Below are 56314 nucleotides of genomic sequence, written 5' to 3'. Positions count from 1 at the left end.
GCCTAATCACCAGAAACCGCAGCAATCGTTTTTCAGAAAATTATTTCACTTTTAAAAAAGGAGGAAATCTAGTGGAACCATTAGCATATCGAATGCGTCCACGAACAATTGAAGAAATTGTTGGACAACAGCACTTGGTTGGTCCGGGAAAAATCATTTGGCGAATGGTTCAAGCCAAAATGCTTTCTTCAATGATCCTATATGGGCCTCCTGGTACCGGTAAAACTAGCATTGCTAGCGCAATTGCTGGTTCAACCAAATACGCTTTCCGTAAATTAAATGCCGCAACTGATTCTAAAAAAGATCTTCAAGTTGTTGCGGAAGAAGCTAAAATGAGTGGTACCGTCATTCTTCTATTAGACGAAATTCACCGTTTAGATAAAGCCAAGCAAGATTTTCTCCTACCTCACTTAGAAAACGGGCGGATCATTCTCATTGGGGCAACAACCGAAAATCCATATATTAACATTAATCCAGCCATCCGGAGCCGAACACAAATTTTTGAAGTTCATCCACTGACAACCGACGAAATGCGCGTGGCAGTTGAACGAGCACTGAAAGATTCCAAACGTGGCCTAGGCAAGCTCCCGATTAAATTAGATCCAGATGCTGAAACTCAATTATTGAATGCTACTAATGGTGATTTGCGAAGTGCATTAAATGGTTTGGAACTGGCAGCAAAGTCAACAGCATTAAATACTAATGGCGAAATTCACATAACACTGCCTATTATTGAGGAAAGTGTCCAAAAACGTAGTTTGCTGGCTGATAAAAACGGTGATGGTCACTACGATACAGTTTCCGCTTTTCAAAAATCCATCCGTGGCAGTGACGTTGACGCCGCATTGCATTATCTTGCACGGCTGGTTGAATCAGGTGACTTACCAAGTATTGCTCGTCGACTGAGTGTGATTGCATATGAGGACGTTGGTCTAGCCAATCCACCTGCGTGTGAACGGACAATCTTAGCAATCCAAGCTGCGGAACGCTTAGGTTTCCCTGAGGGGCGAATTCCGCTTGCCAATGCTGTCATTGAACTTTGTCTATCACCAAAATCCAACTCCGCCATTACTGCCATCGATGCGGCATTAACCCGCCTTCATCAGGGGCACTATGGCAGTATCCCTAATCATCTTAAAGATGCGCATTATCAGGGTGCCAAAAAACTTGGTCATGGCAATGACTACAAGTATCCCCATAACTATCCAGAAGATTGGGTACAACAGCAATACTTACCTTCCGCAATTAAAAATGACCAGTATTATCATCCCAAACAAAACGGGCGCTTTGAATCAGCCTATGCTAAACAGTATCAAAGGTTGCGAAAAGCGCAAGGGAAACAAGCTTAATTGCACATCGTTTCATATTATGCTACTCTTTAGTTAAGAGGAATCTATTGTGTACGCTTTGTTCATTTCACAGGTTTGCCTTACAACCATTTTGTATCGGGATCAGCGTTAACACAATGGCCAACATGCCCTTTCATTCGGTAGTTGAAAATTGTGCACCAGATCCCACCTGTCTTAACTACAGGTCAACACTGTCGAACAGATAACGGCATAAACGGAGACCTCCGTACATAAAAAAGGTAGCTGAAAATTACATTTTCGGCTACCTTTTTTATTAACTTCCCTCAGCGTTTCTTTACGTATATTACAAATATGGTGTAAAATAATGGTAACAAATGTACAGGAGGTTGTTATCATGGTTGTACAACAATATCGGCGAATTTTAGTTCCGGTTGATGGATCTGAAGAAGCAGAATTAGCTTTCAAAAAATCCGTTGCGGTTGCTAAACGTAACGGTAACGATACTGAGCTTCATTTACTCCACGTTATTGATACTCGAGCTTTCCAAAATATTTCTAGTTTTGATAGTTCAATGGTTGAACAAGTCACTAAGACTGCTAAGAAAACCCTCGACGAATACGTTGATTATGCAAAGAAACAAGGAGTTGCCAAAGTTAGTTACACAATTGAATACGGTGCACCTAAAACTATTATTGCCCGTGATGTTCCACAAAAGCTGAATGCCGACCTCATTATGATTGGTGCGACTGGTCTTAACGCGGTTGAACGAATTTTAATTGGTTCAGTTACTGAATTCGTCACCAGGACTGCCGTTTGTGATGTCATGGTTATCCGGACTGATCTGGATAACAAACCTGTTTCAGTTCCTAAGAAGTAAATTCGTTATTCCCATAATTGAAAGAGGATAGCAAAGTTGATAATAACTTTGCTATCCTCTTTTTTCTATCCAGTTACCCAATCTTCTTCACTAACTCTTGATCATCAGCAGCAATTGCCACATTCCGTGCAATAGTCATTGAATCTTTTGCAGCTTGTCGTTGGCCACCAACGATTTGAGCTTTGGCAATCAAATAATAATAATTATCTAACAAGAAAAATGACTCATTTTCTCGACAAATCTTAATCCCTCGCTGTGCCATTACAATAGCATCTTTCCATTGTTTTAAACTAATATAAAGTTCAGCAATGTTGCGATAAATAACTTGCCACTGCCGTTGACCACCAGTCATTTGTTTTTCATCAATCAAGCTAACCGCTCTTTGAACAAATTTCAGTGCGCGTGCCTGGTTGTTCAATTTCTCATAAGCCATCGCCATGCCAACAGTCGTTAACGCCCAGTAAATGTTTGCGCTCATTGTGGAGAATTGGGTTAAAATCAATTCAAAATTAAAAATCGCATCGTCAATTTGATCTGTTTTCACCTGATACATACCAACTAAGTAATAGTACCGTTGCTTATCAAACTCATTCTCCAGATTCTTTACCTTAATCTTCGCAAGTAATTTCTTTGCTTCTGGAAAGTTCTCATGAACAATCATACCTTCAATTTGATCAAACATCATCGCTAATGAGTTATTATCATCTTCAATAATCTCACTCACATCAATATCCAGTCGTCCACAAATGGCTGTTAAAATATTCATCTTCGGAATCCGATTCTGTTTTTCCATTAAACTAATGGTAGCTTGAGTGCAGATCCCTACAGATAGCGCTGTTTGCGATAGTCCACGCTTTCTTCGAATATTACGTAACTTCTCTCCATTTAACTTCATGCGATCTCCCTCTAAATATTATAGTTTTAACATTATCCTTTGATAATCAAATTCTTTAAATAGTTTCCATTTTCCTCTTTGAATAAATCATTGATAATCTCACTCTTACTAATTTTATACTTATTCTTAGTAAATGTTAATAATGATTGACAACAAATTAATGTTACATTTATTTATCAAGTATTAAATTTTAATGTTATCTCTAGAATAAACAAAACTACAATTATACCAAAGCTAACCGTAGTTTATTTCAATATTAAATTATATTAATTGACTTTCTAATCCAAATCTAATGGTACTCTTTTTTACCAACATGTTCCTCGCCCAGCTCTTTAAAAGAATACTTGATCTTAGATCGGCGATTAAATTCTTGAATTCCTAATTCAATGAGCTTATCAATTAATGATGAGTAATCAATTCCAGAAACACTCCACATTTGCGGATATAAACTAATATTAGTAAACCCAGGTAAGGTATTAGGTTCACCAAGATATGGCACATCATTTTCATCAACCAAGAAATCTATTCTTGCCAAGCCCTTCATATCAAGAGCTTTGTAAGCCTTTAATGCCATTTCTGTAATTTCATGGGTTAACTTATCTGGAAGGATTACCGGGAGATCAAAAACTACGCCTGAAGCGTCAACAAACTTATTTTCATAATCATAAAAAGCATCACCTTTAGGAACCCTTACTCCACCAAGCTTTGACGCAATTGGTTTTTCATTCCCTAAAATTGAAATCTCAACTTCGCGTGGATTATTGATGGCTTGCTCAACCAGCACTTTATAATCATAAGTAAACGCATCATCCAAAGCAGCCGCATATTCTTTTTCGCTGGTAACCTTGTGAATACCAACTGATGATCCTTGCTTTGCAGGCTTTACAAATACCGTCGCACCTAATTCATTGACAATTGCTTGCCAAGTATATTGACCACGATTTTCTGGTGTTACTAACACGTAAGGGGTGTTGCGAACTCCTGCTAAATCTAAGATGCGCTTTGTATAGTCCTTGTCAAAGGATAATGCACTTGCTGTAATCCCAGATCCAACATACGGTTTTTTCAGGAGCCGAAAAAGCCCTTGGACAGTTCCGTCCTCTCCTAAATTACCATGGATTACCGGGAAGAAGAAATCAATCGGTCCGGCATGCCGTAAAGCCTCTAATGGAGCCAGTGGTGATTCCAAATCCATTTGAGCATATGCTTCTTTCACAACCTGATCTTCAGGTTCTCCATTAAAAATCCTTTGTGAGGCTTCATTGTCTAATAAAATACCATCCTTGGTAAACATAAAGACTTTCACATTGTATTTATTTTTATCCATGCCATCGTAAATGTTATGAGCCGAACGTTTTGAGACATCGTGCTCAGATGAATTGCCACCAAACAGGAGCGCAATATTCAACTTTTTTACCGTCATAAAAATACCACCTATTATATTGTTTATTTTAACCGAGTATCAGTGTACATTTTCCTGAATTTTAAGTATACCATACTAATAATTGATTGGACATCATCAGTCATAATTAATCGTTAACAATTGCCTTCATCACTTTTTCTGGCAAATCGCCTTCCATTATTAAGCTCTGCATAAGCCGACGAAAATTAAATAGCTTAATCCATTGTTCTTTCGAATATGGGTTAAAATTATTCAACTCTTTCCGCCACAGCTGGAGTTGGTAAATAAAAAAGTCTTGATATAACTGATGTTGTTTGAATAATTTCAAAAGAAAGGTCGCAATATCTTCATTCTCCCCCATTGAAAATGAAGTGCGAGTTTTCTTATAGCCCTCTACCAAAGTCGCCATTAAAAAAATTTTGTCGCCTCGCACTAACTCATCATGTTCAGCTAGTTCGTGATTAAGGTTGGCCATCCCAGTAAACATATGTACCCAACCAACACCACCGACAAATCCACGGGTATCGCGTTCCAATAGAGGTAAAACTCCCACAATATTTAAAAAATCAGTAATTTCGTCTTGAGTTAAAAAGAAATAACCAGAACGATCCGCAATTAAAATTAACCGTAAGATATTAATCGCAATGGAACGCCCAAATGCTGCTTGATTGGTTGGCTCGTCAATGTGGTCTAATAAAACTGTCGGCTGACTAAAATGATGAAAAAGCCTTTGCAACTGCTCAGTTGTAATTAAGTTATTCTCAAGCGCAGTTTCGACTGCAACTAACATCAGCCGTCGAAAAGTTATTAACTTAGTTCCAGCAAATTTAAAAATCACATTCAACAATTCATCATTAACTTGAGGATGATGTCCATCTTGAACCTCGCCAACAAAATCTGCCATAATTTGCTGGTCATGAGATTGCGGCTCAGTAATGTTAACCGGAGTACGTCCTACACGCTTGGCACGATCGATTAACTCATCAATCTGTGGAATCACATTTAAATATGTCTCACCACTAATTAATTGTTGATGCAAAGCTGCTACTTTTGCTTGAATTTCTGCAATATCCTTTTTTTTCATTTGTCCCACCTTAATAACAACAAGAAGGTCTAAACCTTACACAGATTCAGACCTTGTCATCGCTTAATCTTTTAGTTTTAAAAGCCAATCATGACTGGTTAACAGTCGACTGTTGAGGCCAGCAACTTTATCATTCACGCTGATAACTTCACCACTCAAAGGGATTTTGCTCGTTCCAATCCAATTGGTAGCCTCAATACCGATACATGGCATTCCTTGAACAAGCTGAGCTCCAGTATTCGGAAGATCCAAAAAGATGAGTTGTCCTAATTCGTCCAGTGCTTGTTGAGTAAACTTTAAAACTAATTGTTCTCCTTGAACTTTAATCAACCAAGGATTTTCAAACTTAATCATCGAATCACCTAGTGAAATTCTTGATTACTACTAAACATGTATGAGTGATGATGATAACGCATCGACATAATCATTCCAATCCCAATGAGGTTTCCAATCAGTGAAGATCCCCCTGCTGAAATAAATGGTAATGGAATCCCCGTTAACGGAAGTAAGCCAATATTCATCCCAATATTTTCAAAGACGTGGAAAAGAATCATCATAATGACTCCCGTTGAAACGTAGGCATAAAATTCATTTTTAGTATCAAAAGTCACCCGAATCATTAAATAGATTAGTAATAAGTATAGTAAAATCAATAAAATACTGCCTAAGAAGCCAAAATTTTCACCAATTACTGAAAAAATCATATCAGATTCGCGAACTGGAACATAAACGTGAGAATTATTAAAGCCAGTTCCCATAATTCCACCGGAACCAACCGCTTTAATACTTTGCCATAATTGATACCCCTGATTTGTTGTGTCCTTAGCAGGGTTTAGCCACGTATCAACTCGATCAAATTGATATGCTTGAAAGCCAACATGTTCCAAAATTCTTCGCCCTACTGAACTGGTAACCATTAGTAAAACTGATCCACCAATTACAACAGCACCAGCTGCCACCGGAGCGATAATTTTCCAAGTCACTCCTGATACTAAAATCATCCCAGCAAAAATGGCACAGAACACTAATGCAGTCCCAAAGTCATTTTGCAACTTCAATGAAATCAGTACTGGCAATAACCAAAGCACCATCGTACCAATTAATTGCCAGTCATTTTTCACTGTGTGAATTACATACTCGCTATTATGAGTCGTGATTACCCGTCCCATCATAAGAATATAAGCCGGTTTCATAATTTCCGAAGGTTGAAATGTAAATGGTCCAACCGCAAACCAGCTTTTGGCACCAGTACTGGCATAATACGATCGACTATAAAAAACCAAAATGGCATACATCAAGAAAATTCCAATCCAGTATGCCACTGGCGCTATCTTCCACAGTTGTTCGGAATCAAACTGCATAATAACGACCACTAAGATCGTCCCAATAACATACCATGCTAGTTGAGTTACCACTTGGCGTACTACACTCACCTGTTGACGGTCATGAGTCCCAGCAACATAAATCGAGGCTAATCCAATCAACGCTAATAGCAATACACAAAAGATAATTCCCCAGTCGATCCGCGACTCAATGTCTTCGTTTTGCGAACGTTGCATGTCGAGTCAACTTCCTTTCTCTTTGCTAATAATTAGCGTTGATGTAAGTGGTATTGCTGTAGAATTGTCTCCAAGCCTTCCTCTTGTGATTGGACGATAAATTCTTGATTACCACTAAATAAAATTGCTTTAAAACGGCTCTCTTCGGTTACAACTTCGCCAATCAGTTGTTTACCAATAAACACTTGTTGAATTGGCTGATGATTCCGCTCAAGATCTTTTACGTTCACTTCAATATTTTTTTCTCTTTTAGCCACTTTGTCACCTTTACCTAATTAGTTATGTTTAAAAGTAAAATGAAGTGGTACGGGATCTATGCCACCCTTCGCTAACGGATGGCAACGCATTATTCGAGCAATTCCTAATAAAACGCCCTTGATACCAAAACGTTGGATTGCCTGAATCATGTATTCAGAACAAGTCGGCTCAAATCGACAAACTCGATAAGCCCGCTTAGTAGAAATGCTTTTTTGATACCAGCGCACCACTTCAATTAACCAGTTTGCCATTACTTTTTTCTGGAGAACCAGCTGGATTTGGCTCCACTATTATTAGCGTCTTTTTGCATTCGTTCCAGCATTTCTCCAGCACCCTTGGCCACATTATCTAGCGGATCTTGAGAAACCACTACCGGAACCTTCAAGTTATCACTGAAGAGTTGATCAATTCCGCTCAATAGAGAGGTTCCTCCAGTCAGCATAATTCCCCGATCAATAATATCACTAGCTAATTCCGGTGGAACTGTTTCCAAAACAGAAATTGCCGCCTTCACAATCTGCTGAAGCGTATCATGCAATGCCTCTTCAATTTCATTTTCATCTGTTTCAATTTGCCGTGGCATTCCGCTAGTGACATCACGTCCACGAACATCCATCTTCTTGGGAGCATCCACTTTAAGAGCAGTCCCTAGCTTGATCTTAATTTGTTCAGCAGTATGTTCACCAATAACCAGTCCATGATGGTCTTTAATGTAATTGGCAATATCGGCATTCAGCTTATCACCCGCCATTCGAATTGACCGGCTGGTAACAATATCACCCAACGACAACACCGCAATATCACAGGTTCCGCCACCCATATCAATAACCATATTACCGCTTGGCTTAAAAATATCTAAGCCAGCACCAATGGCTGCAACCTTTGGTTCATATTCTAAATAAACCTTACCGCCACCAGATTGTTCTGCAGCCTGAATAATGGCTTTTCTTTCAATTTCAGTAATGTTAGTTGGCGCACAAATCATAATATTGGGTTTAGACATTACCCCTTTGACACTTAATTTGCCAATAAAGTAAGTCAGCATTTCTTGGGTAACATCAAAGTCAGAAATCACCCCACTCTTTAATGGACGAATCGCCCGAATATTACTAGGTGTTCGACCAACCATTCGGTAGGCTTCAGAACCAACAGCTAATACTTTGTTAGTGTTAGTATCAATGGCCACTACCGAAGGTTCATTCAGAACAATTCCCTTTCCTTGAACGTAAATTAGAACATTGGCTGTACCAAGATCAATTCCAATATCTTTTGCCATAGTTTTCTCCTTTAATCATAAATAAATCGTTTGATATTATACCACAACCCTACCAGCAATGTTGATTGATAACTGTGCCTAGACCGGACTTATTCAAAATTTAACTCCATCTTAGCGCCAAGTTCAATAAGACGATCAATCAAATGGACAAAACTTCCTCCTGCAACTTCTGCCGGGTTAATCGTAGTGACTTGATCAGCTACTAACGCATTCAATAAAGCTAGTAAACCCGTAACTGGTAAATTCGCCGTCACGAGAGCAGGATAATGCTTAAATGGTCCCTGAATAGCTAAACAATTATCTTGAAAATTTAATTGATTCTGATCATCGTTCACCGCACACCCAAGAATCTCCAGTTGCCGTTTTGAAAAACCAGCGATTTTTGTTGTTCCCTGCGTAACCATTTGAAGAGCCAGTAGCGCAATCTGTGCATATAAACCATTGTGCACAAAAAAATGCTTCGACATATCTACCGGCAATTGAAATTTGGTACCAATAATTCGGATCCCATTACGTTGCACAATAACTGTATTGCCCATTTGTTCTAGCTGAGTGATCAATTGACGTAAATGAACCTTACGTGCTCCGTGGATCAAAATATCACCAGCAGTTAAAGCGCCAATGATAAGATAAACACTTGCTTCTTCCTGATCATCCAAAGCATAATAATCCGTTGAATGTAAAAAGGTTACCCCTTGAATCCGTATCGTACTGGTGCCAGCACCATGAACACGTGCTCCCATTTTGTTCAGTATTCTAGCTAATTCAATCACTGCCGGACTACTATAAGGATGATTCAAAACCGTAATGCCTTGCGCCATTGTTGCCGCCATCATTATTGTTAAAGTCGTGGTTAAGGTATCACCTTGCAAATCAATCTTTTTACCAACTAAATGATCCGCCGTAATGTTGACCATTTCTGGAGTCGTTTTGATGTTGGCACCCATCCTAGCAAACAATTCCCCGATTCGGATCATATTCTTCCGATATTCTGAATTTAGTCCGTTATCTACTAATTGAACTTGACCAGTACGCGCCAAAATGGATCCAGCTGCTAACATTTCCTGTCCACTGATCTTAACCGATTCAATATGACGAGTTGTATCCATTTTTAAAACCTGACGATGGCGGTCAAATTCAATCACAACATTCAGTGATTGGAGGAATCGATTCATTGCTACAACATTAGCGGTCGCTGGTACATTATCAATAATTACCGTGCCATGAGTTGAAAGTAAACTAGCAGCTTGAATCGCCATAATCGTCTGCTGGTCCCCGCTTAATTCAACCTCACCACTCAACGGTTGATGGCCGCGTACCATTAATTTTGTCATCAAATTCCTCCTTAATCACCGTACCATGTTCAGTAGTCCGTGCAAAACTATAAAGAATTCTGCAAAGAAAGAGCCACTCGCATATCCAATTGTAGTAGAAATTAAAACAATTAATGCTGGTAATCCCTGCGGTGGATGACGAAAAAAAGTATCTAAGTGAAACGACTGAATTGCACGAAAAGCAATAATCGTAAATGTTAACTGTAAAATTAATGTTAATACTGACTGCATGCCATTGTACTGCATTTGGCGCCTCCTCAATTAAATTATCTTACCATATTCATAGTGAATGCCGATCCAGCTAAACAAAGCTTAATTTTATATTAAAAATCGCGAAATAAAAAAGAGTAGAACTTGCATTTACAAATCCTACTCTCGTTAATACTTTCTTAAGACTATCGCTTAATACTAATCATGATTAGTTTTCATTCGATACTCGCAACCGATTCATGGCGCGCGCTAGGTGAACCTGACCACGTGATAATTCATCTGGGTCATTCACATCACGGGCATGCTGAATTGATTTCTCGGCTCGAGCTTTAGCTTTTTCAGCCCGATGAACATCAATGTCCTGTTGTAATTCAGCGCTATCAGCAATCACCTCTGCGTTGTGACCATCAAACTTGACATAGCCACCGTTAACCGCCACAAAAGTGTCATGATCGCCGGTATCAGCATGCTTAACAGTTAACTCACCAATCGCTAAGGAAGCGATTAGCGGAAGGTGGTCTGCCATCAATCCTAATTCACCGTTTTGGGTCGTGACGATTAACATTGTACTGTCATCGTTATAAACCGTACAGTCTGGAGTGATAATGCTAACGTGAAAAGTTGCATCAGCCATGATCATCCCTCCTAGTCTTTAACTGCTGAATCTGCTTGCATCTTCTTTGCTTTAGCCTTGACATCATCAATATTACCAACCAACCGGAAAGCTTCTTCTGGAAGATCATCATATTTACCTTCAAGAATTTCCTTGAAGTCCTTCACGGTTTCCTTCAATGGTACATACGCTCCTGGAGTTCCCGTAAATTGTTCAGCAACACTAAAGCTTTGTGACAAGAAGTTTTGAATCCGCCGTGCACGTGCAACGATTGTCTTTTCTTCATCAGACAATTCATCCATCCCGAGAATTGAGATAATATCTTGAAGTTCACGATAACGTTGCAAAACGTGTTGCACTTCAGTTGCAACTTCATAGTGTTCCTGACCGACAATTTCCGGAGTTAAGGCTGTTGATGTGGAAGCTAATGGATCCACCGCTGGGTAAATTCCAATTTGCGTCAACCGCCGTTCCAAGTTTGTCGTAGCATCCAAGTGAGCAAACGTTGTTGCTGGTGCAGGGTCGGTATAGTCATCGGCCGGCACGTAAACCGCTTGGATTGAAGTAATCGAACCTTGTTTGGTAGACGTAATCCGTTCTTGTAGTTGACCCATTTCCGTTGCTAACGTTGGTTGATAACCAACGGCTGAAGGAATCCGTCCTAGTAAGGCAGATACTTCTGATCCAGCCTGAGTAAATCGGAAAATGTTATCAATAAATAATAGAACATCTTGTCCTTTGACATCACGGAAATATTCAGCGATTGTCAATCCAGTTAAGGCAACCCGCATCCGGGCACCAGGTGGTTCATTCATTTGTCCATAAACCATGGCCGTCTTGTCCAGAACACCAGAACCTTTCATTTCGTAGTACATGTCGTTACCTTCACGACTACGTTCACCAACCCCGGTAAAAACAGAAATCCCGTTATGACCTTGGGCGATATTATGGATCAGTTCCTGAATCAACACAGTCTTTCCAACACCGGCACCACCGAACAATCCAATCTTGCCCCCACGAACATAAGGAGCTAACAAATCAATAACCTTAATCCCAGTTTCTAGAATTTCAGTTTCATTATTAAGATCGTCATATTTCGGTGCATCGCGGTGAATTGGCATCCGTTGAGCGTCTGATCCAAATTCTGGACCACCATCGATTGGTTCACCTAAGACGTTAAACACCCGTCCGAGAGTATCGTCGCCAACTGGCACACTAATTGAAGCACCAGTATTCTCAACGTCCATTCCACGCTTTAATCCGTCGGTTCCGTCCATGGCAATTGTCCGAACGACACCGTCACCTAATTCAAGAGCGACTTCGACCGTTAAGGTTTGATCGTCAGCTTCTTGAATCTTTAAAGCAGTGTTAATCTCAGGGAGCTTTTCGTCTGCAGGAAATTCAACATCGACAACTGGTCCAATAACTTGGACAACTTTACCAGTAGTACTCATGTATTTCCTCCCATTTACGAATTATTCTTGTGCCGTCATCCCACCGGTAATTTCAGTAATTTCGGTAGTAATAGCAGCTTGACGTGCTCGATTATATTGCAACTGAAGGGTTGCAATAATATCATCAGCGTTATCTGAAGCGGACTTCATTGCATTCGCACTAGAAGCGTGTTCTGAAGTTTTTGCATCTAAGATGGCTCCATATACCAGGCTATTGGCATATTGTGGTACCAATAAACTGATCATCTGGAGGAGCCCTGGTTCAAGATCATACTCTGCTTCAATATCGGAAGTGACCTTCTCCTTTACCCGTGCATCTTCATGCTCTTCCAATGACTTTTGTGAAATTGGTAAAAACAGCTCCGTCCGCTCATGAGAAACCATCCGGTTTACAAAGTGACTATATGAAATATAGAGTTGATCATAAACATGGTCCTCAAATAATTGAACCGCTTTCTTTACAATTCCTTCAACTTCACGATAAGTAGGCACGTCACTAACACCCGTATACTCAAAGACAACATTCATCCCGCGTTTTTTGAAAAATTCCGTACCAGTTTTTCCAACGGTTAAAAATACGGTATTGTCCTTGGTGAGGCCATTCTTTTTCATCGTATCTAATGTCGATTTAATAATATTACTATTGTAACTACCAACCAATCCTCGATCCGACGTAATTACTAAAATACCGACCTTTTTTACGGGGCGCTCATCAAATAAGGAACCAATATCAGCTCCTAATTTTTCAGCATTTTCCTTGTTTTTTAGAGTGGCAATATGAGATTTAACCAGGCTTGCCAAAATTGCCTTTACCTCATCAGCGTATACTTGATAGGTTTTGGTATGGTTTTGAACTTGGTTCAACTTTGCCGTAGAAACCATCTGCATTGCCGTCGTGATTTGTCGGGTACTCCGTGTCGAATCTAAACGACGTTTAACTGCAGCTAATGATGCTGGCACTAAATCTCACCATCCTTTCTTCAAACGTCAGTATTTAGTCCTTTACCTCTTGTGTTTCGTCTTGATCACTTTCAGCCGTCTTCTTACGATCACTAGTTTTAAATGTCTCTTTGAAGGCACTGATTGCTTGATCTAATGCGTCACCTTCTGGCAACTTACCTGTTGATTTAATTTGATCATAAAGGTCTTGATGGTTAGCCCGCATGAAATTAGCTAACTCACTTTCAAACCGTAAAATATCTTCAACAGGAAGACTATCTAAGTAGCCATGACCCAGTGCATACAGGGTCACAACTTGTTGCTCAACCGGTTGTGGTTGATGAAGGCCTTGTTTCAATACTTCAACTGTTCGTTGACCACGAGATAGTTTAGCCTGAGTTGCTGCATCCAAGTCCGAACCAAATTGAGCAAACGAAGCCAATTCGTTATAGGAAGCAATATCCAAACGAAGGGTCCCTGACACTTTCTTCATGGCCTTCACTTGGGCATCACCACCAACCCGTGAAACGGAAGTTCCTGCATCAATTGCAGGCCGTTGGCCAGCATAAAACGAATCAGCATTTAAGAAAATCTGACCATCGGTAATGGAAATAACGTTAGTCGGAATATAAGCAGAAACATCTCCGGCTTGGGTTTGAATGATTGGCAAAGCCGTCATTGAACCGCCACCAAGATCATCTGACAAACGCGCTGCACGTTCAAGCAATCGTGAGTGTGTATAGAAAATATCACCAGGATATGCTTCACGACCAGGTGGCCGTCGCAGAATTAATGAAAGTTCACGATAAGCATCCGCCTGTTTTGATAAATCATCGTAAATAATTAAAACATCACGACCGTTGTACATGAACTCTTCACCCATTGCTGCACCAGCATATGGTGCGATGTACAGTAACGGCGCAGGATTTGAAGCAGAAGCTGAAACCACAATCGTGTAGTCTAATGCACCATAACGTCGTAAAGTTTCAACTGCAGAACGAACCGTTGATTCCTTTTGACCAATTGCAACATAAATACAAATCATGTCTTGGTCTTTTTGGTTAATAATTGTGTCAATTGCGATTGACGTTTTCCCGGTTTTCCGGTCACCAATAATTAATTCACGTTGGCCTCGACCAATTGGTACTAACGCATCAATCACTTTAATCCCAGTTTGGAGCGGTTCAGAAACACTCTTCCGCTCCATAACATCGGGAGCCTTCTTTTCAATTGGACGCGTCTTGTCCGTTTTAATTTCGCCAAGACCGTCAATCGGACGCCCTAATGGATCCACAACCCGACCGAGTAGGGAATTACCAACCGGAACTTCCATGATGCGACCAGTCCGTTTAACTGTGTCACCTTCACGAATTCCTGTATAATCACCTAAAACAACGATACCAACGTTGTTCGATTCGAGGTTTTGGGCCATTCCATAGACGCCATTATCAAATTCGAGCAACTCACCAGCCATGGCATTTTCAAGCCCGTCGGCACGAGCAACACCATCACCTACGTAGGTAACAGTTCCCGTTTCTTCAACAGAAATCGTATCTTGGTAGTTAGCGAGTTGCTTTTTGATGAGTGAACTGATTTCCTCAGTTTTAATGCTCATACAAATCTCACCTCTTCAAGTACAAAACAACCTAATTAACAAGTATCCGACGCATTTTTTCTAGCTTAGTTTTTAAACTGCCGTCTAGTGTCTGACTGCCAACTTTGACAATTAATCCACCAATAATTTGTGAATCAACGGTTTCATTCAAAATGACATCATTAGCCCCTAAACGATGTGCTAATGTTTCAGCTAGTTTTTGACGTCTTTTTTCATCCAGTTGCACGGCAGAGACGACATCAGCATGAACCCGTTTATGCGCTTGGTCATACTGTGTTTCAAACTCATCAATGATTGCAACCATTTCGTCCATTCGACCATAATCAAAGACCATTTGAATCAAATTAGTAACCAATTGGCTGGCCCCATTCTTTAATTCATTTATAATCGTCTCTTTTTGGTCTTGACTTAAATTGGTTCCACTGAGGGCCCGTTGTAGCCCCGCGTTCTGCTTAAAGACAGTCCGCAGTGCAACAAGTTCTTGATAAGTTTGTTCCAGTTGATCATTAGCATCCACCAGCTCAAATAATGCTTTGGCGTAGCGCTTAGCAACCGTCTTCTTATCAAGACTCATTTTTTACTCAACCCTTCAATGTAAGAATCAATTAATTGTTGTTGATCATCCGCATTTAATTGCTTATTAATCAACTTAGAAGCAATCTCCAGAGATAGGTTTGCAACGTCATCTTTTGCGCTTTTCAGTGCATCTTGACGTGCTTGTTCAGCGTCACGTTGTGCTTGTTCTTGAATGGATTGGGCATTTTGATGGGCATCATCCACGATTTGATTGCGGAGATTTTCACCATTTTTCCGTGCTTCATCTACAATCTGAGTTGCTTCTTGCTTTGAGCCTTGAAGTTCAGCTTGTCGTTGAGCAGCGAGCTTAGCAGCTTCCTTCCGATCTTTTGACGCATTGTCAATATCAGAAGCAATCTTGTTTGCCCGTTTTTCCATCATTTCGGTAACTGGTTTCCAAGCAAAGTGCCATACCAACAATGCCAAAATAATAAATGAAATTAAGTAGAATAACATGTCACCCATGTATAAACCATTCGATTCAGCAAGAACTAGCATTCATGACACCTCCTTTCCTATTCTTTAAAAGCGTTCCTGTTGTCACTACTTGTTCATAACCAAGAAGGCAACAACGATTGCCAAGATAGGAACCCCTTCAATCAAACCAACACCGATAAACATCGTTGTTCGAAGTTGACTTGCGATTTGTGGCTGACGAGCCATTGAATCAACAGTATGAGAAATAACTAATCCGTTTCCGTAACCAGTAGCGAGCGCTGCACAAGCGGCAGCAATACCAGCAGCAATTGCACCCATTTTTGAGTACCTCCTTAAAATTATATAAGTACTAATCCCCAGAAACCTTCCGAGAAATATAAACCGTTGTTAATGTTACAAAGACATAAGCTTGGATTGCACCAATAAACACTGAGAATCCTTGCCAAATCATTTCAACTGGCAAACTAACAATGATCGTTGGCCATCCGTGCGAGAAAGCCATTTTACCAAGCAAGCCCAGCAAAAGTTCTCCTGCGTAAATGTTACCAAAAATCCGGAGACCCAATGTTAAGAAGTTACTTACTTCTTCAATCAGGTTAATTGGCAACATTAGTGCACTTGGTGAAACGAATTCTGCAAAGTACCCTTTGATACCGTTGTGAACCATTCCTGCAAAGTGAGAAAGAACAATCACCATTAGTGAAAACGTTAATGTAATCACAGGATCGGCCGTTGGACTCTTAACCAATTCATGCCCATTCCAACCAACTTGGAGAATTAAACCTAACTGGTTAGCGACAAAGATGAAAATAAACAAGATAAAAATAAAGTAGCTGTATGCACCGCTAATGTCACGGTTCATTTGGCCACGAACAATCCCATTCGTAAATTCAACCAGCCATTCGAGAACATTTTGTCCACCCTTTGGTTTCATTTGGATATGTCTTGATAAGCCAAATAATAAACAAAAGACAATTACACAGACAACTAATCCAGAAATCATATTGGTGATATTAAATGTCAGGCCAAAAAGGTTAAAAGTATAAGCATCACCGCCCATTCATATTCCACCTCTTTTCCTCATAACATAAAATAAGGTCTGTAAAGTTGAGACATGCATCAACAAGGCTCAAATTACAGACCTAAATATATCATTTTTTACCTTAAATATCAAAGTCTCATCGACTAATTCGAGCCATTTTTCAGCTTTTTCATTACTATCTGTTTCGACTATTTTTTACTTTTCACTTGCAGCTTCTTGTGGCAAAATCAAGTTCAAAGCAATCCCAAGAACGGCCGCAACCGCCAATCCAGAGAATTGATACTGGCCAAGTTTAAGGTAAGCGTTACCAATCCCGATAACAAGGATTACAGAAGAAATCATAAGATTTCTTTTTTTATTGAAATCAATTTGGTCTTCAATCATCACTCGCAAACCACTTGATGCAATCACACCAAATAGGAGAAATGAAATCCCACCAATGACTGGGGAAGGAATCGATTCGATTAGAGCACTTAACTTACCAACAAAGCTGAAGAAAACAGCGAACAAAGCTGCCCCAGCAATCACGTATACACTGTGCACTTTTGTAATCGCTAGTACTCCAATATTTTCCCCATAACTAGTTACCGGAGGTCCGCCAACAAACCCGGCGATAATAGATGCAGTCCCATCACCAGCCAGAGTATGGTTTAATCCAGGATTCTTAAAATAATTCCGTTCCGTTAACTCATTCAGTACCATAATATGTCCTAAGTGTTCTGTCATCGTAACAAATGCAATCGGAGCCATACTTAGGATTGCTCCCCAATAGAATTTGGGAACATAATTAACGAATGGTACTTGGAATTTTGGCAAACTAAACCAACGAGCAGCCATAACTGGACTAAAATCAACAATCCCAAATAATACTGCAATCACATAGCCAAAAACAATCCCCATTAAGATTGGAATTAATCCCAAGAAGCCCTTGAAGTACATATTAAATGCGACCGTGAGTAACATGGTAAGCATGGCAACCGCAAAAAACCGTAGATCATAATGTCCATTATTAATCGTTGCGTCCTTCGCTGCAGTTCCAGCCAGTGACAAACCAATTACCATTACTACCGGTCCCACAACGATTGGCGGTAAAATACGATCAATCCAGTCTGACCCAAAGAAACTAACAACTAAAGCAACAATTAAATAGACACACCCAACTGCGATCGTCCCCTGAGCAATTCCCGGGTAACCAGTCGTTTTCATTAACGCCATCATTGGTACCACGAAGGAAAAACTAGAACCCATGTAAGCCGGAATCTTGTGCCGTGTAATTAGTAGGTACATTAACGTACCTACTCCCGAACTAAATAGTGCGATCCCTGGATTTAATCCAACCAGAATTGGGACTAACACGGTTGAACCAAACATTGAAAACATATGTTGTAAAGATAAGCCAAACCACTGAGCAGCTTTCGGTCGTTCATCAACGTCAAGTACAACATCGCATCGTTTTGCCATTGCAATTCGCTCCTTCCAAAAAATAAACCCTTAGGTTCGAGAACCCAAGGGTTTACGTCAATGGAAGAATCCACTCCATGCTCATTTCAACGTACCTTTGAGGCCTCTCTGGACCTAATTAAAGGATAATTAATCATTGGTTGTATAATACTGATTTTCCTGATTATTGTCAACTCTTTTTTGTGAATTCAAAATTACTAAACCAGTTGTAAAGGGCACTGCAATAATAACCCCAATAAATGAAATCAACACCGTCACTAACTCGGTTACCAAAATTTTATTATTCATTACTGTTGCAAATGAATAATTAAGACCAATGAACCAAATAAACAACGCTAGAAAATTCCCCAAAAATCCTAGTAACAACGTATTGAGTGTTGTCCCAATAATGTGACTACCCATTTCAATACCACTTTTCATTAAAGTATGTGCAGGAACATCTGTATTTCTTTTACAGATTTCAATTAACCCACTTGCTAAAGCCACGCTTAATTCAGCAACTGCTCCTAAACAGCTTAAAATCATTGTCATTTCGCCAATTTTGACATAACTAATACCAATTAGGATCGACATTCCTTCCAGCTCATTACTATTTTCCAGACTGAAGCCAGTTGCTTGAATGAAATGTTCCGTTAGTAATACCAGAACAACTACAATCACCATCACAATAATTGCAGATTCAAAAGCACTAATACTAATTTTTAAATCTTCAGTTCCCATAAAAATGATCGTTGCTAGAATTATAGTTCCCATTACCAGTGTTATCCAAAGTGGTGGCACCCGTAGCGCCACCAATATTAAACCCAGGTAAAAGTAAAAAAAGTTCAAACCTAAACTTAAAAACGCTAACCAACCTTGTTTACCACCCACGATGATCATTAGTACTAATAAAATCGTCCCTAGTGCCGTAATTGTACTCAACTCAATCACTCCCTTGCGATAAATAAGGCTGCCAGTGAACTAACTGCTGGAATTGTCACCACAATACCAATTCCGGAAACTAAACTCTGCGCTACTCCTAAGCTCATCGTCATACTAAAAGTGTAACCCCACGAATTACCATTTCTCAGCATCAATACCGCATTGGTTAGTGTTGAGAATAAAAAAATCATTAATAAGATATTTGTTAAGGGTCCCATCACAGTTCGCCCAACCTGTTGACCAGCAACAAAAAGTTCATGCCATGATGCGTGAGGCTGAAGCCGTTTCACCTCAAACATCGTCGCTAGAATATCACTTGATTCATCCATGACCGCACCTAAACAACCGATCATAATTTCAGCAAGGTAAATAAGTCGGTAATTCTGAGTAACAAATTGCATCGATTCATAGTAAATTCCGCGCTCATGAGTGACGTTACTTACGATTAGAAATACGCTCAATGCAATCCCCACACCTAGCGTCGTTGCTAGTAAGGACGCCAACGTCTGTTTACTCCAGCCGTAAGTCACAATCAATGTTACAAATGCGATCAGCAATGCTGCCACTGTAAAAATGGGAATAATATATTGAGCTTGGGTTATTAAATCAACTTTCACCGCAATCAAAAAAAACAGAATATTAAGAACAGTCGATAATAGAGTAAAAATACCTGTCCTTCCTAAAATCAATCCTAACAATAAGATTACCAGCCAAATTAAGATTACAACTGCGGTATCACGTTTTAATCCTGTAACAGAAGCGCTTAAGTGTCCATGACGCTGTCGAAGTTGGGTCAGAAAGACTCGTTGCCCAACTCGGTATTTTTGGTCCATCCCCCCTGATGCAGAATAGGTGTTATTAGCCGTCACGGTTTGCCCTTGATAGCGACCGTTCATGACCGTCATGCGAACCCGTTGTTTAAATTGATAATCAATATTGTTAAATTGATCGTGTGACTTTTGCTGGTGAATCACCTTCACATTAGTAATTTTACCAATCGGCTGATTATAAAAATGCTGATTATGACAACTCCACATGACACTCAGCAAAGCGGCAATCACCAGAATGATTACTAGTCCGTGCTGATTTAGCCAACTAATTTCCCTTTTTCGCATAATTTCTCTTCTTTCAACTTATTCTGGAAAATTATTTAATTCATCTTGATTTTATCAACGGATCGTTTTTTTGGAAAGTTTGGTTTAAAATGAACCTAATACTATTAATTCAAAGGATTGATTAAAATGTCTGAATACCACATTTTCATGGTTCGCCATGGTCAAACATTTTTAAATACTTTTCATCGTTTGCAAGGTTGGATTGATTCTGGTCTAACAAACCTTGGTCAACAACAAGCTGTGGAGACAGGACACCGTCTCCAATCTAAAAAATTTGATTTAGTGGTGTCTTCAGATTTAAACCGGGCGATTCAAACTCGCGACTTAATTGTGGAACAACTTTCTCAATCATCGGTCACCACAAAAACCGACTCATCGTTTCGCGAAGTCTTTTTTTCTGCTTTTGAAGGCCTTCCAGCAGATTTAGTCTTTCAAAAAATTGCTCAACATTACGGTTTCATTGATCAAGATGACATCATTGCCAAAAAGGGCTTTGCATTTGTTCGTCAACTAATGCGCGACGATGATCCAACTCATCAGGCTGAACTATATTCAGATATTATTAGTCGGTTTCGAACGGGACTCGTCCATATCACGCAAACCTTGCCCCATGGTGGAAATGTTCTCATTATTTCTCATGGTGCTTTTATTCGCACAATTGCCGATTACCTTGGCGTTAATGTCATTAACAACTTTCCAAATAACGCTGGAATTACAGAATTAGCAATGTCATTACCAAGTAATATCCGAATGGTCGCTTATAATTGTGATCAATTATCATAACTAAAAAGGGATCCAAAATGATCGTTTGCTCAAACAGTCATTTTGGATCCCTCTTTTAGAATTAATTACTTAGTGCCAAAGAGACGATCACCAGCATCTCCTAAACCTGGAACAATGTAACCATCATCATTCAGGTGGTCATCTAAACCACAAGTGTATAAATCAACATCTGGGAACTTTTCGCGTACCGCTTGTACACCTTCCGGTGCGGCAACCAAGCACGCAAACTTAATATTCTTCTCGGAGCAGCCACGTTTCTTCAAAGCATCAATGGCCATAATTGCCGAGCCACCAGTGGCTAACATTGGGTCTACAACGAAGAGTTGCCGTTCTGTAATATCGTTTGGCAACTTAACGAAATATTCGTGAGGTTTCAGAGTTTCTTCGTCCCGATACATCCCAATAAAGCCGATTTTAGCAGCCGGGATTAGTTCCGTCATCCCATCAACCATTCCTAAACCTGCCCGTAAGATTGGCACGATGGCAACCTTCTTACCTGCTAATTCTTTTTTCGTCGTCTGAGCAATTGGAGTTTCAATTTCTACGTCCTTGAGTGGCATGGAACGAGAAACTTCATATGCCATCAATGTTGCCAATTCCTTAACCGTTTCTCGAAACACCTTAGTTCCAACATTTTTGTCACGAATCATCGTTAATTTATGTTGGATCAGTGGATGATCTAAAACTTCAAATTTTCCCATGGTTAATACACTCCTTTTTGTTTCACAATTATTGTACCAAAAACCATGGAATTTGTTAGACCTTTCTAAATATTTAATTCAAAAAATTAATGCATCACCTGGTGATTAAAATGCTGACCACCAGCCGACTTATTCAGACGATTCATATAGGCTAATCCTAAGTCATGAGCAGGGAAAGCTTCCGTCATAATCGCCTGAACCTGTTTTTCGTCATCATACATGCGCAAGCCGTCAAACAATCGCGCACTAGCATCGTCCACACCATTTCCCATTGAAAATGGTTCGGCGTTGTTTGGTAATGATAACTTCTTTAAAATGCGATCTTCAGCCATTACACCAACTGTAAAGGATTGGTTACCAATCCATTGCATCACATTTGGCCAATCTTCTTCCGAGTCAACAATGTACACCTGTGCATTTGGCGCATAGTGTTTATATTTCATTCCGGGCGCCTTTGGAGTCTCACCCTTACCAACGTGATGATGATTTAAGTCAATCGAACCAATCACGTTTTCAATCTCTGCTTTCGTTACAGCTCCTGGTCTTAAAATAACCGGCTGGTCAGTTGACAGATCTAAAACCGTTGACTCAACCCCCACTTGCGTTGGACCATCATCCAAGATCCCCCGAATTTTCCCATGTAAATCATGGTAAACATGTTGGGCAGTCGTAGGGCTCGGCTTCCCAGAAGTGTTTGCCGACGGCCCCACCATCGGTACTCCAGCCTCCGTAATTAAATCAAGTGTTGGTTGACACTTGGGAAAACGAAAAGCAACTGTAGACAGCCCTCCAGTTACAGTTTTAGATAAGGAACCCGGTTTAATCTTTAAAATGATAGTTAGTGAGCCTGGCCAAAAAGCATCCATTAATTGACGCGCTTTTTCAGGAATTGCCGCTGCATATTGCTCAACCATTGCTACTGAAGCGACATGAACGATTAACGGATTATCGCTCGGTCGTCCTTTCGCTTGGTAGACCTTCTTAACTGCATGTTCATTTGTTGCATCCGCACCCAGGCCATACACTGTCTCTGTTGGGAAAGCCACTAATTGTCCATCCCGCAATGCCTGTGCGGCTTCATTAATTTGATTGAGATTATAAATTGTTGTTTCCATGTTTATCACCCTTGTTTCTTAATTAAAATCCCATGCTTTAATCATTCGCATTCGATCTGCAATGTCATGCTTGGTTTCAATCATCGCTTTTGGTTGCATTCGTGCAAACAGACGCTGAATGGACTCTTCCTGATCAAATCCAGTTTCACCAAATAGCATCCCATCCTCGGTCAAATGATCTTGTAGCTGATCAAATAGGCGGTGATAAAAGCCCAACCCATTTTCGGATGCAAACAATGCTAATGGTGGTTCATATTTAATTACTGCACGATCAATCAACTCTGTCGCATTTGGTGAAATGTACGGCGGATTGGTTACAATCAGGTCAAATCGTTCATCTTGAAGATGCGTAAAAAGGTCACTCTCAACTGTCCGTAAATTAGTTCCATGCAGACGCTGGTTAGCAGTAGCTACTCGTAAAGCGCTAGACGAAATATCACTTAGCGTGACTTGCCATCTAGGGCACTCTAAAGATAAAGTAATGCCAATAACACCACTCCCCGTTCCAAGGTCCAGGACTTTTAAAGGCTTATTTCGGGGTGTTTCTTGTAATACCCATTCAATTAAATCTTCGGTCTCACTTTCTGGAATTAAAACATCTTGATTAACAACAAATGTCCGTCCAAAAAATGGCGCTTTCCCTACAACGTACTGGGTAGGTTCATCCTTAGCAATTCGTAAAATCGCAGTTCGATACCGTTTTTGTTCATCTTTTGACATCACATCACGGTTATGCATTAAGAGGTCTGCATCAGACCAACCGTGAATCATTTTCAAGACAAATTCCGGAGCATACGGATCCTTATTTAGCTTCTTTAAAAAAGAAGAAGCCCATCGCTGGGCTTGAAAATATGTCCAATTACTCATTCCGTAATTGCTCCAATTTCTTGGCTTGGTCAGCAATGATCAACGCTTCGATAATTTCATCTAAATCCCCATCCATAATTTTATCTAACTTATTTAGAGTTAGGCCAATTCGATGGTCAGTTACTCGATTTTGCGGATAATTATAAGTTCTAATTCGTTCAGAACGATCCCCAGTTCCAATCGCATCTTTCCGCTTTTGATCATAAGCACTTTGTTCTTTTTGTTGATAATAATCATAAACCCGTGCTTTTAGGATGCGCATGGCTTTAGCACGGTTTTGTTGCTGTGAACGTTCATCCTGCATTGCCACAACAATCCCAGTTGGTAAGTGCGTCATCCGAACGGCTGATGAGGTCTTATTAATATGCTGTCCTCCAGCTCCTGAAGAACGATAAACATCCACCCGAATATCTTTTGGATCTAGATCAATTTGAACGTCCTCAGCCTCTGGCATCACCCCAACCGTTGCTGTTGAAGTGTGAACCCGTCCCGCTGATTCCGTTACTGGAATTCGTTGGACCCGATGAGCGCCATTTTCAAACTTAAGTTTGGAATAGACCTTGTCTCCTGAAATCATTAAAACAATTTCTTTAAATCCCCCAACTTCAGTTTCCGTTTTATCAACAATTTCAACGCTCCACCCCTGTTTTTCGGCATAATGGAGATACATATTGTAAAGATCCCCAGCAAATAAGCTGGCTTCATCACCACCAGCGGCTCCTCGAATTTCCATAATGATGTTTTTATCATCATTGGGGTCCTTAGGAATTAATAGTACTTCCAATTCATGAGCCAATCGTTCTTGCTCTTCTTTGGAACTCGCTAGTTCATCCTTGGTCATTTCGATAAGCTCATCATCTTTCGTGTCACGAAGTAGTTCTTCATCATCATTAATCGTCTCAGTGACCTTTTGATATTGATGATATTTTTCAACAGTTTCACGAAGGCTCCCCTCCTCCTTAGAGAGCTTCATGAACCGTTGACTATCCGCGATGACTTCTGGATCACTGATTAATTCATTTAATTCATCATAGCGATCAGCAACCGCTTGTAATTTATCAAAGATTTCTTCCATTTCCATTAGTCATTCTCCTGTTCACGATTTAATTCGGGATGAAAATAATGCTTCCGACAGACTGGATAATAAGATTCATTTCCCCCGATTTGAACCTGATCCCCTTCATAGACGGGTTTCCCATCATGAATTCGTAGATTCATTGTCGCCTTGTGCGGGCAAAACCAGCAGATCGTTTTCATTTCTTCAATTTTATCTGCATAAATTAGTAAATACTTTGATCCTTCAAATAGTTCATTCCGAAAATCATTTTTTAAGCCAAATGCCATTACTGGTATGTTGAGATCATCAACAATTTTAGTCAATTGTAAAACATGCTGTTTTGTTAAAAATTGTGCTTCGTCGATCAAAACACAGTATATTTTTTGCCTCGTGAGTTTTTCTTTAACCAGCGCCACTAGATCAGTATCCTTCATTACCGGCGTAACCTGTCTCTTTAAGCCAATCCGACTGGCAATGACTCCTCGTCCCGCACGAGTATCAACCCCGCTTGTTAATAATTCGACTGGTTTCCCTTGCTCTTCGTAATTATGAGCAACTTTTAGGATGTCAATTGATTTTCCAGAATTCATTGCGCCATATTTAAAAAATAATTGCGCCACAGTATTCACCTTTTCTATCTAAATTGTACTGTTCAATTATAACGGAAAGCACCGCGTTTTTGAATAGTAAATCCACTACCTAACTTTCCGTTACTTAACAAATCGACTGTTTCATTTAACTTGATAGGATTCATTTTGAATAATTCACAAAAATTCAAGCGGGACCACAACGATTTGTTACTTATTTTTATTTAAAGAAAGTCGTCTACCTTTCTTTTTATTAGCAGAACGGGTAAAATTAAGCGTTATAAACAATAAGTGGGAAGGACAAGTTGATATGTCAATTAAAAGTTCAATTGCTGAATTTGCCGGTCGCTCCAGCTACTGGTTCTTACATAACGTTTTCCATGGGGGAAGTTCTCTACCCGGTAAAATCACTCTGAAGTTGGACCCTAATATCCTCAGTGAATTTGCCAAAAAATACGACCTCGTAATTATTACCGGAACCAACGGTAAAACCCTAACAACGGCGCTGAGTGTTCGAGTGTTACGGGAAAAATACCCTAATGTGATCACTAACCCATCCGGATCAAATATGGAACAAGGGATCGTAACCACATTTATTACTGCACCACGGTCCAAAAAAAAGGGACTAGCAGTTCTTGAAGTGGATGAAGCTAATGTCCGGATGGTCACAAAATATATTCAGCCGATCGCCATCGTGATGACCAATCTCTTTCGTGATCAGATGGATCGGTATGGTGAAATCTATACAACCTATGACAAAATCCTAGCCGGAGTCAAATTAGCTCCACATGCAACAATTATTGCTAATGGTGACGAACAAATCTTTAACACTAAAGAATTACCAAATCCTGTGATCTATTATGGATTCGCTAATGATCATCAGAAAGATTTACGTGCTCCTGCCAACACTGATGGCCTTCTGTGTCCCAAATGCCAACATATCCTTCATTTTCATAACCTGACTTATGCTAGTTTAGGTGAGTATTTCTGTCCGCACTGTGGATTCCACCGTCCAGAGCTTAAATACCAAGTCACTAAGCTTGGTAAAATGACCCCAACCTCATCAAAATTTTCCATTGATGACCATGAGTTTGAAATTGGTGTAGGTGGCCTATACAACATTTATAATGCCCTCGCTGCGTATTCGCTCGGTCGTTTTCTGGGTGTCACTCCTGAGCAGATTCAAACAGCTTTCCAAGCTGATGAACATGTTTTTGGCCGTCAAGAAATTATCAACGTTGATGGCAAGGAAGTGACGCTTGTGTTGGTGAAAAATCCAGTTGGTTTGAATCAAGTTATCGATATGGTATTAACTGATCCCGAACCATTCAGCTTTGGTTTCCTCCTCAACGCTAATTATGCTGATGGTATTGACACAAGCTGGATCTGGGACGGTAATTTTGAAAAACTTAATAATCCGCGAATCGTCCACTACTTTACTGGTGGTGAACGGTACAAAGATATATCCACACGTCTTCGAATGGCTGGCATCGAACAAATTGAAGAAGAACCAGACCTCACAAAGGTCATTGATGCTATTAAACAAATGCCTACTAAGCATATTTACCTGCTTTCGAGTTATACTGCAATGCTTCAATTGCGTAAAGAATTGGCGGAACAAAAATACATTCAAGGAGGAATGGGCTAATGGCAAAGTACCAACTGCATGTCGCACATTTTTATGGCGATCTCATGAATACTTATGGTGATATCGGAAATATCATTGCCCTCAACTATTATGGCAAGCAAATGGATACTAAAATCACTTCAGAAATTGTTAGTATTGGTGATGATTTTGATCCTGCCAAATTTGATCTAGCAGTATTTGGCGGCGGTCAGGATTATGAACAATCTGTAATTTCTAAAGATATTCCACAAAAAAAAGCTGGAATGGCAAAATTTATCAATGACGGAAAACCATTTCTAGCAATCTGCGGTGGTTTCCAATTATTAGGTCAATACTACGTTGATGCCAATGGAGAAAAGATTCCCGGTGCGGGCATTCTGAGTCATTATACCGTTACTCAAAGCCAACAACGTTCTGCAATGCAAAATCAAACCCGCTTTATTGGTGACATCGAGATTAAAAATGAAGAGACCGGCGAACTATACCACGGCTTCGAAAATCATAACGGACGTACTTTCCTGGGTACCGGTGAAAAACCTTTAGGAATCGTTCAAACTGGTCACGGTAATAACGGCGAAGATCACACTGAAGGTGCGATTTACAAACATACTTATTGTACTTACTTTCATGGTCCCATTTTAACCAGAAATGGCCAACTTGCTAAACGTATGCTGCTTGAAGCGCTCCATAATAAATATCCTGATGCAGATCTCAGTCAACAGTCCGCTTTAACCATTAAACCAACCTTTTAGGGAGAAATTATGTCAACTCTTTTTGTTTCTTTAATCACTATTATTTTTATTGGCGAATCATTTTGGGAATTTAGGCTTTTTACTTTCTTATCAAGTCAATTACCCACTATCCGCAGTGAAAGTGAACGAGAACAGTTAGCGAAAGCTTTAAAACTCGATCGACGTTGGAACTGGGGTTCCTGGATTTTAATTTTTGTCATCTTTGTGACCCCGTCAGCGGCTTACTTACCATTAGTATCCTTGCTTTGTCTATTTGAAACACTCATGGTAATGCGGATGGATCATTTAAAACGTCAATATTTTAGTTAAAAAAACGGCTTCTAAGCATTAACTGATGCATAGAAGCCGTTTCTATTAATTATTCTTTTCATCTAAGTATGTTGCCATAATTTTCCCACGATAATTCAAATACTGATCATTGTTAGCGCTGGGATGAACCCGATTGGATAACACAATCATCCCTTGATCATCTTGACGATCCAAAATCAACCAAGTACCTGTAAAGCCCGTATGACTAATCATTAAATGATGATCCCCAGTATGAGCATGAAGTAATTTCCAACCTAAACCACGGTTATGTTCACCAGTCAGCGGCGTTTGATCTGTAAACATCATCGCCACCGTTTGATCAGTTAAAATTCCCGCTAAATTGGTTTCCAAAAGCGCATGACTATATTTAAGTAAGTCATCTAACGTCGAAAACAATCCAGCACTTCCACAATGCCGTTGTAAAATATAACCTTTGGGATCATGAACACTTCCACGAATTAAACCACGATGTTTTTGAAATTCGGTTGGTACACAATCTTGCCAATGTGGTGTATATGTAGTCCGAGTCATCCCAAGCGGTCGAAAAATATGGCGCTGACTTAAGACTTGGATTGGTTGTCCCCAAATTCGTTCGGCAATCAACCCTAAATAAACAAACCCGATATCTGTATAAAGAATATTTTTCCCTAAATTAGGTCCAATTTTCTCTTGGGTTAATAAACTTGCTAACAACTGGTCGGTAGGAAGTTCATTGCGATGAGGAATAAACCCTTCAATGGCAGCGGTATGCGTAATCAAATGCCGAACTCTAACCGCAGAATTTTTAATTTCAGGGAGGTACTTCTGCACAGGATCATCTAACTGTAAAGCACCAGACTGGAGTAATATTGCGATTACCGGCACAGTGCCAATTACTTTAGTGAGTGATGCTAAATCATACTGCATTCCATCACGAAGTGGGATTCTCTGCGGAGTTAATTCCGCCATTCCACTAATTTTACGGATGGTTTGAGCATCATCAAAAATTGCGTAACTAATCCCTGGTACTACTTTGTTCGCAACCATTTCATCTAATAAGTGGCATGTCTGTTCATACTTCGTTTGCATTTTAGTCCTTCCTAATTAGCTAATTGATTGCCAGCAAACTGGCTGTTGTATAGATCAGCATAGAACCCATGCTGTGCCATTAGTGATTCATGATTCCCAGTTTCAATGATTTGTCCGTGATTCATTACAATAATCTGATGAGCATTACGGATGGTCGATAATCGATGGGCCACCACGAAACTAGTCCGGCCCTTTTGAATGTCGTTCATCGCATTTTGAATTAACGCTTCTGTCCTAGTATCCACCGAACTAGTGGCCTCATCTAGAATCAAAACATCTGGATCAGCCAAAAAGGCTCGGGCAATTGTGAGCAACTGTCTTTGCCCTTGTGAAATATTTGATGCTGTTTCATCCAAAATCGTGTCATATCCATTCGGTAGCTCACGAATAAATGAATCTGCATAAGCCAAACGAGCCGCTTCATAAACTTCTTCATCGGTAGCATTTTCACGACCGTATTTAATATTTTCAAAAATGGTGCCAGTAAATAACCACGTGTCTTGAAGAACCATACCGACATGTTGTCGCAGTTCTTCCCTCGTCATTGATCTGGTATCCCGACCATCGTAAAAAATTCGACCACCATCAACATCATAAAAACGTTCTAATAAGTTTATAATCGTGGTTTTACCTGCACCAGTAGGTCCGACAATTGCCACCATTTTATTTCGTGGGGCAGATAAATTAAAGTCTCTAATTAATGATTCATCAGGGCGATAGGAAAAATTAACACTATCAAATTCAATTGCAGGTTGATCACCAGTCTTGGCTGGCGTTGTAGAAAGGGTATTATCCATTTCCGGTTGATCAATCACTTCAAAAATTCGTTCGGCTGAGGCAATGGTTTGCTGGATCGTACTAGCCAAGTTAGCAATCTGGGTGATCGGTTGTGAAAATTGATTGGAATACTGAAGAAACGCTTGAACATTCCCTAATGTAATTTGACCATGGGCCACTTGGATCGCACCAACAACCGCTACCAGTAAATAACCAACGTTTCTCACAAAATTCATGCATGGAAAAATTAAAATAGAAAAGAATTGTGCTTTCCAAGCCGCTTGGTAATACTTGAAATTTTTCTTGGCAAATCGGCTGGCCTCATCTGTTTCATGGTTAAAAACCCGCACAATTGTATGACCTGCATAGGTTTCTTCAACTTGGTCATTGATTTCACCTAAAGCAGCTTGTTGACGAGTAAACAGTCGCTGAGCCGTCGGTGCCACAAAACCAACAATTAACAAACTAAGAGGGATAATCACTAAAGCAACAATGGTCAGTCGCCAGCTAATGGAAATCATCAATGCTAAAACACCCACGAAGGTGATGCTACTCGTAATGATCTGGATCATTCCTTGCTGCAGGGTTCCTGCAATGTTGTCCATATCGTTCACCATTCGACTCATAATATCACCATTGGAGTGTGTGTCGTAATATTCAATTGGAACCCGTGCCATTTTAGCTTTAAGGTCTTGACGCAGATTATAAACCACCCGTTGAGAAATTCGTGTCATCATTACTTGCTGAATAAAACTAAACAGTCCTGAAAAGACATACAGTAAAACGACAATTACTGCAATTCGCAAAATTTTTGAATAGTCAATTGGGAGTGAATGAATCTTCATCCCACCCTTCATTTCCTGATACCCCTGCACAACCCCGTTATAAATCGTAGTCGTTGCTTCACCAAGAATTTTCGGTGCCATGATTGATAAAATGACAGAGCAGATTGCCATAATAACCGAAATGACAACTCCCCACTTCCAGGGACCTAAATAAGCAAATAGTCGTTTTGTAATTGGCCAAAAATGGGTTGCTTTAGTCATTTTACCCCGTTGTGGTCGATTATGCATGATGATGTGCCTCCTTTTGAATTTGTGAATTCAAGATTTGCTGATAGGTCTTGTTTTTAGCAACTAACTCCTGATGAGTTCCTTGGCCAACGACTTTACCATCATCAAGAACCAAAATTAAATTCGCATCCGCAACTGTTGAAATCCGTTGGGCGACAATGACTGTCACCGCCTGTTTTAATTCCGGATCCTGGCGAAGTGCCATTCTTAATTTGGCATCCGTCTTGAAATCTAAAGCAGAGAATGAATCATCAAAAATATAAATAGAAGCGGATTTAATAACCGTCCGCGCAATTGCTAGCCGTTGACGTTGACCACCAGAAAAGTTGCTACCATTTTGTTCGACCGCCGCATCTAGACCTCCTGCTGCCTTGACAAAATCAGCCGCTTGCGCAATTTTTAATGCGTGCCAAATTTGTTCATCCGTGGCCTCTGGCCAACCAAATTGCATATTCGAGCGAATTGTTCCAGTAAAGAGGACTGCTTTTTGTTGAGTGATTGAAATTAAGCGGTGTAAATCATGTTGTGACAATTCATTGATTGAATAACCATCAACTTTAATTTGTCCGCTTTCAATATCAAATAACCGCGGAATCAAGTTAACCAGCGATGATTTTCCTGAGCCAGTTCCACCAATAATTGCCAAAGTTTGCCCAGCTTGTAGATTAAAGTTCAGATTGGTTAGTGCCAATTGTTCCGCGCCATGATAGCGGAAATTAACATGATCAAAACTTAATGAAGCGCTTGGCCTATCAGTAATAACTTGGGGATGGGCTGGATCATTAATGATGAAAGGCTCATCTAAAACATCGTTCACCCGCTTGGCGGATGCCGAAGCCCGAGGAACAAATACAAAGACCATTGAAAGCATCATAAAACTAATCAAAATCTGGGTTGAATACGTCATAAATGCAATTAAATTTCCCACCTGCATGCTCATTTGTCCAATTAAATGTGCACCAAACCAAATTATTCCAATGTTTGTGAGACTTAATACAAGCGTCATAATGGGAAAAAGAAACGATACTAAAGTAAAGGCCCTAATACCAGTTTCAGTATAGTCAGCGTTTGCTTGCTTGAATCGATTTTGTTCGAGTTGCTCCTGATTAAAGGCCCTAATGACCCGTACACCAGTTAGTCCCTCACGGAAGACCAGGTTGATTCGATCAGTCTTTTGCTGAATACTCTTAAAAAGCGGAATTGCAAAGTACATAATCAAAATTACCGCAACGGCCAAAACGGGTAATGAAATCAAAAAAACCTTCGTCAAACGTGGTTCACGGTAATAAGCTAGAATACAGGCAGCAACCAGCATAATCGGCGACTGAAGCATCATTCTGAGCACCTGCACCATCACATTCTGAATCTGAACAATGTCGTTGGTCGACCGGGTAATTAGGGAGGAATCACCAAACTTACTCATTTCCTGACTCGAGAATCTTAGGACTTTTTGATAAACCTGATTCCGTAATTTCTGGCCAACCTTCATAGACTGAGTTGAAGCAAAGTAGACATTCAGTCCGGCAGCGAGCAAACCAATTGCCGCCACTAATAACATTTTGCCACCTTCACTCCAAATGTAGTGAATATCGCGTTGTAACACACCTTTATCAATCAAATCAGAAGTAATCGTCGGCAAATACAAATCCGCTGCAACTTGAAAGAAAAGAAATAACACGGCTAACGTCGTTGGTAGCCACTCTAAATTACGTTTCGCAATTTTAATCATCTAAGCTTCACCATCCCTTTGATAATGATCTTTTAATCCCTTAATCATTAACTCACCAATCCGGACCAGTTCTTCACAATCATGAATCGTTAGTTTTTTGAGTAAGGCATTAACAAACTCTTCCCGCTCAGCTTGTAGTTCTGTGCTTTTTACTTGTCCTTTGCTAGTCAAGCGAACCAAAATTTGTCGCCGGTCCTGCTGATCACGTTGTCGAACAATTAGCTTCTCCTGTTCAAGACGGTTTAAAACTTGAGATAAAGAGCTTGGTCGAACGTGAACTTGCTTTGCTAACTCGTTTTGATAAAATTGATTATTATATTGCCCAAGAATTGCAATGATTTGTCCGCCACCTTGAAATTGACCGCTGTGTTTGTGATTACGAAACGCTAGTTCATGAATCACTCGGTTGTTTTTCATTAGTTGACGAAAAAGTACCTGCTTTTCGTCCATTGAATTATCCTACTCACTTTCGCAATTTAATACGATACCTAATAATTAGGAACCTAACAATTTTATTATTGTCCTTCCTTGGTAAAAATACAAGAAAAAATTAAAGGAGATCATTTATGGAAGCTTGGTTATTTTTAGCATTAGTTTTATTCATTGCTCTGATCGGAAAAAATACTTCCTTAATTATCGCAACAATCGTGGTGGCAATAATTAAGGCACTGCCATTTACTCAAAAATGGTTACCCATTATTCAAAATAAAGGCATTAATTGGGGAGTAACTATTATTTCAGTTGCTATCTTAATTCCCATTGCGACCGGTGAAATTACGTTCCACGATCTGATACGAGTTTTTAAAACGCCAGCCGGTTGGATTGCCATTGCAATGGGAATTGCTGTAGCGATCCTATCACGCTTTGGTGTTAACCAGCTTTCGGCTTCTCCACAAGTAACCGTCGCACTGGTATTTGGTACAATTATGGGGGTTGTCCTGTTCAAAGGAATCGCGGCTGGGCCTGTAATCGCGAGTGGTCTGACATATTGTATTGTCACAATGCTAAACCTCCATTTTTAAACAAAAAAACGGCTGAATATTTCAGCCGTTTTATTTTAAAATAATTGCTCATTAGTAAATTGTCCAGTAACTGGGTCCATCTTTTGCACTTGTTGGTTATGAGTGTTGTAGTTATATAGCCCCGTTAAGTTGGCTACATTTTGATCTTGATCTTTACCAGTGTGGCGAACTTCAACTTGGTATTGACCATTCCCCTGGTTTTGAACCAAGTAAGAGTTGCCAGTTTGTTGTTGAAGACCGCTTGCCGCAATGAAACTATTTAAGACATCCGTATCTGAACTCCGGGAAGTTGTTGGCGCACTTTTTTGATAATTAGTAGCTGAACTCGTTGCAGCGTTACTCCGACTAACTTGTGGTGCTGATGTCGTAAATGAAGCTTGTGATGAACTACTGGATGATGGCATCGCAACAACAGATTCATTATCCTTTAGTGATTCATTTTTAGAATCGTTTTTGGCAGATTTATTAGCTCTCTTAACAACTTTAGCAGATGTTGATTTGTGAGTCGTTGAGGTCGTACTCGTTGATGCACACCCTCCTAAAAGGAAAGCTGCCATTAATAGAACGGTCCCCGTTAATACTTTTTGTTGTGCATTTTTCATAATCGTAACCCCCTCAACTAAATTTATCTTTTCAAGTCACTTTAATTGATTACAGGTATATTGTAACGCACATGTAATGCTTTTGAAACATTTTTAAATTATTTGTAAAAGCATTTAGTGATTATTCCTCTAAAAGCCGATCACAACACGGTTATACGAAGTTTTTAAGATTTATTAAAAAAGATGAGCACCAATCTTTCGATCAATGCTCATCTTTTTTAATAAGTTGGGTATACTGGTCTCGAACCAGTAGATTACGGATTCAGAGTCCGCTGCCTTACCAGTTTGGCGAATACCCAATAATTAACAACAATGTAATTATACAAAACTTCTTACTAATGCGCAAGATTTTTCCAAAATTCTGTAACTTATGTTCTTAAATTTGTTAGAATAAGAACGATTGCTGAAGAAAGGAGCTCAATTAATGGCAAGTAATTCCGATGCTCTATATTATGTTCTCTCGAAAATTTATTATCACCCCGAATTAGTGATTACAACCATTCCGCAATATTCTAACGCTGTTGCAATTACTGTATCTGATCAACTTAAAGTTTCAGACAGCGATTTTTACTTTCCAGAGTATAAGCTAATGGTTAATCGCCTGTCACCTGACTTTGTCGCGAAGAATGGTGATTTACTTGATTATTACTACGATATGACAGATCAAGATAATCCAGGATTTCATGATGTTTGGATAACAACTGGGCATGTAAGTAAGCAGCATGCATATTTAATTGAACTCTCCTTTGAGTAACCATTGACAATTGATTAGTTTGTTTAGTATACTGATTGAGTAATATGGTTTATTGCCCGCTGGTCAAATTGGTTAAGACGTCGCCCTCTCAAGGCGGAGTTACGGGTTCGATCCCCGTGCGGGTGATTTTTTATACTCTCATACATGTTTCAAAATGCTTAAACCCGCATGGTTAAGGCATTTTTATTTTTGCCGAAACACCCAAAAACACCATTATTTTTAACTTCTGCTACCAAACTGCTACCAAAATCGAACAACATAAAACCGCTTCTAACCAGCGCTTAGACCACTTTCATTTTTGAGAGTGGTCTTCTTTTTGCTACCAATTGCTACCAAAATATGCACTATATTGTTTATTAGTGTTCTGTCTACCTATTATATAGAACTATTTTCTAGTCATTTAACATCATAAAACGCTATTATTAGTAACCTTGCTCCATGATTGCTTGAAACAAGGCGGGATAGATTGCTTTTAGGTGCTTTGCAAACTCCATTAATGCTTGTCGCTCATGAATATAATATTGTGACTTACTGATATTCAGCATTTTAATTACATGTTGCCCTTGTTGTTGCTCTAAATATCGATATTCAATTATCTTTTGATGGTCTGGTGTGCATCCGCCGACTGCTTGCTCAATTGCTAGAAAGCACTTTAAACATTGCTTACTTTCCGCCCTACGGTTTTTAATTTCACGTTTTGCCCATACTCCAGACCGCAAGTAGATACTACGATAATCAACTTTAAAAAAGCCCCGCAAATTACGGATGATGGTTTTACTATCCATGTTGTTACCCCGTATAATGTTTATTAGGGTTTTCATTCGGGATATTCTCGATACTGAACGGCATGGGTCAACTAGACTTGTGCCGTTTTTCATTTTAGCCTTATAATTAACTTGCTTATATTAATACGGAAGTCACCATCGTGGTGACTTTTTTTGTTATAATAACTTCGATTGAATATTTAGGGAAGTCGCCATTGTGGTGATTTTTTGAGTTCTGTATCTAGTGATACAGGGCTCTTTTTTGTTATGGGTGCAAAATCGGCAATTATTGCACCGATAAACAGACGTTAATTTATTAATTCAAGTATCACGGATGTCATAACCTTAACATTTCTTAACATTACCCCCCCTACCCTAAAATTTTTCAAACTAGGGATTGCATGCAAGCTAACGGCAATGTGTGCGCTCTTGCTGTCAGCAGATACGGGGGCGGGGTAAATTAAAACGGTAACCATCCGCCGTTAGATAATTACCGTTGATTAATAAGTTTCGTTTTCTGCTCCTGCGCAAAGGCAATTAGTGCGTCTAAATCCTCAATGCTTGCGTACTTGCGGATGAAAGTTCTAGCATTTGATCGGTATTGATACAGACGGTTCTTTTCGGGGTGTCGTTTTTCGTAACGTCTAGTAGCGTTCATTTGTGCCTGACTAACCATAATTAACCCTCTTTTCGTGTTCTATGATGTTTAAATATATCTTGTGTAGTGATAGGTTTCTGATATAATTAGATATGTAAAAGGCGCTAGGCTGTGTGAGAACCTAACGCCCGGCGTTTCTTGCTAGATGGTGTTTAAGTGTTAGTAGGTTAAACTACTAACGCTTTTTTAAAACCGTTACAACAATCGCAATCACGATCACCAGCATCTTACAACTGGTAAAAGTAACGCTAACCGTCAAGGTATAACACCCCTTAGCAAGACAAGAAACACTTTCAAGACCAACGCCCCCGTTTCTTGCTGTAATTGAAAGTCATTGGTCGTTGTCTAGCATTTCACGCCTTGATAACTCATGAGTTAATTACTCTCAATCGTTACCATCAATGATTATATAACTATCATAATTACAACACAATCAAGCATTCAACCAGCTATTAAGCTAATTAATTCTATATCTTGTATAGTCATATAATTGTAAACGTAAAAGGCGCTAGGTGGTTCCAGCACCTAACGCCCGATGGTCTACTCATTGTTTATGGTAAGCGCCTATTTAGGGCGCTTTTTTAGTACCCAAAAGCCAACAGAAACCAGCGTTATTACAACACTAAGAATTAAGCCGTTAGTCAGCAATTGACCAACGGCTTTTTAACTACGATTGTTCAGAAATTCCAACATTTTTTAACGGAAAATATACCAGCTCAAAAAGTCTCTATTATTGATCTAAAATGCGTTACATTCATCCACTTAATGCTGTTATACCAGTGATTATAAGTAACCAGGCATGCGCAATGATATGTAACTACTAATAGAAAAATAAACCGTATTTTTACAGGTTGTTTCATCGGAACAAATGCACTAGATAAATCACCACTAACACCAGCCATAAAATACCAACCCCATACGGTAGAAATTGACCGTTAAAGAATAGTAACATTACTAACCTCCTATGTTTTAACGACTACGAACATCCCTAATAATGTGCAATTTTGTGCATATTAATTTAACCAGATCACCGTTATATCAGCATTTCAGAATTGGACAAGGTACGGAACAGATTTATTTGTTCTTATTTTGTGACCTAATACCGATGTTCTTATAGGCGGTGGTTACTTTATTCTGATAGTAACCAGCATAAAAGCGATGATGTTTCTGATAGACAAAGCCTAGTAGTTGCATATTCTTTTTAAATTGGCGGTTATTTAACGGTTCTATTTCTCGCTGACTACAATAGTCTAAATAATGTTTATAGATCGTTGCGCACGGTGCATACAAACGACGATTTTTAACTACATTCGGAGCATAAACAAACTTAACTACGCTCTCATCCGCTTGGTCACGGTTTCTAATTCTGAAATAGTTATCTTTCTTGTGGTGGTTCATATCAAACCATTGTGCCAAGCTCCGATTACTAAATACATATTGTCCTTTATACCACCCCATGCGTTACCTCCAAACATAATTAAATCGCTAGTTAAATCGTTACTTAAACTACTATTTAAACCATTAATTAAACTGTTACTTAAACTAACCAGCCTAGTTCTTTTAACTATCTTTTGAACTGCGAGAAAATGAATTGAATAAGTACCCCTAATAGAAAACCAAATGCTAAATTATTAACCATGTTTGCGCTCATCGTTTCCACCTCACAAAATACAGAATTACCAATCCTATTATTAACAATACGAACTCAAACCACCAAAATAAAAAGCATAGCATTTTATCTCCTCCGTTGTATGTACAGTGTATATACAATGTATTATAATAAATTTAAAGGGAGGCTGATAATATGACGAAATCGCATAGCATCCGTGTTGATGATGAAACTTACAAAAGTTCTTTAAAGGTCTTTGATGATCTAGGTATGGACTTCTCAACTGGTATCAGAATTTATTTAAAGAAAGTCGTTAAAACTAACGGTATCCCGTTCGATGTTACCAATGAAAACGGTCTTGATCGTTCATTAGCTGAACTTAACAAGGGTGATTACAGGTCTTTCAATTCGGTTGATGATCTTTTCAATGACTTAAACGAGGACGACTAACTCATGATTATTAATCGAACTTCTGAATTTAAGCGTGATTATAAGCGTCTAAAACGCAAGCATTATGACATGGATAAACTTAAGCATGTCATTACTCTAATTGTTAATGGTGCTACGGATGAACTAATTCATAAGCATAAAGACCACCAGCTTAAAGGGAAATACAAATCACTGCGAGAATTACACGTTGACCGTTCATACAATGATAATTGGATCATGGTTTATCAAATTCGCAATAATGAAATAGACTTGCATATTCTCGACTTGCTTAAAACTGGTGACCATGACCACATTTTAAGATAATTTGCTAAGACCTTGCATAAGGTCTTTTTTTGTACCCTTTTCCGCCTAATGTTTATATCATTTTTCCATTGTTCGTTGATATAACAATCTTTTCAGTACATTAGCATTTGTCGGTGTAACCATGTTATAAACGGATGTCATGAACGCTTATACTCCACTATCTCGTAAACCATTACCACCAAAGCTACAATGATCAGCATTACTATGTTGGTACGCCAATAGGCTTGGTCTAGTGTGATATGAAAGACGTTAGCAATTAAGCGGTACAACATCCAATCATTAAAACTATTTAAAATTGTCATTTTATTACCTCTTTTTTTAGGGTGTCTGAAATGTCTGAATTCTTTTTAGGGTGTCACAAATGTCACCTTTTTATGATGCGACATTTCCGCCATTATTAACTGCTGACAAGCTCAAACATGATTACAGGGCAATGGGCTTTTTTGTTATGTTCTAATTCTCATTTTAAGGCTCTCTAATCAACTTTAGGGGTTGCATGATAATTTATATTAGTTCCCTGATACTCATTTCATAGCAAGGCAAAATTTAAGAATTAGCAGGATAAAACAATAGTGTTCTCTTCGGGCTATGAGTGAAAGGCATTCGCCCTTGTGTGAAACAATGACGTGAAACATCTCTGTTACTATCTCCGCTACTATCTCTGTTACTAACTCTGTTACTATTTGATGTTGTCAGTTGTAGCAATGCCATGCAACTATCTATCAGCTATATCCAGCTATCTAAACGGCTATGGTGTGCATTTTTTGCTTCGGGCAACTCCATTCGGCAAGGTTGTCCGATTGCGTAATATCAAGGCTCACGGATGTTATTAGTGATAATAGTGTAATTAGCAGTGTATCTAATGGTGTACCTAACTCTGTATCTAACGATGTACCTAGTAGTTTACAAGGTGGTTTACATGTTAGTTGTCATGTTGGTTTACAAGCTAGTTTACATAGACAAATACTGTCAGATAAGCAGTAAGGGGCGTTGATGATTGTTTCAACGTCCCTTACTCCACTATCTTCTCCACACTTTACTCCATGAAGTCCTCCACCATCTTCTCTACCTTTTACTCCACTAAATACCCCCATTAAAAATATTAAGTAGGTTAAAAGGCTGTTATAAAGGCTTTGCCCGATAACGGGTTACCCGTGAACGGTTTTTCAGTCAACGGCTCTGCGGTCATGATCATGAAATCATGACCTTATTTCTCGTTGTGACCAGTAGGGAACAACCTTATTTTTCGTCCCGTGACCTTATTTTAAAGTTATTATTGGTCGTACTAAATGACACCCCCCTGCTGTACAAAATGACACCCCTAGTTGTATGATTTGACACCCCTAGCTGTACAAAATGACACCCCCTACATTGAAAATTAAATGCCTCAGTAATCTTCGTTCAATTCGTTAAAAAATTCTGAAGCTTCTTTTTCAGATTGATAATCAAGGTTCAGCTCTAATGCTCTTTGGTGATCATCGTTTTCCAAATAGAATATATAATTTTTTTGGTACAATTGTTTTAGATTACGTATGACTGCTCTTTTACTTATATTCAGTGTCAAAGCTATATTTTGATTAGATAAGGCGCTTTGACGTTGACCATGTTTGAATACATCATCATATATCAGACCGCAAATTATCGCTTCACGGTAATTCAAAAGCCCCCGTTGAACATCATTCAATATCTGATAAGGCATCGCTAAATACGGTTTTTGGTTTCTCATCAAGGGAAAAAGTTGCCATGTTGTTTTTCCTCCAGAATGGTTATATTCAACGGTTACCCATCCTAAATTAGATAATTCCAGTATTTGTTTACTGATATAATCAACACCGCAATGCTGATACTGCGCTAGTGTCTTACGACTTGCGTTTATTATTTTAAATTTTCGATTAAGCGCCAATAATTTTGCATATAAAATCGTTGATGATGGTTTAACACTCTGAACCAACGCCAACGGTAGCTTAATTATGGGCGTTTTTAATTTAATTCTTTCTTCACTGCTCATAATTTGCTCACCATACCAATTAACTAAATTTTTAAATTCTGGTAATATGAATAAAGCGGGGTTCTAAACCCGCTCTAAATACATCTTTCTGGTTTAGGTGCATTATCTAGTATGATAATGTCATCTTCTCAAAGTCGTTCCCGCTTGCTCTTGTGGTTATTAGTCAGCGTGAACGGCTTTTTTATTGTCTTTAAATTGGTTGTAGTAGTTCTGTTTCAAGCGTTCCGCCCTTAACATCATCGAAAGACCAGAAGTGCGGATGTTGGTATATGTGCGGTTTAGCTCCTCTTCGGTGCTGATTAAGTAGTAGCCGTTGTCCATTCCAATTGGAAAACCTTCGTTAGTCAAATGGGCAATAATATTGCTAACAGCTCTTACATCGGTTCCTAAGGCATCCGCAACCCTGCTGCGTGATATGGGCTTCTCTGACCCATACGGCAACAGTTTTAATACTTGACGTTCGATGTCAGTTTCACCTTTGATGGCTTGTTGATCAATTGTCGGCATCGTAAACAGCGTTAGTTGATGTTCTGTCATTCATTAACCCCCTTTATTTCAATTCTCCAGTGACTTTTAAACCACCTTAGTATTTCTACAACATGAACTGTCAAAACGGCATAAGGGCTAAAATATGCCCAAATAATCGTGTTTAAAATTATCCAGAGTAATAAAGCGCCGTTCTTGGTCAGTTCTATATCCATACATAAATTTAAATCGTTTCGGATTTGTGTTCTCATCATGTCCACCCATTCAAATACATAACACTGCGCTGGTTAGCTATGGTTATTAATGACTGTGTTTCTGACTGCGTAACTTGACCCATTGCTCTAGGTCTGACTTAGTAAAACGATAGCTACCACCAATTACGGCAACAGGGAAGTCATCATATTCTTTGATCCACTTATCAAGGGTTGCCCGTCCACATCCTAAAAATTTAGATGCGGTCTTTTTGTCCATGATTGCGGGAAACGGATCAACTGGTTTATAAGTTTTCATGCGTTCCGTCAATGCGTCTTGTAAAGCACTATCGGGAATGGTGAATGTAAATTCCATATTTAATTACCTCACTTTCTAACTAGCCCCATCGTGTAAAAAACTCGTCAAGTGAAACCGTGATAATGGGGTGCGGTTTTGGTTCCAGTAACTTGTTAATGATCTTGATTGCTAAATCTATTGTGTGTTGATCGTAGCTATTCAGAAATGGGACTTTTGCCCCCCCCGATTGAAAAACATGTAGAACATGCTTTGCTTCGTTACGATCACTTTCTGTTAATGCAATATCTTTTACATCAATCACGATTAACACCGCCTTTACTTTTGAGAACCAACAATTACAAAATCATCTTTGGTGCGTCTTTCATTGAGGGCAATTTGTAAACCATCGTCCCATACCAAAACATGAGAATTATTAATTGATGGATCAACTTGTGCAAATAAATATCCCTCGCCTGCGTAACTGATCATTTCATTACCCGCAAGCGGTAGGATGCTCTTGCCGTCAGCTTGACGGTTAGCAAAAATCTTGTTTTGACCGTCTTTATTGTCCAGCAGTTCGGTTAATTCCAGCCCCTTTTTAGTAGCGGTATAAACCGCCTTTTCGCAATAAACTTGATCGCCTTGTGCCAAAATCACAATGTTTTGTGCGCTTTCCATGATTAAATACCTCCAAAATTTTTAAACAGCCTGACCAGCAGTTAATAACAAAATCCCCTTGACCTGGTCATAAGTTTTATTCAAGCCAATAAATCCGATCACAATATTTTCTAGTTGCTGGTATCTTGCTTGCTCAACAGTCGTTAAACCATCCATTGCATTCTTAACGTGTCTTGACGCCTTAAGCTGTTTAGCATTCATACCAGTTACTTGTTTCAGCAGTAAATCAGTAATGGTCTTATAGCTCCAATGATTGCCATGTTGCCATTGCTGAATTGCATCCGTAAGGGTGCGCCGTTGTGGAATACCAGCAACCCTATTTCTGACTTGCTCCAGCTTTTCATTCCTCATTTGAAAGAAAGCCCTGACCAGTCGTTTCTTAAACTCTCTGACCTGTTCGGTGTTATCAAGGTAGGTTATCAACAACGTTGCTTGCATTTCGTTAAGATGATAAGTCTTGCGAGGACGTCCCCGCCCGTTTAATTTAGTCATTTCAAATGACAAAATTCCATATTCTTCAAAATCGGCTTTGTGTTCGTAAATTAAATTCTTTACCGCATGAAGTGAGTTACCACTGTAATCAGAAATAATTTTATCGGTGGTATACGGCTCATCATTCACGGAACCAATGAAAACTAAATCGTGCATTCCATCACCTCCCTGGCATCCGACCAAAACGGATGCTTTTTATTTATCCTGAGTTGCAACTACTTGTTTCTCCAGCCAATTTTTGAACCGCTTATAAATATCACTTTGTAGTGCCATTGGTGCTGGTGAGTTAATAAGTTTTGTCATCGTTGGTTGAGAAACACCAATTTGAACAGCTAAATCATTACGGGTTAATCTGTGAAGTCCTTTAATGGTCAATAACTGCCGTTGGTCATCCTCTGAAAAAATATCCATAATTTCACCTCTTTTTTATACACTCAAGTGTACATTAGCTTAAATACATGAAAACATACACTTAAGTGTATGTCAATAACTTTTTTACACTCTGGTGTATATTTTCTTGCAAATTGTGATATTATTTTTTATGAGGTAAAACAAAATGATTAACAATAGAATTAGACAATTACGCCAAAATAAGGGCTTAACTTTGCAAGGTTTAAGTCAAGCCCTAAAAGAAAGAGGGGTTAAATTATCAGCTTCATCTTTGATTAAATATGAACGCAACGAAAGAACACCATCATTAGAAACGTGGGTTAATCTCGCCAAATTTTTTGATGTTCCTGTTGGCTACATTCAAGGAAAATCCATAAGCCCATATTTAATTGGTGCAAATGATAGTTTTGAACAAATAGCCCATGACTATGCACTTTTTGAAAATGTAGATGGTGAACTTAGTAATTTAACAAAATCAGAACAAGAAAAAATTTCAGACTCCATAGTTACTTTAAAAACATTAATAATTGCGCTTGTTGAAGATAACGAACTTCGTAAATCGCCCATTTATAAACAATATTTACTTAGTATTTGCGAATTGCTTCAATTCCTAGCCTTGCCGTTAATATCAGACAAAATCAAAAATGGCTCTGAAAGGGTTAAGAGTTTAAAAACATTTAATAAATCAATCAAAAGTATTTTTGAAGTGGTTCTTAATAGCGAAGTAGGTAATTTGTTTTTTGAAAAACCATCAAACCAGTCCAAAACGGATGATAAAGGCTATAAATCTAGTGAAAAGTAGCATTCCCTACGTCCAAACGTGATTGACGTTAAAAGCTATTGGGAGGTTTCAATTATGAAAAAAGATGGTTTAGGTTTAGAAAGATTGCTAATCTTTCTAGCTGGTTTGAATTTGATTTTGCGTCTAGTCCTCTATGTTCAAGAAAAGCGTGAAGCCAATGAAAAAGATTAGTTTAATATGCGCCGTTGCCCTTGCTGGCCTGTCTTTGACGGCTTGCGGTAGCAACTCCACCAAGAAAGCAAGTTCAAGCAGTAAAGTGTCTAGCTCAAAGGTGGTTAAGCACCATAAGAAAGCTAAGCGCTCCAAGAAAAAGGCTAGTTCTAGCAGTAGTTCATCCGCTGTAAGTGCGTCTAGTCAGCAGAACCAACAACAACAAACACAAGCAAGCAACGGGCAACAGCAAGCGTCACAAAATAACGGTCAATTACCGCCTGCTAGTGATTTAAGTGACTTTGTTAACCGCTACGGTGAGTCACCAGCAGCATACCTAATGGATCATAGCGGAATGTCACAACAACAAGCGTTAAATTCCGTTCCTGATACCATGAAATCCTCTGGTGAAATTCAATCCCAAAATCTTATGAATAACGGTCAATAACCATTTACTTGTTATTTTACTTTCTATGACGTTTTAACCATGTTTTGATTAATTGCCCATCTATTCTTTTAAAAGCTCTCACGGGTCAATTCTGACCCCATATCATTCAAACACATAACACTGCGCTGGTTAGCTGTGCGAAAAAAGGAATGATAGAAAATGAGTTATACAAAGAAAGTTAGTAAAGGATATTACGGTTACGCTACCTACTACGACAAGCACGGTAAGCGTCACGTCAAAAGTGCGGGGCTTTTCAAACTCAAACGAGAAGCCAAACAAGCTGGTTTTGATCTGGAAAAGAAACTAAATCAACTCAATAAAGAGTTAAAAGATATTTCCCTAGCTGATTACTTTAAACGCTGGTATGACCTTTACAAAAAGCAAAAGGCAACCAGTACATCCGCTAGAAACCAGTACCGCATTATGCGGAATGTTTTAACTGATTACTTTAAAGATACACGGTTGGCGGATGTTAAGCGTTCCGACTACCAAGCATTTATAAATTGGTATGGTGCTAATCATGCTTATAAAACCGTTAGCAAGTTAAATGGTGCGGTACGGTCAGCCGTTAGTTATGCGATTGATGATGATATTATTACTAAAGACTTTACGCATAACGTGGTTGTTACCTATAACCGCAACAAAAAGCTGAAGGTTGAGTATCTGACTAATGCGGAACTAGCAACCCTTAAAAATGCGGTTAGCAGTCATTTAAACCGCCTTAACACCAGCCGATACATGATCTTAACGGCAATTTTCACGGGAATGCGAAAAGCAGAAATTCAAGCTCTGACGTGGAAAGATATTGATTACTTGCATGGTACTATTACTATCAATAAATCATGGGACGAAAAGAAAAAGGCTTTTAAGCCTACCAAAACCACATCTAGCAACCGAACCATCAAGGTTAATCGTCAATTGCTGAAATGGTTATCAGACTTAAAAGCCAATAACAGCGTCATGGTATTCCAAAATGGTTTAGGTACCATCCCTACCAGTAACGCATTAAATAAGTGTCTACGGTCTATTATGAATGATGTTGGCATCCAAAAACAAGGGTTTCATTTTCACTCATTGCGCCATGTTCATGTTGCCTACCTACTCGGTAAGGGTGTAGATATTTACGCCATCAGCAAACGACTAGGGCACTCAAATATTACTGTTACACTTAACACTTATTCATATCTAATTGATGAATACAAAGCCAAAAATGATAATGTCATTATCGATAAATTGGCGGAGTTGGTTTAACTGCTACCAAACTGCTACCAAAACGGCTATAAACGTTGATATATCAAGGGGTTGTTGTCCCCGTGCGGGTGATTTTTTATGCTTTCAATTAGGTGTCAGACTTAGTTGAGGGCTTTTTCTTTACTCTTTTAAAATGGTAAAATTAATCCCAGAAAGAAGGAATGACCAATGACAACAATTCAAGACAATTGGTTGACTCTTGCCGACGGACAGAAGATGCCGCAACAAGGGTTTGGTGTTTATAAACTAACTGACCCAACCACTTTTACTCAAACCATTCAAAGCGCATATGAAGATGGTTACCGCCTTTTTGATACAGCCCAAATGTATGGTAATGAAGCCAACCTCGGTACTGCTCTGAAATCATTAAACGCCGACCGAGATGATTATTTTATTACCACCAAGGTTGCCGAAAGCAATCAGGGCTATCAAAGTGCAATTGATTCGGTTAAAGACTCCTTAAAAAAATTACAACTGGATTACGTCAACCTCCTGCTAGTTCACTGGCCAATTAATGGACCCTTCTTTGAAACCTGGCAGGCCTTTGAAGATATGAAAAAAGCCGGTTTAACTAAATCAATCGGAGTCAGCAATTATGGGATGATCCATCTCCAATATCTCGCCACACAAGAAACTGAAATGCCGGTGGTTGATCAGCTTGAATGTCACCCATGGCTCTCTGAAAAACCCATGGTTGACTTTAATAACCAACATCATATCGTGACTCAAGCATGGGCACCACTTGGTCGTGGGCGGATCTTTGAAGAACCAATTATTCAAGGGCTCGCACAGAAGTATGGTAAGACCCCTGCCCAAATCATCTTGCGCTGGCATCTGCAGAATGGCCTTTCATTTATTCCAAAATCTGCTCATGCTAGTCGGATCAAGGAAAATGCTGATATTTATGATTTCGCGTTGAGTGAGCAAGATGTGGCTCAAATGAATTCACTCAATAAAAATGTCCGGATCAGTCAAGAACCCGAACTGGTCTACGAATTCAATCAACAGTATCCTCACTAGAAATAAGTAATTCTTAAACCTCATAGGAAAGATTGACGCCCCACTCTGCGTGGGGTATTTTTATTAACACACTATTCGTTAGGATGTGATCCTATTAGATTTCATAACATACTCGTCACTCTAATTCTTTACCTTACCGCCTTTGGTGGAATCATGTGGCTTTACAACGATAATCAGCAATTTCAACGGCAGACCAATAATGGTATTACCTATTTAAAGGCTTCCGTTCAGGAACTGAGTAATGAATTAAATGGTAAAGGTAGTCAGAAAACTACCAACCAAAAAACTGCTCATCGAGAGTCAACCGTCAATAGTCAGACCGATCAAATTAATGGTCGTTGGACCAGTCGCTCCGCAACTATTTACATTAAGATGGGTAATCAAACACTCCAACAGGCGATGATCGATGCTGTTAATGCCTGGAATAATACCGGTTCCTTTAAGTTTAAGATTGTTCACGATCGGAAGCAGGCGGATTTGGTAGCCACCTCAGCTAATAATAGTAACGACCAAGCTGCAGGACTAGCTGAAATGAACCAAAATACAGTTTCTGGCTACTTTACCGATGGGCATATTTATCTTAATAAAGCCTACCTATTGAATCCTGAATATGGTTATAACCATGAACGAATTGTCAACACGGCCGAACACGAACTAGGTCATGCCATTGGTCTAAGTCACAATAATAGCCAGTCGGTTATGCAGCCGTCTGGATCATTCTTTACTATTCAGCCAACCGATATTCAAGCAGTCAAAAGAATTTATTCCCAAAAGCCGACTAAGCCTAAACAAACACATTGAAATTAAAGGGGACCATAATGGAAGTAATAATATCCCCCCATTATGATCCCTTTAAATATTAGTTATTGGTGCCATTGCATAATCATCAGAACGAGCAGAATTACCAACAACACTGCACAATAAGCGGTCGCCAACCACGCAATAATTTGTACAAATGGTAACGGCGCGGTAATCGTGATTATTTCTAAAACAACTGCTAAAACGCACCACACAACTAATCGCGACCTAACCCGTTCAATCACATGTTTCAAATTTCGATTCATTTCACTATCTCTTCAACTAACGTCGCTAAAACAGCTCCACAAATTGGACCAACCATTGGAACCCAAGCATACCACCATTGTCCACTGGTTTTATTTGGCACTGGTAAGACTGTATAGGCCAATCGCGGTCCCCAGTCTCGCGCTGGATTTAATGCAAAACCAGTCGTGGTGCCAAGTCCCGCACCAATTGCAAAAATTGAAAGACCAACAATCAATGGCTTGAGGCCTAACGTGAAATTTCCTAAATTAATCAGAACTAACATAAACATAAAGGTTGCAATCACTTCACTCAGTAAATTAGCCCATCCGGATTTAATCGCTGGGACGGTTGCAAATATCCCAACCGTGTTTTGAGTCTTTTCTGGTGTAACTTTAAAATGGACCCAAAACTGAATAATTACCAAAGTCGCACCTAAAAAAGCTCCAATTAGCTGCCCGAGAATGTATGGAACCACTTGAGCCAATGGGAAAGTATGATTAACCGCAAACGCGATGGTGACCGCTGGGTTTAAATGCCCCAGCGAGCCTAACGAACCAGCTGCATATACCCCCATTGTGACCGCCAATCCCCATGCAAAGGCCACATAAAACCAATCATTTTGTTGACTGCTAAAAGTTCGGTTTAAATTTAACCCGGCACCAACTCCACAGCCAATTGTGATTAAAATTAACGTGCCGACTAATTCACCAACAAATCCATGCCATATCATTATTGACACCGATTAACTTTCTAAATTCTTTAGGGCTAGTGCAAAATTACCAATTGTGGCCGAACTATTATTCTTAGCCAGTGGCATTGTAATGTAATCTTCAAGCGGGCCACAGTCAATGTACCCATTCATTAATTCAGCAAATTCAGCCCGCACCTTCTTCAAAAATTCTTCGCTAGTTACTCCGCCACCAAAGATAATCTTGTCAGGGCGCATCATTAAAGTAGTATTTAAGGCCGCTTGTGCTACATAATAGGCCATGATATCCCAAACATGATCGGTTTGTGGAACCGTCCGTCCACTCTTACCAAGGCGAGCCTCAAATGTTGGTCCAGAAACTAAGCCTTCTAAGCAATCACCATGAAATGGACAAATTCCTTTAAATTCTAAGTCATCTGGATGACGCTTCAAACGAATGTGGCCCATTTCAGGATGCCCCATTGTCCCAATAAATTTACCATTAACAACCGCACCGGCACCAACTCCTGTACCAATTGTGTAATAAACTAAAGACTCTAATCGTTGATTAAAAAGTGTGGAAAGTACATATTCACCATATGCGGAACCATTAACATCAGTTGTCCAGAATACTGGAATGTTAAGCGCCTTTCGCAAAGTTCCTACTACATCAGTATTACTCCAGCCCTTTTTGGGCGTATCCGTAATATAACCATACTTTGGCGAATTTCGCCGAATTTCGATTGGCCCGAAAGACGCCACTGATAATGATTGCAACTCAGGGAATTTCTTAAAGTAATCCACCGTTTTTTGCAAAGTTTCTTCTGGCGTTGTTGTTGGGAAAACCGTCATATCCTGAATCCGATAATCCTCATTTCCGACAGCACAAACAAATTTCGTGCCGCCACCTTCAATACTCCCTAATAACATTAATATCCACCTCATTTTTGAAATCGTTTTCAAAAATATTATCCCAGTTTTCCTGCTAATTGGCAAGCGTTTAACAAGAAAGATCCACAACTAATTAAACTCGTCGTGGATCTTTTATTAGCTAAAAATTATTGATTATCGGCCATTTCCTTACGCAGTTGATCGCCAATTTTTTCATAACCGGGCTTGCCTAATAATCCAAACATGTTCGTTTTGTATGCTTCCACACCTGGCTGATTAAATGGATTAATACCATTTAGGTAACCAGAAATTGCAATAGCAACTTCAAAAAAGTAAATCAAGTAACCAAGTGTGTATTCGTCTTCTTGGTCAATGTGAACCGTCATTACTGGCACACCACCTGTTGTATGAGCCGCAACAACCGCTTCGTATGCCTTAGTGTTAACCCAGTCCATATTCTTACCTTGCAAGTATTCCAAACCATCCAGGTTGCTCTTGGCTTCTGGAATCGTCATATCATGATTTGGTTGATCTAACTTAACTACCGTCTCCATCAAGAAACGCCGACCTTCTTGAATGTATTGGCCAAGCGAGTGGAGATCAGTCGTAAAGTTGGCGCTTGATGGATAAATTCCCTTTTGATCCTTACCTTCAGATTCACCAGCCAATTGCTTCCACCATTCTGCCAGCATCGTCATGTTTGGTTCATAGTTTTCCAGCAATTCAGTTTCGTAGCCCTTCCGGTAAAGGATGTTCCGATAGGCAGCATATTGATATGCTTCATTCTTTGTGAGGTCAGGATCATCATACGTATGTTCAGCATCCGCAGCCCCTTGCATCAACTTGTCAATGTCCGCACCAGAAGCTGCAATTGGCAACAGTCCAACCGCACTCAGAACAGAGTAACGACCACCAACACCGTCAGGAATGACAAAAGTTTCCCAACCAGCGTCGTCTGCTTCACTCTTTAGTGCCCCGCGCTTTTGATCAGTTGTCGCGTAGATCCGGTCGTTTGCACCTGCTTCACCGTATTTATCAATGAGCTTTTGCTTAAAAATCCGGAAAGCAATTGATGGTTCTGTCGTGGTTCCTGATTTAGAAATCACGTTTACTGAGAAGTCACGATCACCGATTAATTGAATCATGTCATAAACGTATGATGAGCTGAGCGAGTTTCCGGCGAAAAGAACTAATGGCGCCTTCCGATCAGCAGCTGCTTGAGCTTGATAAAAACTGTTGTGCAAGAAGTCGATCGCCATCCGTGCACCAAGGTAGGAACCACCGATCCCGATCACAACTAACACATCAGAGTCATCCTTAATCTTGGCAGCAGCCTTCTTAATCCGCTCAAATTCTTTTCGGTCGTAGTCGCTTGGTAAATGCAGCCAATCACGAAAATCAGCACCAGCACCAGTTCCTTGCCGTAATTCATCATTTGCGGCATTGACCATTGCTTGCATCTCACCCAGTTCATTCGGGTGAACAAACTTCTTTAAAGCACTACTATCAAATGAAACATGCGCCATTTGTCTAACCTCTTTCTTAATCAAACATATTAAACTTACAATTCAAATCATATCTGTTTATGAACCCCTTTTCAATATAAACTACCAAAAAATGTCAATTATTAACCTTTTCTTTTAGTAACCGTACGTTTCTTAATAATGTAGTTCATGATATACTGATAAGCACAAAATTAAAATATGAGGATAACAAGATGATCTTAAAAATTATTTTAGGACTAGTGTTTGTCTGTATCCTCTGGCTGGCATTTGAAATTATTGTTCATGCTAGACATGATTCAGACAGCCGTCCACTGAAATTTAATTTAGTTGGTTTCCTAATAGGTTTGGTAACCGACTTTGGTGATACGTTAGGAATTGGTAATTTTGGTACTACTACCACTCTCTACCGGTTTACAAATTATGTCCCTGACGAACGAGAATTACCCGGAACCCTTAATGCTATTCAAGCGATCCCAACAATGACGGAATCTTTCTTCTTTTTAACCGCCGTCCCAGTTGAACTAACTACTTTAATTCCCATGGTGATTGCCGCAGTAGTTGGTGCCTATTCAGGTAGTCGGATTGTGGTACGTTGGGAAACAGCAATGATCCAAAAAGTGATGGCCATTGCTTTAACTATTACTTCACTTCTGATGTTAGCCAATAAAATGGGCTGGATTGCCTTAATTGCTACTGATAATAGTGCCTATGGCCTTCATGGCTGGCTGTTATTCATCGGAATTATTGGCAACTTTATTTTGGGTGTCTTGATGACCGCTGGGGTTGGACTATATGCACCATGTATGGTGTTAGTTTACCTACTAGGAATGAAGCCCATTGCTGCCTTCCCAATCATGATGCTCTCTTGTGCCCTCTTAATGCCTGTTGCTAGTTACAATTTTATTCGTGAAGAGCGGGTCTCTTATCGTGGCGTTTTCGGCTTCTTAATTGGAGGGATCCTGGGCGTCTATGTTGCAGCTACCTTCGTGAAGAGTTTACCAATGAAAGTCTTAACCTGGTTGATCGTGCTGGTATGTCTTTGGACAGCACTACAGCTTTATCGATCATCCATTACCAATAAAAAACAATATTAAAAAAATCGTGGATTGGTTCTAATTAAAGCAATCCACGATTTTTATTATGCAAAGACAGTTAGGACTGCGCCCACTACCACAAAGCATAAACCAATAATGGTATAGCGCATTTCAAATGGTGATTTGGTTTCCTTTAAGAAATAAATCCCACCAAGTGTTGAAATTAAGACATTCATTTGACTGAAAATAAAGGCAACGGTGATACCGATCGCACGGGCACCAAAAATATAGCTTAGTCCAGCTACACCCCAAAGTAATCCGGAAAGAATATTAGCATATTGCCCCCGTTGTTTAAAAACTTTTGGCCCCTCAGTAACTAATTGATAAATCGTGACGCCCAACAAAATCCCAATTGTTTCTGGTAAATAAATTGCAATTGAATTTGTATGGGCAAGGATTGGGAAACGTGGAAACGCAGAATAAATAATATAACCGATGGTAGTTAATAGCAAGAACATGATATCCCGTATTGCAACCGACTTGCCGGCTGAACGGTCAGTAATGGATGTCAGCATCGCACCAATGACAACTAGTCCCAAAGCGATAAATCCAATTACCACCTGCTTTGTTCCTGTCCATTCGTGAAAAATACAGACCCCAACCAGCGTGTTACCAACTAACTGGAAAGCAGTGGAAAGCGGCATCGTGTTGGAAACACCAATTTTTTTCATCGAAGCAAATTGACCAAACTGTCCTAAGGACCAACATGCCCCTGAAACAACCGCCACCACAAATGGTACTAGGTCAATGGATGGGCGAATCAACAGCATACTAATAATTGAGACAGTCAGTGCGCCCAAGCCGATTCCAAACACTTGATTACTGGAAGAACCACCAACCTTCGTTGAAATTAGTGGCATAATCCCCCAACATACTGCTGGGATTAAAGCGATTAAATAACCCATTGAGTTTTCAACTCCCTCTCTTAAAATCAATAACTTTAACAGAATACAATGAAAGCGCTCAATTGACAAGCGCTTTCATAAAATTTCTATGAATTTGATTGACCATCAGAGCGGTCTGGGAAGAAGACGATAAAGGTTGTCCCGTGATTAACTTTACTCTTAACTGTAATTTTACCGTGATGTGAATGTACCAGTTGTCGAACGAGTGACAAACCAATTCCGGACTCACCATATTTAGTATTCATCCGTGAACGATCTGCCTTATAGAAACGCTCCCAAATATTCTTTAGTTGTTCCTCAGTCATTCCAATTCCGGTATCCTGAATTGTAAATTGAGCTCCTTTCGGCAAGCGTTCTCCAATCACAGTAATTTGCCCATGCTTAGTAAATTGGATCGCATTTTGAATAATGTTAAACATAATTTGAATAAAGCGATCATAATCAGCATACGTTCGCAATGGGTGTGGTACCTGAATAGTAATTTGATCATCCTGGTCCTTGAGGTTTGGTTCCAGTTGATCTTTCAAATTAGTTAGCACTTCACTAGCATCAAAAATTTGTCGATCCATTTTGATTTGATTAGTACGGATTTTTTCGTAATTTAAGTTGTCATTAACCAACCGTATCAGTCGCTTCGTATCCTTTTGCATTAACTCCAAACTATGTTTACGGTCTTCTTCTGGAATTGCATCATAAATCAACCCTTCCAGCAATCCATTAATTGTCGTTAAAGGAGTGCGCATTTCGTGCGCCGCATCCGCTAAAAATGTCTTGCGCCGCTCTTCTTGTTCCTTAATTTCTTCCTGTGAAGCCTGCAACGAATCGGCCATTTGATTAAAGTTTTCACTCAATTCAGCTAATTCATCTTTTCCCTTGCTGGAAAGGTGGACATCGTAATTACCGCTCGCAATTTGGTTAGTGGCTGTTTTCATTTTGTCAATCCGTTTCGTCAACGAACGAGCGAGAACGTAGCTAATCAAAAGTGCTACCACTAACGCAATAATAAAATCAATTAGCATCCGATGGGCAATTTGCGAATAGATTTGACCAGCTGTAGACGAAAAGGTACTAATGTTAACCACGGCTACTAGTTTATGGTTGAAAAAGTAAGGTTTCATCATCCCAATCATTTGGGGAACTGGCGCATTTTGATGCTTCTTTTGCAGATTTTTCTCATCAGGATATGCGATCCGTTTTTTAATAATTTCGCCCTTCCGCAACTTCTGCAAATCTTGTTTACTGATCCGCGTGGTATACCCTTGACTATTATCATACCGTGTCTTTCCCTTCGCATCGAGAACTGCAAAATAGACATTTTGCCGAGAAAGTAACTTTGACTTCGAGTTAATCGCCTGTTGTTGAAAGCCAACAATTTGGTTGGTCTTCCGGTTAATAATGACCTCATCATCTTGAATTAAACTGTCAGCATACTGGCTTAACTGGTACCAGGTTTGATGATACATTGTTCGATTAGCAACACTAACAAATGAAATCATTAAAATCGTACAAAGGACAACAACCACCGTTGTGAATCCCAGCACTTGGCGTCCCATTAACTTCATGTTCTTTAGACCTCACTATCATCAAACTTATAGCCGACTCCCCAGACAGTTTGAATTACCTTAGGACCGACCTGTTCAATTTTCTGACGAAGTTTTTTGATATGTGCATCCACGGTGCGTTCATCACCATAATACTCATAGTTCCAAACTAATTGTAATAATTGCTCACGACTAAAGACCTGCTTAGGTTTAGCCGCCAGTGTCTTTAATAAATCGAATTCTTTGGGCGTGAGATCCTTAATGGGTTGATCATTCAAAAATGCTTCACGAGTTTTTGTATTCAATTTAAAATGGTCCGTTTGAATATCAAAATTCGTTTCTTCTGATGTCCTGCTAGAGTTATTCACCATTGAAATACGCCGATGCAATGCTTTAATCCGTGCAATTAAGGCCAGTGGACTAAATGGTTTCGTAACATACTCATCCGCACCCATCTCCAAGCCTAAGACTTGATCACTTTCTGAATCTCGTGCCGTCAGCATAATAATCGGTACTACCGGTGAAATCCGCCGAATATCAGTAGCCACCTGCATACCATCTTTTTTTGGCAAGTTCAAATCTAGTAAAACAAGGTCCCACTGTTCAGGCTTTTGTTGAAACGTCTCCACAGCGGTTTCCCCATCGTAAACAAACTCCGCGATCCATTTTTCCTTTTTGAAAAACATGGCCATCATTTCACAAACCGAGCGATTATCTTCCACCATTAAAATGTTCATGATTACACTCCTTTTTTCATTACTACTACATTATAATTAATTCCTCTCAAAGTCTATGAACTTTCCTTGAAGTTTTTGAAATTACTTTGCATTATTGATATAATAGTAACGATATCTATTGGGGACGTTTTTGGATTCGACGGGTATAGGTTGAATCTTAATTGCACTTCGAAGGTTGCGTCTTCGTAAAAACGCTCAGTTTTTAAATTATAACTGCAAACAATAATTCAAACGCTTACGCATACGCTGCCTAGTCGGTAAGCATGCGTAAATCCGGCCGGGCTCGTCCACGGTGCGTTACCGGGTTTTATATGGAGTGGACTGACGTTACTAATTTCCGTTTGTAATTAGTAAAAGAGTTTCATCAAACTAGTTAATTATGGGAGCCTTGATTAACGGCGTTTTAATTAGCGAATTTGAAATTGTTAATCTATGAGTGTAGAGATTAGGATGGCAATATGCTCGGACGCGGGTTCGATCCCCGCCGTCTCCATAAATAAAAAGAGGGGCTGAGATTAAATTCTCAGTCCCTCTTTTTATAAATATCTGCTAGCTTCTCGAATCGCCAATGGAGTTAACCCCGCATGATGAGTTTTGATAAATTGGCGAACCCACCCTGGATTCGTTTTAGAATAGTCCCGCAAAGCCCAACCAATCGCTTTGTTAATAAAAAATTCCCGACGACCCAAATTATTTTCAATGATTTCTG

The 56314-nt window shown here is 39.5% G+C and carries 66 protein-coding genes, 2 tRNA genes and 1 other RNA gene (2 of these 69 only partly in view); 19 read left to right on the top strand and 50 right to left on the bottom strand.

Translation table 11 applies throughout. The features are described from left to right. From Q0C76_RS03665 to Q0C76_RS03655, 3 genes are all read left to right on the top strand, one after another. Positions 1-55: the 3' end of a YueI family protein gene (locus Q0C76_RS03665; RefSeq protein WP_295729830.1), read on the top strand. The gene continues 407 nt to the left of window position 1, outside the view; the window shows 55 of its 462 coding nt (coding positions 408-462); the start codon falls outside the window, past its left edge; the stop codon is at positions 53-55. A gap of 37 nt (positions 56-92) precedes the next feature. Then, positions 93-1349 (top strand): replication-associated recombination protein A, encoded by a 1257-nt coding sequence (locus Q0C76_RS03660; RefSeq protein WP_295729999.1) that lies wholly within the window; start codon positions 93-95, stop codon positions 1347-1349. Positions 1350-1704: 355 nt separating this feature from the next. Next, positions 1705-2187, top strand: coding sequence for a universal stress protein (locus tag Q0C76_RS03655; protein ID WP_295729828.1), 483 nt, complete (start codon positions 1705-1707; stop codon positions 2185-2187). 73 nt (positions 2188-2260) lie between these two features. Here Q0C76_RS03655 and Q0C76_RS03650 read toward each other — a convergent pair whose 3' ends face one another. The 21 genes from Q0C76_RS03650 to Q0C76_RS03550 form a co-directional block, all read right to left on the bottom strand. Then, on the bottom strand, positions 2261-3082 hold the full coding sequence (locus Q0C76_RS03650) for a helix-turn-helix domain-containing protein (RefSeq protein WP_295729825.1): 822 nt from the start codon (positions 3080-3082) through the stop codon (positions 2261-2263). A gap of 289 nt (positions 3083-3371) precedes the next feature. After that, positions 3372-4505 (bottom strand): D-alanine--D-alanine ligase family protein, encoded by a 1134-nt coding sequence (locus Q0C76_RS03645; protein WP_295729822.1) that lies wholly within the window; start codon positions 4503-4505, stop codon positions 3372-3374. A gap of 106 nt (positions 4506-4611) precedes the next feature. Beyond that, positions 4612-5568: a DUF2785 domain-containing protein gene (locus Q0C76_RS03640; protein ID WP_295729819.1), complete on the bottom strand. Its 957-nt coding sequence runs from the start codon at positions 5566-5568 to the stop codon at positions 4612-4614. Positions 5569-5631: 63 nt separating this feature from the next. Then, positions 5632-5922 (bottom strand): hypothetical protein, encoded by a 291-nt coding sequence (locus tag Q0C76_RS03635; RefSeq protein ID WP_295729816.1) that lies wholly within the window; start codon positions 5920-5922, stop codon positions 5632-5634. An 8-nt stretch (positions 5923-5930) separates the two neighbouring features. After that, on the bottom strand, positions 5931-7127 hold the full coding sequence (locus tag Q0C76_RS03630) for an FtsW/RodA/SpoVE family cell cycle protein (RefSeq protein ID WP_295729813.1): 1197 nt from the start codon (positions 7125-7127) through the stop codon (positions 5931-5933). A gap of 32 nt (positions 7128-7159) precedes the next feature. Beyond that, positions 7160-7384, bottom strand: coding sequence for a DUF2969 domain-containing protein (locus Q0C76_RS03625; protein ID WP_295729810.1), 225 nt, complete (start codon positions 7382-7384; stop codon positions 7160-7162). Between the two features lie 18 nt (positions 7385-7402). Continuing rightward, a complete protein-coding gene (yidD, locus tag Q0C76_RS03620; RefSeq protein WP_295729808.1) occupies positions 7403-7636 on the bottom strand; it encodes a membrane protein insertion efficiency factor YidD in 234 nt (77 codons plus the stop codon). Further along, positions 7636-8661: a rod shape-determining protein gene (locus tag Q0C76_RS03615; RefSeq protein ID WP_295729806.1), complete on the bottom strand. Its 1026-nt coding sequence runs from the start codon at positions 8659-8661 to the stop codon at positions 7636-7638. The genes yidD and Q0C76_RS03615 overlap by 1 nt, the downstream gene beginning before the upstream one ends. A gap of 89 nt (positions 8662-8750) precedes the next feature. Beyond that, complete coding sequence (locus Q0C76_RS03610) at positions 8751-9995, bottom strand: hypothetical protein (RefSeq protein WP_295729804.1); 1245 nt, start codon at positions 9993-9995, stop codon at positions 8751-8753. A 15-nt stretch (positions 9996-10010) separates the two neighbouring features. Continuing rightward, a complete protein-coding gene (locus tag Q0C76_RS03605; protein ID WP_295729802.1) occupies positions 10011-10241 on the bottom strand; it encodes a DUF1146 domain-containing protein in 231 nt (76 codons plus the stop codon). A gap of 172 nt (positions 10242-10413) precedes the next feature. Further along, a complete protein-coding gene (locus Q0C76_RS03600) occupies positions 10414-10839 on the bottom strand; it encodes a F0F1 ATP synthase subunit epsilon (protein WP_295729799.1) in 426 nt (141 codons plus the stop codon). Positions 10840-10850: 11 nt separating this feature from the next. Then, positions 10851-12272, bottom strand: a complete 1422-nt coding sequence (gene atpD / locus Q0C76_RS03595) for a F0F1 ATP synthase subunit beta (protein WP_295729797.1) — start codon at positions 12270-12272, stop codon at positions 10851-10853. A gap of 21 nt (positions 12273-12293) precedes the next feature. Beyond that, positions 12294-13232 carry a F0F1 ATP synthase subunit gamma gene (locus Q0C76_RS03590; protein ID WP_295729794.1) on the bottom strand — a complete coding sequence of 313 codons (939 nt, stop codon included), beginning with the start codon at positions 13230-13232 and terminating at the stop codon, positions 12294-12296. Between the two features lie 34 nt (positions 13233-13266). Further along, positions 13267-14826: a F0F1 ATP synthase subunit alpha gene (gene atpA, locus Q0C76_RS03585; RefSeq protein ID WP_295729792.1), complete on the bottom strand. Its 1560-nt coding sequence runs from the start codon at positions 14824-14826 to the stop codon at positions 13267-13269. A 31-nt stretch (positions 14827-14857) separates the two neighbouring features. After that, positions 14858-15400: an ATP synthase F1 subunit delta gene (gene atpH / locus Q0C76_RS03580; RefSeq protein ID WP_295729790.1), complete on the bottom strand. Its 543-nt coding sequence runs from the start codon at positions 15398-15400 to the stop codon at positions 14858-14860. Further along, entirely contained in the window at positions 15397-15900 is a 504-nt protein-coding gene (atpF, locus tag Q0C76_RS03575; RefSeq protein ID WP_295729788.1) for a F0F1 ATP synthase subunit B, read from the bottom strand. Before atpF ends, atpH begins: the two co-directional genes overlap by 4 nt. A gap of 45 nt (positions 15901-15945) precedes the next feature. Then, positions 15946-16158, bottom strand: a complete 213-nt coding sequence (atpE, locus tag Q0C76_RS03570; protein ID WP_295729786.1) for a F0F1 ATP synthase subunit C — start codon at positions 16156-16158, stop codon at positions 15946-15948. A gap of 31 nt (positions 16159-16189) precedes the next feature. Then, positions 16190-16900, bottom strand: a complete 711-nt coding sequence (atpB, locus tag Q0C76_RS03565; RefSeq protein ID WP_295729783.1) for a F0F1 ATP synthase subunit A — start codon at positions 16898-16900, stop codon at positions 16190-16192. 177 nt (positions 16901-17077) lie between these two features. Then, a complete protein-coding gene (locus tag Q0C76_RS03560; protein WP_295729781.1) occupies positions 17078-18343 on the bottom strand; it encodes a uracil-xanthine permease family protein in 1266 nt (421 codons plus the stop codon). A gap of 129 nt (positions 18344-18472) precedes the next feature. Beyond that, the gene (locus tag Q0C76_RS03555; RefSeq protein ID WP_295729779.1) at positions 18473-19264 is read right to left on the bottom strand and encodes a YibE/F family protein; all 792 of its coding nucleotides are present in this window, start codon (positions 19262-19264) and stop codon (positions 18473-18475) included. A 5-nt stretch (positions 19265-19269) separates the two neighbouring features. Next, positions 19270-20379 carry a YibE/F family protein gene (locus tag Q0C76_RS03550; RefSeq protein ID WP_295729776.1) on the bottom strand — a complete coding sequence of 370 codons (1110 nt, stop codon included), beginning with the start codon at positions 20377-20379 and terminating at the stop codon, positions 19270-19272. 126 nt (positions 20380-20505) lie between these two features. Between Q0C76_RS03550 and Q0C76_RS03545 the strand changes: the two genes are divergently transcribed. Then, complete coding sequence (locus tag Q0C76_RS03545) at positions 20506-21162, top strand: histidine phosphatase family protein (RefSeq protein ID WP_295729775.1); 657 nt, start codon at positions 20506-20508, stop codon at positions 21160-21162. Positions 21163-21227: 65 nt separating this feature from the next. On the opposite strand, the gene upp is transcribed toward Q0C76_RS03545, so the two are convergent. The 5 genes from upp to Q0C76_RS03520 form a co-directional block, all read right to left on the bottom strand. After that, entirely contained in the window at positions 21228-21863 is a 636-nt protein-coding gene (upp, locus tag Q0C76_RS03540; protein ID WP_295729773.1) for a uracil phosphoribosyltransferase, read from the bottom strand. Positions 21864-21949: 86 nt separating this feature from the next. Further along, entirely contained in the window at positions 21950-22978 is a 1029-nt protein-coding gene (locus tag Q0C76_RS03535) for an L-threonylcarbamoyladenylate synthase (RefSeq protein WP_295729770.1), read from the bottom strand. Positions 22979-22996: 18 nt separating this feature from the next. Beyond that, positions 22997-23845, bottom strand: coding sequence for a peptide chain release factor N(5)-glutamine methyltransferase (prmC, locus tag Q0C76_RS03530; protein ID WP_295729767.1), 849 nt, complete (start codon positions 23843-23845; stop codon positions 22997-22999). Beyond that, positions 23838-24920, bottom strand: coding sequence for a peptide chain release factor 1 (gene prfA / locus Q0C76_RS03525; protein WP_295729996.1), 1083 nt, complete (start codon positions 24918-24920; stop codon positions 23838-23840). Before prfA ends, prmC begins: the two co-directional genes overlap by 8 nt. A 5-nt stretch (positions 24921-24925) precedes the next feature. Then, on the bottom strand, positions 24926-25522 hold the full coding sequence (locus Q0C76_RS03520; RefSeq protein ID WP_295729765.1) for a thymidine kinase: 597 nt from the start codon (positions 25520-25522) through the stop codon (positions 24926-24928). A 277-nt stretch (positions 25523-25799) separates the two neighbouring features. Here Q0C76_RS03520 and Q0C76_RS03515 point away from each other — a divergent pair, with 277 nt between their 5' ends. From Q0C76_RS03515 to Q0C76_RS03505, 3 genes are read left to right on the top strand one after another with little or no spacing between them, the layout of a single operon-like run. After that, positions 25800-27137, top strand: coding sequence for a Mur ligase family protein (locus Q0C76_RS03515; protein WP_295729762.1), 1338 nt, complete (start codon positions 25800-25802; stop codon positions 27135-27137). Then, complete coding sequence (locus tag Q0C76_RS03510; RefSeq protein ID WP_295729760.1) at positions 27137-27868, top strand: type 1 glutamine amidotransferase; 732 nt, start codon at positions 27137-27139, stop codon at positions 27866-27868. The genes Q0C76_RS03515 and Q0C76_RS03510 overlap by 1 nt, the downstream gene beginning before the upstream one ends. Positions 27869-27877: 9 nt before the next feature. Then, entirely contained in the window at positions 27878-28177 is a 300-nt protein-coding gene (locus Q0C76_RS03505) for a hypothetical protein (RefSeq protein ID WP_295729757.1), read from the top strand. A gap of 45 nt (positions 28178-28222) precedes the next feature. Here Q0C76_RS03505 and Q0C76_RS03500 read toward each other — a convergent pair whose 3' ends face one another. Genes Q0C76_RS03500 through Q0C76_RS03485 form a run of 4 tightly spaced genes read right to left on the bottom strand, consistent with a single transcriptional unit; the run spans position 28223 to position 33274 of the window. Then, entirely contained in the window at positions 28223-29245 is a 1023-nt protein-coding gene (locus Q0C76_RS03500; protein WP_295729755.1) for a serine hydrolase, read from the bottom strand. Positions 29246-29256: 11 nt separating this feature from the next. Further along, positions 29257-31095, bottom strand: coding sequence for an ABC transporter ATP-binding protein (locus Q0C76_RS03495; RefSeq protein ID WP_295729752.1), 1839 nt, complete (start codon positions 31093-31095; stop codon positions 29257-29259). Next, positions 31088-32824 (bottom strand): ABC transporter ATP-binding protein, encoded by a 1737-nt coding sequence (locus Q0C76_RS03490; RefSeq protein WP_295729749.1) that lies wholly within the window; start codon positions 32822-32824, stop codon positions 31088-31090. Before Q0C76_RS03490 ends, Q0C76_RS03495 begins: the two co-directional genes overlap by 8 nt. After that, a complete protein-coding gene (locus Q0C76_RS03485) occupies positions 32825-33274 on the bottom strand; it encodes a MarR family winged helix-turn-helix transcriptional regulator (RefSeq protein ID WP_295729747.1) in 450 nt (149 codons plus the stop codon). 116 nt (positions 33275-33390) lie between these two features. On the opposite strand from Q0C76_RS03485, the gene Q0C76_RS03480 reads away from it, so the two are divergent. Continuing rightward, positions 33391-33846 carry a DUF441 domain-containing protein gene (locus Q0C76_RS03480; protein WP_295729744.1) on the top strand — a complete coding sequence of 152 codons (456 nt, stop codon included), beginning with the start codon at positions 33391-33393 and terminating at the stop codon, positions 33844-33846. 35 nt (positions 33847-33881) lie between these two features. Here Q0C76_RS03480 and Q0C76_RS03475 read toward each other — a convergent pair whose 3' ends face one another. Together Q0C76_RS03475 and Q0C76_RS03470 are read right to left on the bottom strand one after the other, a co-directional pair. Then, the gene (locus Q0C76_RS03475) at positions 33882-34448 is read right to left on the bottom strand and encodes a hypothetical protein (protein WP_295729741.1); all 567 of its coding nucleotides are present in this window, start codon (positions 34446-34448) and stop codon (positions 33882-33884) included. Between the two features lie 226 nt (positions 34449-34674). Beyond that, positions 34675-34747 (bottom strand) — tRNA-Gln (locus Q0C76_RS03470). Between the two features lie 125 nt (positions 34748-34872). Here Q0C76_RS03470 and Q0C76_RS03465 point away from each other — a divergent pair. After that, positions 34873-35202: a hypothetical protein gene (locus Q0C76_RS03465; RefSeq protein ID WP_295729738.1), complete on the top strand. Its 330-nt coding sequence runs from the start codon at positions 34873-34875 to the stop codon at positions 35200-35202. A gap of 53 nt (positions 35203-35255) precedes the next feature. Beyond that, positions 35256-35328: transfer RNA gene (locus Q0C76_RS03460), tRNA-Glu, on the top strand. Positions 35329-35624: 296 nt separating this feature from the next. Here Q0C76_RS03460 and Q0C76_RS03455 read toward each other — a convergent pair. The 3 genes from Q0C76_RS03455 to Q0C76_RS03445 all read right to left on the bottom strand — a co-directional run bounded on the left by Q0C76_RS03455 (position 35625) and on the right by Q0C76_RS03445 (position 38082). Then, a complete protein-coding gene (locus Q0C76_RS03455; protein ID WP_295729735.1) occupies positions 35625-35987 on the bottom strand; it encodes a DUF1492 domain-containing protein in 363 nt (120 codons plus the stop codon). A 469-nt stretch (positions 35988-36456) separates the two neighbouring features. After that, positions 36457-36642, bottom strand: coding sequence for a hypothetical protein (locus tag Q0C76_RS03450; protein ID WP_295729732.1), 186 nt, complete (start codon positions 36640-36642; stop codon positions 36457-36459). A 1056-nt stretch (positions 36643-37698) separates the two neighbouring features. After that, positions 37699-38082 carry a hypothetical protein gene (locus Q0C76_RS03445; protein WP_295729731.1) on the bottom strand — a complete coding sequence of 128 codons (384 nt, stop codon included), beginning with the start codon at positions 38080-38082 and terminating at the stop codon, positions 37699-37701. A 346-nt stretch (positions 38083-38428) separates the two neighbouring features. Between Q0C76_RS03445 and Q0C76_RS03440 the strand changes: the two genes are divergently transcribed. Next, positions 38429-38683 carry a type II toxin-antitoxin system RelB/DinJ family antitoxin gene (locus Q0C76_RS03440; protein ID WP_295729730.1) on the top strand — a complete coding sequence of 85 codons (255 nt, stop codon included), beginning with the start codon at positions 38429-38431 and terminating at the stop codon, positions 38681-38683. 3 nt (positions 38684-38686) lie between these two features. Next, positions 38687-38986, top strand: coding sequence for a type II toxin-antitoxin system YafQ family toxin (locus Q0C76_RS03435; protein WP_295729727.1), 300 nt, complete (start codon positions 38687-38689; stop codon positions 38984-38986). A gap of 1387 nt (positions 38987-40373) precedes the next feature. Here Q0C76_RS03435 and Q0C76_RS03430 read toward each other — a convergent pair. The 7 genes from Q0C76_RS03430 to Q0C76_RS03400 all read right to left on the bottom strand — a co-directional run bounded on the left by Q0C76_RS03430 (position 40374) and on the right by Q0C76_RS03400 (position 43550). Next, complete coding sequence (locus Q0C76_RS03430; protein ID WP_295729724.1) at positions 40374-40994, bottom strand: hypothetical protein; 621 nt, start codon at positions 40992-40994, stop codon at positions 40374-40376. Between the two features lie 159 nt (positions 40995-41153). Beyond that, positions 41154-41531, bottom strand: coding sequence for a hypothetical protein (locus tag Q0C76_RS03425; RefSeq protein ID WP_295729722.1), 378 nt, complete (start codon positions 41529-41531; stop codon positions 41154-41156). A gap of 249 nt (positions 41532-41780) precedes the next feature. Beyond that, complete coding sequence (locus Q0C76_RS03420) at positions 41781-42047, bottom strand: AlpA family transcriptional regulator (protein ID WP_295729719.1); 267 nt, start codon at positions 42045-42047, stop codon at positions 41781-41783. A gap of 22 nt (positions 42048-42069) precedes the next feature. After that, positions 42070-42291 carry a hypothetical protein gene (locus tag Q0C76_RS03415; protein ID WP_295729717.1) on the bottom strand — a complete coding sequence of 74 codons (222 nt, stop codon included), beginning with the start codon at positions 42289-42291 and terminating at the stop codon, positions 42070-42072. A 14-nt stretch (positions 42292-42305) separates the two neighbouring features. After that, on the bottom strand, positions 42306-42647 hold the full coding sequence (locus tag Q0C76_RS03410; RefSeq protein WP_295729716.1) for a hypothetical protein: 342 nt from the start codon (positions 42645-42647) through the stop codon (positions 42306-42308). A 21-nt stretch (positions 42648-42668) separates the two neighbouring features. After that, entirely contained in the window at positions 42669-43295 is a 627-nt protein-coding gene (locus tag Q0C76_RS03405) for a Rha family transcriptional regulator (RefSeq protein WP_295729713.1), read from the bottom strand. 39 nt (positions 43296-43334) lie between these two features. Then, positions 43335-43550, bottom strand: a complete 216-nt coding sequence (locus tag Q0C76_RS03400; protein WP_295729711.1) for a hypothetical protein — start codon at positions 43548-43550, stop codon at positions 43335-43337. A gap of 145 nt (positions 43551-43695) precedes the next feature. Here Q0C76_RS03400 and Q0C76_RS03395 point away from each other — a divergent pair, with 145 nt between their 5' ends. From Q0C76_RS03395 to Q0C76_RS03375, 5 genes are all read left to right on the top strand, one after another. Continuing rightward, positions 43696-44331, top strand: coding sequence for a helix-turn-helix domain-containing protein (locus Q0C76_RS03395; RefSeq protein ID WP_295729708.1), 636 nt, complete (start codon positions 43696-43698; stop codon positions 44329-44331). A 157-nt stretch (positions 44332-44488) separates the two neighbouring features. After that, on the top strand, positions 44489-44929 hold the full coding sequence (locus Q0C76_RS03390) for a hypothetical protein (RefSeq protein WP_295729706.1): 441 nt from the start codon (positions 44489-44491) through the stop codon (positions 44927-44929). Between the two features lie 159 nt (positions 44930-45088). Further along, positions 45089-46180 carry a site-specific integrase gene (locus tag Q0C76_RS03385; RefSeq protein WP_295729704.1) on the top strand — a complete coding sequence of 364 codons (1092 nt, stop codon included), beginning with the start codon at positions 45089-45091 and terminating at the stop codon, positions 46178-46180. A 168-nt stretch (positions 46181-46348) separates the two neighbouring features. Further along, on the top strand, positions 46349-47200 hold the full coding sequence (locus Q0C76_RS03380) for an aldo/keto reductase (protein ID WP_295729701.1): 852 nt from the start codon (positions 46349-46351) through the stop codon (positions 47198-47200). 153 nt (positions 47201-47353) lie between these two features. Then, a complete protein-coding gene (locus tag Q0C76_RS03375) occupies positions 47354-48001 on the top strand; it encodes a matrixin family metalloprotease (RefSeq protein ID WP_295729699.1) in 648 nt (215 codons plus the stop codon). A 62-nt stretch (positions 48002-48063) separates the two neighbouring features. Here Q0C76_RS03375 and Q0C76_RS03370 read toward each other — a convergent pair whose 3' ends face one another. From Q0C76_RS03370 to Q0C76_RS03355, 4 genes are all read right to left on the bottom strand, one after another. After that, positions 48064-48264: a hypothetical protein gene (locus Q0C76_RS03370; protein WP_295729697.1), complete on the bottom strand. Its 201-nt coding sequence runs from the start codon at positions 48262-48264 to the stop codon at positions 48064-48066. Next, a complete protein-coding gene (locus Q0C76_RS03365; RefSeq protein WP_295729994.1) occupies positions 48261-48974 on the bottom strand; it encodes an MIP/aquaporin family protein in 714 nt (237 codons plus the stop codon). The genes Q0C76_RS03370 and Q0C76_RS03365 overlap by 4 nt, the downstream gene beginning before the upstream one ends. A gap of 12 nt (positions 48975-48986) precedes the next feature. Beyond that, positions 48987-49862: a fructokinase ScrK gene (gene scrK / locus Q0C76_RS03360; RefSeq protein ID WP_295729696.1), complete on the bottom strand. Its 876-nt coding sequence runs from the start codon at positions 49860-49862 to the stop codon at positions 48987-48989. 128 nt (positions 49863-49990) lie between these two features. Further along, positions 49991-51349, bottom strand: coding sequence for a glucose-6-phosphate isomerase (locus Q0C76_RS03355; RefSeq protein ID WP_295729693.1), 1359 nt, complete (start codon positions 51347-51349; stop codon positions 49991-49993). A 191-nt stretch (positions 51350-51540) separates the two neighbouring features. Here Q0C76_RS03355 and Q0C76_RS03350 point away from each other — a divergent pair, with 191 nt between their 5' ends. Beyond that, positions 51541-52422, top strand: coding sequence for a sulfite exporter TauE/SafE family protein (locus Q0C76_RS03350; protein ID WP_295729690.1), 882 nt, complete (start codon positions 51541-51543; stop codon positions 52420-52422). Positions 52423-52466: 44 nt separating this feature from the next. Here Q0C76_RS03350 and Q0C76_RS03345 read toward each other — a convergent pair whose 3' ends face one another. The 3 genes from Q0C76_RS03345 to Q0C76_RS03335 form a co-directional block, all read right to left on the bottom strand. Beyond that, positions 52467-53327, bottom strand: coding sequence for a GRP family sugar transporter (locus tag Q0C76_RS03345; RefSeq protein ID WP_295729688.1), 861 nt, complete (start codon positions 53325-53327; stop codon positions 52467-52469). An 86-nt stretch (positions 53328-53413) separates the two neighbouring features. Further along, positions 53414-54889, bottom strand: a complete 1476-nt coding sequence (locus Q0C76_RS03340; protein ID WP_295729685.1) for a HAMP domain-containing sensor histidine kinase — start codon at positions 54887-54889, stop codon at positions 53414-53416. Positions 54890-54894: 5 nt separating this feature from the next. Continuing rightward, on the bottom strand, positions 54895-55605 hold the full coding sequence (locus Q0C76_RS03335; protein ID WP_295729683.1) for a response regulator transcription factor: 711 nt from the start codon (positions 55603-55605) through the stop codon (positions 54895-54897). A 120-nt stretch (positions 55606-55725) separates the two neighbouring features. On the opposite strand from Q0C76_RS03335, the gene ssrA reads away from it, so the two are divergent. Next, positions 55726-56101, top strand: a transfer-messenger RNA (tmRNA) gene (ssrA, locus tag Q0C76_RS03330). Between the two features lie 40 nt (positions 56102-56141). Here the strand turns inward: ssrA and Q0C76_RS03325 are convergent. Beyond that, positions 56142-56314, bottom strand: partial view of a DNA alkylation repair protein gene (locus tag Q0C76_RS03325; protein ID WP_295729680.1) — the end only. The gene runs 484 nt beyond the window's last position; only the last 173 of its 657 coding nucleotides appear in the window; the start codon falls outside the window, past its right edge; its stop codon occupies positions 56142-56144.

The sequence above is a fragment of the uncultured Limosilactobacillus sp. genome (assembly GCF_934202705.1).
Taxonomy (GTDB): domain Bacteria; phylum Bacillota; class Bacilli; order Lactobacillales; family Lactobacillaceae; genus Limosilactobacillus.
The sequence above is the reverse complement of the archived record's forward strand: the minus strand, read 5'-3'. Positions and strand labels throughout refer to the sequence as shown.

Excerpts from the sequence above, each read along its gene's own strand:
- Q0C76_RS03660 (WP_295729999.1), top strand. The coding sequence starts at position 93 with ATGCGTCCACGAACAATTGAAGAAATTGTTGGACAACAGCACTTGGTT.
- Q0C76_RS03655 (WP_295729828.1), top strand. The coding sequence starts at position 1,705 with ATGGTTGTACAACAATATCGGCGAATTTTAGTTCCGGTTGATGGATCT.
- Q0C76_RS03650 (WP_295729825.1), bottom strand. The coding sequence starts at position 3,082 with ATGAAGTTAAATGGAGAGAAGTTACGTAATATTCGAAGAAAGCGTGGA.
- Q0C76_RS03645 (WP_295729822.1), bottom strand. The coding sequence starts at position 4,505 with ATGACGGTAAAAAAGTTGAATATTGCGCTCCTGTTTGGTGGCAATTCA.
- Q0C76_RS03640 (WP_295729819.1), bottom strand. The coding sequence starts at position 5,568 with ATGAAAAAAAAGGATATTGCAGAAATTCAAGCAAAAGTAGCAGCTTTG.
- Q0C76_RS03635 (WP_295729816.1), bottom strand. The coding sequence starts at position 5,922 with ATGATTAAGTTTGAAAATCCTTGGTTGATTAAAGTTCAAGGAGAACAA.
- Q0C76_RS03630 (WP_295729813.1), bottom strand. The coding sequence starts at position 7,127 with ATGCAACGTTCGCAAAACGAAGACATTGAGTCGCGGATCGACTGGGGA.
- yidD (WP_295729808.1), bottom strand. The coding sequence starts at position 7,636 with ATGGCAAACTGGTTAATTGAAGTGGTGCGCTGGTATCAAAAAAGCATT.
- Q0C76_RS03615 (WP_295729806.1), bottom strand. The coding sequence starts at position 8,661 with ATGGCAAAAGATATTGGAATTGATCTTGGTACAGCCAATGTTCTAATT.
- Q0C76_RS03610 (WP_295729804.1), bottom strand. The coding sequence starts at position 9,995 with ATGACAAAATTAATGGTACGCGGCCATCAACCGTTGAGTGGTGAGGTT.
- Q0C76_RS03605 (WP_295729802.1), bottom strand. The coding sequence starts at position 10,241 with ATGCAGTACAATGGCATGCAGTCAGTATTAACATTAATTTTACAGTTA.
- Q0C76_RS03600 (WP_295729799.1), bottom strand. The coding sequence starts at position 10,839 with ATGGCTGATGCAACTTTTCACGTTAGCATTATCACTCCAGACTGTACG.
- atpD (WP_295729797.1), bottom strand. The coding sequence starts at position 12,272 with ATGAGTACTACTGGTAAAGTTGTCCAAGTTATTGGACCAGTTGTCGAT.
- atpA (WP_295729792.1), bottom strand. The coding sequence starts at position 14,826 with ATGAGCATTAAAACTGAGGAAATCAGTTCACTCATCAAAAAGCAACTC.
- atpH (WP_295729790.1), bottom strand. The coding sequence starts at position 15,400 with ATGAGTCTTGATAAGAAGACGGTTGCTAAGCGCTACGCCAAAGCATTA.
- atpF (WP_295729788.1), bottom strand. The coding sequence starts at position 15,900 with ATGCTAGTTCTTGCTGAATCGAATGGTTTATACATGGGTGACATGTTA.
- atpE (WP_295729786.1), bottom strand. The coding sequence starts at position 16,158 with ATGGGTGCAATTGCTGCTGGTATTGCTGCCGCTTGTGCAGCGCTCGCT.
- atpB (WP_295729783.1), bottom strand. The coding sequence starts at position 16,900 with ATGGGCGGTGATGCTTATACTTTTAACCTTTTTGGCCTGACATTTAAT.
- Q0C76_RS03560 (WP_295729781.1), bottom strand. The coding sequence starts at position 18,343 with ATGGCAAAACGATGCGATGTTGTACTTGACGTTGATGAACGACCGAAA.
- Q0C76_RS03550 (WP_295729776.1), bottom strand. The coding sequence starts at position 20,379 with ATGCGAAAAAGGGAAATTAGTTGGCTAAATCAGCACGGACTAGTAATC.
- Q0C76_RS03545 (WP_295729775.1), top strand. The coding sequence starts at position 20,506 with ATGTCTGAATACCACATTTTCATGGTTCGCCATGGTCAAACATTTTTA.
- upp (WP_295729773.1), bottom strand. The coding sequence starts at position 21,863 with ATGGGAAAATTTGAAGTTTTAGATCATCCACTGATCCAACATAAATTA.
- Q0C76_RS03535 (WP_295729770.1), bottom strand. The coding sequence starts at position 22,978 with ATGGAAACAACAATTTATAATCTCAATCAAATTAATGAAGCCGCACAG.
- prmC (WP_295729767.1), bottom strand. The coding sequence starts at position 23,845 with ATGAGTAATTGGACATATTTTCAAGCCCAGCGATGGGCTTCTTCTTTT.
- prfA (WP_295729996.1), bottom strand. The coding sequence starts at position 24,920 with ATGGAAGAAATCTTTGATAAATTACAAGCGGTTGCTGATCGCTATGAT.
- Q0C76_RS03515 (WP_295729762.1), top strand. The coding sequence starts at position 25,800 with ATGTCAATTAAAAGTTCAATTGCTGAATTTGCCGGTCGCTCCAGCTAC.
- Q0C76_RS03510 (WP_295729760.1), top strand. The coding sequence starts at position 27,137 with ATGGCAAAGTACCAACTGCATGTCGCACATTTTTATGGCGATCTCATG.
- Q0C76_RS03505 (WP_295729757.1), top strand. The coding sequence starts at position 27,878 with ATGTCAACTCTTTTTGTTTCTTTAATCACTATTATTTTTATTGGCGAA.
- Q0C76_RS03500 (WP_295729755.1), bottom strand. The coding sequence starts at position 29,245 with ATGCAAACGAAGTATGAACAGACATGCCACTTATTAGATGAAATGGTT.
- Q0C76_RS03495 (WP_295729752.1), bottom strand. The coding sequence starts at position 31,095 with ATGCATAATCGACCACAACGGGGTAAAATGACTAAAGCAACCCATTTT.
- Q0C76_RS03490 (WP_295729749.1), bottom strand. The coding sequence starts at position 32,824 with ATGATTAAAATTGCGAAACGTAATTTAGAGTGGCTACCAACGACGTTA.
- Q0C76_RS03485 (WP_295729747.1), bottom strand. The coding sequence starts at position 33,274 with ATGGACGAAAAGCAGGTACTTTTTCGTCAACTAATGAAAAACAACCGA.
- Q0C76_RS03480 (WP_295729744.1), top strand. The coding sequence starts at position 33,391 with ATGGAAGCTTGGTTATTTTTAGCATTAGTTTTATTCATTGCTCTGATC.
- Q0C76_RS03475 (WP_295729741.1), bottom strand. The coding sequence starts at position 34,448 with ATGAAAAATGCACAACAAAAAGTATTAACGGGGACCGTTCTATTAATG.
- Q0C76_RS03465 (WP_295729738.1), top strand. The coding sequence starts at position 34,873 with ATGGCAAGTAATTCCGATGCTCTATATTATGTTCTCTCGAAAATTTAT.
- Q0C76_RS03455 (WP_295729735.1), bottom strand. The coding sequence starts at position 35,987 with ATGGATAGTAAAACCATCATCCGTAATTTGCGGGGCTTTTTTAAAGTT.
- Q0C76_RS03450 (WP_295729732.1), bottom strand. The coding sequence starts at position 36,642 with ATGGTTAGTCAGGCACAAATGAACGCTACTAGACGTTACGAAAAACGA.
- Q0C76_RS03445 (WP_295729731.1), bottom strand. The coding sequence starts at position 38,082 with ATGGGGTGGTATAAAGGACAATATGTATTTAGTAATCGGAGCTTGGCA.
- Q0C76_RS03440 (WP_295729730.1), top strand. The coding sequence starts at position 38,429 with ATGACGAAATCGCATAGCATCCGTGTTGATGATGAAACTTACAAAAGT.
- Q0C76_RS03435 (WP_295729727.1), top strand. The coding sequence starts at position 38,687 with ATGATTATTAATCGAACTTCTGAATTTAAGCGTGATTATAAGCGTCTA.
- Q0C76_RS03430 (WP_295729724.1), bottom strand. The coding sequence starts at position 40,994 with ATGAGCAGTGAAGAAAGAATTAAATTAAAAACGCCCATAATTAAGCTA.
- Q0C76_RS03425 (WP_295729722.1), bottom strand. The coding sequence starts at position 41,531 with ATGACAGAACATCAACTAACGCTGTTTACGATGCCGACAATTGATCAA.
- Q0C76_RS03420 (WP_295729719.1), bottom strand. The coding sequence starts at position 42,047 with ATGGAATTTACATTCACCATTCCCGATAGTGCTTTACAAGACGCATTG.
- Q0C76_RS03410 (WP_295729716.1), bottom strand. The coding sequence starts at position 42,647 with ATGGAAAGCGCACAAAACATTGTGATTTTGGCACAAGGCGATCAAGTT.
- Q0C76_RS03405 (WP_295729713.1), bottom strand. The coding sequence starts at position 43,295 with ATGCACGATTTAGTTTTCATTGGTTCCGTGAATGATGAGCCGTATACC.
- Q0C76_RS03400 (WP_295729711.1), bottom strand. The coding sequence starts at position 43,550 with ATGGATATTTTTTCAGAGGATGACCAACGGCAGTTATTGACCATTAAA.
- Q0C76_RS03395 (WP_295729708.1), top strand. The coding sequence starts at position 43,696 with ATGATTAACAATAGAATTAGACAATTACGCCAAAATAAGGGCTTAACT.
- Q0C76_RS03390 (WP_295729706.1), top strand. The coding sequence starts at position 44,489 with ATGAAAAAGATTAGTTTAATATGCGCCGTTGCCCTTGCTGGCCTGTCT.
- Q0C76_RS03385 (WP_295729704.1), top strand. The coding sequence starts at position 45,089 with ATGAGTTATACAAAGAAAGTTAGTAAAGGATATTACGGTTACGCTACC.
- Q0C76_RS03380 (WP_295729701.1), top strand. The coding sequence starts at position 46,349 with ATGACAACAATTCAAGACAATTGGTTGACTCTTGCCGACGGACAGAAG.
- Q0C76_RS03375 (WP_295729699.1), top strand. The coding sequence starts at position 47,354 with ATGTGGCTTTACAACGATAATCAGCAATTTCAACGGCAGACCAATAAT.
- Q0C76_RS03370 (WP_295729697.1), bottom strand. The coding sequence starts at position 48,264 with ATGAATCGAAATTTGAAACATGTGATTGAACGGGTTAGGTCGCGATTA.
- Q0C76_RS03365 (WP_295729994.1), bottom strand. The coding sequence starts at position 48,974 with ATGATATGGCATGGATTTGTTGGTGAATTAGTCGGCACGTTAATTTTA.
- scrK (WP_295729696.1), bottom strand. The coding sequence starts at position 49,862 with ATGTTATTAGGGAGTATTGAAGGTGGCGGCACGAAATTTGTTTGTGCT.
- Q0C76_RS03355 (WP_295729693.1), bottom strand. The coding sequence starts at position 51,349 with ATGGCGCATGTTTCATTTGATAGTAGTGCTTTAAAGAAGTTTGTTCAC.
- Q0C76_RS03350 (WP_295729690.1), top strand. The coding sequence starts at position 51,541 with ATGATCTTAAAAATTATTTTAGGACTAGTGTTTGTCTGTATCCTCTGG.
- Q0C76_RS03345 (WP_295729688.1), bottom strand. The coding sequence starts at position 53,327 with ATGGGTTATTTAATCGCTTTAATCCCAGCAGTATGTTGGGGGATTATG.
- Q0C76_RS03340 (WP_295729685.1), bottom strand. The coding sequence starts at position 54,889 with ATGAAGTTAATGGGACGCCAAGTGCTGGGATTCACAACGGTGGTTGTT.
- Q0C76_RS03335 (WP_295729683.1), bottom strand. The coding sequence starts at position 55,605 with ATGAACATTTTAATGGTGGAAGATAATCGCTCGGTTTGTGAAATGATG.